The following is a 56,325-nucleotide window of genomic DNA, read 5'->3' on the forward strand; positions in this document are numbered from 1 at the left end:
CGGCCAGGGCGCGCAGGATCAGGGTGCGGGCCGGCTCGATGCCGCCCATCAGCTCGATGACGACGTCCGCGCCGTCCACGAGCGCCTCGGCGTCGGTCGTGTAGAGCGCCGGGCCCGCCTGCCAGTCGCGCGTCGCGCCCGTGTCCCGCACCGCGATGCCCGTGAGCTCGAGGTCGGCGCCCACGCGGTCCCGCAGGATGTCGGCGTCCTCGGTGAGGATCCGGGCGGTCTGGGACCCCACGGTCCCGCCGCCCAGTAGGGCGACCTTGAGTGCGGTGGGGGCGTCGGTGTGCTGGGGCATGGTCCTCCGTGATCCAGGGTGGGGTCGGGCCCGCGCGACCGCGCGGCCCGGCTGGCCTCGAATCTAGCGCGGCGCCCCGGCCCGTCCCACCGCGCGACACTCGGTGTCCGCAGAGCGGGACGGACCCACCCGGGCTCGAGGCCGGCGGCCGGGTGCGCCGCGCCCGCGTCCTCAGCGGGCGAGGCGCGGATCGGCCTCGCGGGCGAACAGGTCCTCCTGCGTCTCGCGACGGATGATCACCCGCGCCTGCCCGCCGGAGACCGCGACGACGGCCGGGCGGGCCAGCGCGTTGTAGTTCGAGGACATCACGTGCGTGTACGCGCCCGTGGCCGGCACGGCCAGCAGGTCGCCGCGGCCCAGGTCGGCCGGCAGGTACACGTCGCGGACCAGGATGTCGCCGGACTCGCAGTGCTTGCCCACCACGCGGGAGAGCACCGGCTCGGCCTCCGAGGTGCGGCGCGCGGAGACGGCGGTGTAGTCGGCGTCGTAGAGCACGGGACGCGGGTTGTCGGACATGCCGCCGTCCACGGCGACGTAGCGGCGGGCCGCGGTGCCGCCGTCGGGGGTGTCCGCGTCCACGGTCTTGGTCACCCCGACCGTGTAGAGGGTCAGCCCCGCGGGGCCCGAGATGGCCCGCCCCGGCTCGAGCGAGACCCGCGGGCACCTCAGGCCGAGGCGCTCGACGGTCTTCTGGACGTCGTCGGCGAGGGCGTCGGCGATCTCCGCGGCCGGGCGCGGCTCGTCCACGGCCGTGTAGGCGATGCCGTGGCCGCCGCCGAGGTCGAGCTCGGCCAGCTCCACCCCATGCTCAGCCTTGACCTCGGCGAGGAACTCGAGCACGCGTCCGGCCGCCAGCCCGAAGCCCTCGGCCTCGAAGATCTGGGACCCGATGTGGCAGTGCACGCCCAGCAGGTCGATCGACTCGGCCGCCAGGGCCGCGGCCACGGCGACGGCGGCCGGCGAGCGGCCGGCCACGTTGCCGTCCCGGTCGGTGGAGGCCGGGGCCAGGGAGAGGCCGAACTTCTGGTCCTCGTGCGCGGTGGCGATGAAGTCGTGGGTGTGCGCGTGCACGCCCGGGGTCAGCCGGAGCATCACGGGGGCGCGGCGGCCGGCCTCGGCCGCGAGCGCGGCCAGGTGGGTGAGCTCGTCGAGCGAGTCCACGATGATCCGGCCCACGCCCGCCTCGAGGGCGGTGCGCAGCTCGGCGTCCGACTTGTTGTTGCCGTGCAGGCCGATGTGGGCCGGGTCGACGCCGGCGGCCAGCGCGATCGCCAGCTCGCCGCCGGAGGCGGTGTCCACGCGCAGGCCCTCCTCGGCCGCCCAGCGGGCGGTGGAGAGGGTGAGCATGGACTTGCCGGCGTAGTAGACGTCCGCTCCCCCGCACAGGTCGGCGAACGCGGCGTCGAAGCCCTCGCGGAACGCGCGGGCGCGGGCGCGGAAGTCGTCCTCGTCCACCACGAGCAGCGGCGTGCCGAACTCCGCGGCGAGCGCGCTCGCGCGCAGGCCCTGGACGGTGAGCTCGCCGTCGGCGGCGCGGTCCACGCCGGCGGCCCACAGGCCGGGCACGAGCGCGTCCGGGTCCCCCGGCGCGGGGAGCCAGGCGGGGGCGAGCGGGGAGGCGGGGGCGGGCTGCGGCGTCGTCATCCGGGCGCTCACATCTTCTCCGGGGCGGTCACGCCGAGCAGGCCGAGGCCGTTGGCCAGCACCTGGGCGGTGGCGTCGTTGAGCCACAGGCGGGTGCGGTTGAGGGTCTCGACGGGACGCGGCGTCCCGTCGTCGGTGGGCATGGGCACGATGCGGCAGGCGGCGTACCACGAGTGGTAGGCCCCGGCGATCACCTCGAGGTGGCGGGCCACGCGGTGCGGCTCGCGCAGGCGCGCCGCCGCGCCGACGACGGCCGGGAACTCCGCCAGCTGGGCCAGCAGCTCCGACTCGGTGGCGTGGGTGAGCAGGGCGGCGTCGAACTCGGAGCGGTCCACGCCGTGGGCCTGCGCGGTGCGCGCCGCGCCCGAGGCGCGGGCGTGGGCGTACTGCACGTAGTAGACGGGGTTGTCGTTCGTGGCGGAGCGCAGCAGCTCGGGGTCGATCGTCAGGGGCGAGTCCGCGGGGTAGCGGGCCAGGTCGTAGCGCAGGGCGTCGCGGCCGAGCCACTCCACGAGGTCCTTGAGCTCGATGATGTTGCCGGCGCGCTTGGAGAGCTTCGCGCCGTTGACCGAGATGAGCTGGCCGATGAGGATCTCGATGTTCGTCGCCGGGTCGTCGCCGGCGGCGGCGGCGATCGCCTTGAGGCGGTTCACGTAGCCGTGGTGGTCGGCGCCGAGCAGGTACACCTTCTCCTCGAAGCCGCGGTCGCGCTTGTGGAGGTAGTAGGCGGCGTCGGCGGCGAAGTAGGTGGGCTCGCCGTTGGCGCGGATGAGCACGCGGTCCTTGTCGTCGCCGAAGTCGGTGGTCTTGAGCCACACGGCGCCCTCGCGGTCCTCGATGTGGCCCTGTTCGCGCAGCCGCTGCACGGCCTGTTCGATCGCGCCGGAGTCGTGGAGCGTCTGCTCCGAGGTGAACACGTCGAAGTGCACGTCGAAGGCGGCGAGCGTGTCCTTGATGTCCTGCATCTGGAGCCGGTACGCGGCCTCGCGGACCACCGGGCGGGCGGCCTCGTCCGTCAGCTCGCGCACGTCCGGGTGCTCGAGGGCGACGGCGTCGGCCAGCTCCTGCACGTACGCGCCCGGGTAGCCGCCCGCGGGGACGTCACGGCCGTGCAGGCGGGCGAGGACCGAGTCGGCGAACACGTTCATCTGGTTGCCGGCGTCGTTGACGTAGTACTCGGCGGTGACGTCCGCGCCCGAGGCGCGCAGCAGGCGGGCGATCGCGTCGCCCAGCGCGGCCCAGCGGGTGTGGCCGATGTGCAGCGGGCCGGTGGGGTTGGCGGAGACGAACTCCATGTTCACGGTGTGCCCGGCCAGGGCGTCGTTGCGGCCGTACTCCGGGCCGGCCTCGACGATCTCGCGGGCCAGGGCGCCGGCCGCGGCCGCGTCCAGGGTGACGTTGAGGAAGCCGGGGCCGGCGACGTCGACGGCGGCGATGCCCGGCTTCCCGGTCAGGCGCTCGGCCACGAGCCCGGCGAGGTCGCGCGGGGTCATCCCGGCCTTCTTGCCCAGCTGGAGGGCGACGTTGGTGGCCCAGTCGCCGTGCTCGCGGCTGCGGGGTCGCTCCACCTTCACGCGCGCGGGGGTGATCTCCTCCCGCAGCGCGGCGGGGAGGTCACCGGCATCGACGGCGTCGGTGAGGACAGCGGACAGCAGGGCGGAGAGGTCTTCGGGCTTCACCCGCGCAAGTCTACGGAAGGGCCGCCGCGCCCGTGCGCGTGCGAACGAACCCTGCGAGATGGCCCCCTCCGGCCCGCGGTGGGGGCCATCTCGCAGGGTTCGTCGGGGTGGGGGTCAGGCGGGCCAGGCGGCGAGGCCGCCGGCGAGGGACAGGACGCGCCCGCCGGCGCCCGGGTCGGCCCCGACGACGGCGTCCCGCGCCCGGGCCGAGCGGGCTCCGGCGGCGCAGTAGACCACCAGGACGCGGTCCTGCCCGGGCGCGTGGGCCGCCGGCTCCGCGAGGACGGCCTCGAGCGGGACGTGTCGATCGGCCACCGCCGCGGGGGCCTCGACGCGGCGCAGGCGCCGCTCCCAGTCCTCGCGGACGTCGAGCAGGGTGAGGGACGCGGCCCGGGCGGGGTCGGCGAGCAGGGCGGCCAGCGCGGCGGGGGCGATCTCCCCGCCCGCGGCGCCGCACGCCTCCGCCGAGCCGGGGGCGCCGGCGTCGTCCGGGCGGGGGGCCTGGTCCGCGTGGGCGGACAGGTCCGTCACGGGGGTCCGCTCGGGGTCGGGCACGAGCCGCAGCTCACGGAAGCGCATCGTCAGGGCGTCCACGGAGAGCAGCCGCCCGACCAGGGGCTCACCCACCCCGGAGAGCAGCTTGATCGCCTCGGCCGCCATGAGGGAGCCGATGATCCCGGGCAGCACCCCGAGCACTCCGGCCTGCGCGCACGAGGGCACCTCGCCGGGTTCGGGCCGCTCCGGGAACACGTCCCGGTACAGCGGCCCGCCCGGGGCGAACACGCTCACCTGCCCCGCGAACCGCAGGATCGCGCCCCACACCACGGGCACGCCGGCGATCTCGCACGCGTCGGCCACGAGGTAGCGGGTCGCGTAGTTGTCCGTGCCGTCGAGCACGAGGTCCACGCCGCCGACCCGTTCGAGCGCGTTGGCCGCGGTCAGGCGTTCGCGGTGCTCGACCACGCGCACCTCGGGGTGCAGGCCGCGCATCGTCGCGGCGGCGGAGGCGGTCTTGGGACGGCCGAGGTCCGCCTCGGCGTGGATCACCTGGCGGTGCAGGTTGGAGCGGTCCACCATGTCGTCGTCGATCACGTGGACCTCCCCCACGCCCGCGGCGGCGAGGTAGGTCAGCACGGGCGCCCCGAGGCCGCCGGCGCCGACCACGAGGACGCGGGAGCGCAGCAGCGCCAGCTGGGCCTCGGGGCCGAAGCCGTCCAGGCTCAGGTGGCGGGCGAAGCGCTCGAGCTGGGTGTCGGACAGTGCGGTGAGGTCGCGGGGCTCGCGGGCGGCGGGGTCCAGGGCGGCGGTCACCGCTCGTCCTCCTCGGCCGTGACCCGCCCGGCCATCGGCGAGGAGGCCAGGGCGTGCTCGCGGCGCGGGATGCGCCCGGCACGGCGGGCGCGGAAGCCCGCCTCGAGCGCGAGCCGGCACGCGTGGGCCATGCGGGCGGGCTCGGCGGCGCGGGTGATGGCGGAGGCGGCGAGCACGGCGTCGCAGCCGGCCTCCATCGCCAGGGCGACGTCCGAGGCGGTGCCCACGCCGGCGTCGAGCACGATCGGCACGGAGGCGCGGGAGACGATCAGCTCCAGGTGTGCGCGGTTGAGGATGCCCAGCCCCGAGCCGATCGGCGAGCCCAGCGGCATGACGGCGGCGGCGCCGGCCTGCTCGAGGCGCAGCGCCATGGCGGGGTCGTCCGAGGTGTAGGCCAGGACGGTGAAGCCGTCGGCGGCGAGCCGCTCGGTGGCCTCGAGGGTCTCGACGACGTCGGGCAGCAGGGTGCGCTCATCGGCGATGACCTCGACCTTCACGAGGTCGGTCTCGAGCGCCTCCCGGCCGAGCCGGGCGGTGAGCACGGCGTCCCGGGCGGTGTAGCAGCCGGCGGTGTTGGGCAGCACGTCGATGCCGAGGCGGTCCAGCAGCGCGACCAGGCCGTCACGGGTGTCCGCGGACCAGCGGCGCAGCGCCACGGTGGTGAGCGTGGTGCCGGAGGCGACGAGGGCGCCCTCGAGGGCGGTCAGGTCGGTGATGCCGCCCGTGCCCATGATGAGCCGGGAGGCCAGGTCGTAGCCGCCGATCCGCAGCGGCGGGATCGCGGGGGCGGCGGGCGGGGTGCGGTGCTCGGCCATCGCTCAGCCCCCCTGCACCGCGGTGACGACGTCGACCTCGTCCCCGGCGGCCAGCTCCCGGGTGGCCCAGGCCGACCGGGGCACGACCTCGCCGCCGACCGCCACGGCCACGCCGAGCCGCCGCCCATCCGCGGCGGCGCCGTCCTCGCCGATCGCGCGCCCGGTGACGTGCGCGACGACGTCGCGGACGGTGGCCACGGCCAGCTCGGCGGGCTCTCCGTTGAGGGTCAGGGGGAGGGTGCTCATGCGATCTCCTTCAGGCGGGCGTGCAGCAGCTCGAGGATCCGCCCGGCCGCCCAGGGGGCGAGCAGGATCCCGTGACGGTGGAAGCCGGTGGCGACGACGGCGCCCGGAGCCTCGGGCACGGCGAGCACGCGCGGGGCGTCGTCGGGGGTGCCGGGGCGGGCGGCGGTGGTGATCTCGACCAGCTCGCACTCGCGGACGGCGGGCAGGATCGCGGCGGCGTCGGCGAGCAGGTCCAGCACGGCCCCGGCGGAGGTGCCGGCCAGGCCGTCCTCGCGGGCCGAGGCGCCGACCACGAGGGTGCCGTCCGCGCGGGGCACGAGGTAGACCTGGCGCCCGTGGACGAGGCCGCGGACGGTGCGGGTGATCAGGTGCGACTCCCCCGGCAGCAGCTGCTCGGGGCGCACCCGCAGACGCAGCACGTCGCCGTGGACGGGGCGCAGCGGGACCTCGACGGCGGTGGCCGCGCCGCCGATCCCGCGGTGGCCCAGGCCCGCGGCGAGGACCGCGCCGTCGGCGGTGAGGACGCCCCCGTCGGCCAGCGTGAGGCGCACCCCCTCGCCCTCCGGGCCGGCGGCGGTGACGCGTCCGGCCACGAACCGGGCGGCGGGTCCGGCGCCGACCGGGAGCGGGCCGCCGTCGGGTCCGGTCTCGGCGCGCAGGGCGGCGACGCAGGCGGCGGCGAGCCGTCGCGGGTCCACCTGATGGTCGTCCGGGGCGTCGAAGCCGGCGGCCAGGCCCGGGGCCAGGGCGGGCTCGGCGCGGCGCAGCGCGCGGACGGAGACGGGCTCGACCCGGCGACCGAGGATCGAGGCGTGCTCGAGCACGTGGTCCCAGGCGCGGGCGTCCGAGGGGTCCGCGGCCACGATCCAGGCGCCCTGTGCGAGGAAGCCCGTCTCCACATCGGTGAAGGCGGCGAGCAGGTCCACGAGGGCCGGGTAGGCCTCCCAGCCGGCCTGCAGCAGCGGGGCGAGGTCGTCCTGGCTGAACTGGGTCTCGGCGAGCGGCGCGAGCATCCCCGCCGCGGCGTGGGTGGCCCCGGCCACGGCGTGCGGGCGCCCGGCGGCGTCCAGCTCGGGGGCGATCAGGGTGACGGCGTGGCCTGCGGCACGCAGACGCACGGCGGCGGTGAGGCCGATGATCCCGGCCCCGACGACGGCCACGTGCACGGACCGGTCCTCCTCACGGCGGCATGACCCGCATCGAGTGGTGATGGTCGGCCGCGCCGGCGCGGTGCGCCCCTGCGGCCCTCTCAGCCCGGCGTGTGCGGCCCGGGCTCCCATGGAACAGCGGCCAGTCTGCCACAGTGGGCGCATGCACTCCCCCGATCCGCTCCTGATGACCGCGGCCGGCCGCGACGACGGCGGCACCGGCCCCGGCGCGCGCCGCCGCGCCCGCCTCGCCGCCTCCCGGCTGTACGTCTGCACCGACCTGCAGCGGTTCCTGCGCCCGGACGGCACGCTCGACACGGCCGCGTTCGCCGACTTCTGCGCGGCGGCGTTCCGCGGCGGAGTAGACGTGATCCAGGTGCGGGACAAGGCCGTGGACGTGGCGGTCGAGCTGGCCGCGTTCGCCACGCTCGTCCCGCTGGCCCGGGAGCACGGGGCGCTCTCGGCCGCCAACGACCGCGCCGACGTCGCCGCCCTGGCCGGGGTGGACGTGTTCCACACGGGCCAGACCGACCTGACCACCGCGCAGTGCCGCGCCCTGCTGGGCCCGGACGTGGTGCTCGGCCGCTCGTGCCACACCGAGGCGCAGGTGCGCGGCGCCCGCGCGGAGGACGGCCTGGACTACTTCTGCACGGGGCCGGTGTGGGCGACGCCCACGAAGCCGGGCCGGGCCGCCGTCGGACTGGAACTGCCGACCCTCGCCGCACGCCTGGACGCGGAGGACCCGGCGGGGGCGCGGCCGTGGTTCGCCATCGGCGGCGTCGACGCGGACCGGCTGCCCGAGGTCCGCGCGGCCGGGGCGGAACGGATCGTGGTGGTCCGCGCCGTGACGCAGGCCGAGGACCCCGAGGCCGCGGCCCGGACCCTGCGCGCGGGCCTGCCCGGCTGACGCGCCCCGCGGGGAGGTCACGGACGGGCCGTCCTGATGGTGTAGAGTCGACGAGTCCGCAACGCGCTCGACGCGTCGCGACCCCCGCCTCCGTAGCTCAGGGGATAGAGCGTCTGCCTCCGGAGCAGAAGGCCGCAGGTTCGAATCCTGCCGGGGGCACGAGCGAACAGAGCCGGACCCCCGTGGCGACACGGTGGTCCGGCTCTTCTGCGTTCTGCGGACCCGGACGCTCGAGCGGAGCGGGAGGTCCGGGTCACCGGCATTCGAGGCGGGAAATCGACCTCATGGGACGTCCCGAGGTGCGTATTCGCCGGATTTCCCGCCTCGAACGTGTCGAAGCCCGGAGGTCCCGCCCTCAGCCCCGCTGCGCATGACCATGGTCGACGGGCCCGTGCCACGTCGGCCGCGAGGCGTCCCCGACCGCGAGCGCCTCCCCCGCCCGCATCGCGTCGGCCAGCCACGGCTTGGCCCGCTCGAGTGCGTCCTCCCAGCTCAGGCCCGCCCCGGCCAGCGTGGCCAGGGCCGAGGAGAGGGTGCAGCCGGTGCCGTGCGAGGCGCGGGTCGTCACGCGCGGGCCGCGCACCTCGTGCACAGCCCCGTCCACGCGCACGACGGCGTCCGGCACCTCCGCCGCTGCGGCCTCGTCCAGGTGCCCGCCCTTGAGCAGGACCGTCACGTCGTGCTCGGCGGCCAGGCCCCGCGCGGCGTCGAGGGCGGCGTCCCAGTCCGTCGCGTCCCGCCCGGTCAGCCGGGCCAGCTCGGGCAGGTTGGGTGTCACCAGGTGCGCCACCCGCAGCAGCCGGGCCCACGCGGCGCGCCCGTCGTCGTCGCCCACCGCGGTGAGGGCGTCCCCGCTCGAGGCCACCATGACCGGATCCAGCACGACGACGGCGGGCCGGGTCTCCTCGAGCCAGCCGGCGACGGCCCGCATGAGCTCCACCGTGCCGAGCATGCCGATCTTCACGGCGTCCACGGCGATGTCGGCGGCGACCGAGTCGAGCTGGGCGCGCACCACGTCCACCGGCAGCGGGTGGACGGCCTGCACGCCCTGCGTGTTCTGGGCGGTGATCGCGGTGATCGCGGTCATCCCGTAGCCGCCCCACGCGGCGATGGTCTTCAGGTCGGCCTGGACACCGGCGCCGCCGCCGGAGTCGGAGCCGGCGATGCTGAGCACACGGGGGACGGCGGAGGTCATGCGGGGGCTCCTTCGGGTCGGGGCGGATCGGCCGCCCGGGCCGGGCCGATCCCGCCCATGAGAATGTAGTCGCATGTCCCACGTCACAGAGAGCTCTCCCGCGCACCCCGGCCGAGCCGAGGAGTCGGCGCCGCTGCGGCCGACCTCCCCGCTCGGGATCGCCGCCACGTTCATCGGCACCACCATCGGCGCCGGGTACGCCTCGGGCAACGAGATCCTGCAGTACTTCGTGAGCTTCGGCCTCTGGGGCGGCACGGGGGCGCTCGTGATCGCCGGCGCGCTGTTCTTCCTGCTCGCGGTGATCGTGCTGCGGCTGGCGCAGAAGCTGCGGACCACGGACATCCACCGGATCGTGAACCCCACGACGTCGCGCGTGCCCACCTGGTTCGCGGACCTGTGCATCACCACGTCCCTGCTGGGGACGCTGGTGATCATGCTGGCCGGGGCCGGGGCGGCGGTGCACACCGCGTTCGGGCTGCCCTCGCTCGTGGGCTCGCTGGTGATGGCCGCCGTCTGCGTGGTCTCGGTGCTGGCCGGCATCACGGGCCTCGTGCGCGTCCAGGCCGTGGTGGTCCCCCTGATCATCGTGGTCGCCGTCGGCGTCGCGGTGTGGGGGTTGGCGAACCCGGGGGCCGCGGTGGACGACGTCGCCGCGCTCGTGACCTCGTCCCCGCTGATCAACCAGTGGTGGCTCTCGGGCGTGCTGTACGTGGCCTTCAACATCCAGCTGGCCTACGCGGTGCTCGCCCCGATCGGCGAGGAGAGCTCCTCGTCGGGCCGCTCCCTCGTCGCCGGGGCCGGGCTCGGGGCCCTGGGCCTCGTGGTGATGGCCGGCGCGGTGATGGCCGCGATGACCGCCCACGCCCAGCTCATCGGCCGCGCCGAGCTGCCCATGGTCGAGCTGGCCGCGATGATCGGCGGCTGGGCCGCCCTGCTGTACACGGTCGTCCTGCTGCTGGCGCAGTTCACGACGGCGGTCTCGTGCCTGTACGGCGGGGTGGAGCGCATCGCCCTGCTGTCCTCGATGCGCCGCGTGCCGGGCTGGGTCATCGCCGTCGTCACGGCCCTGGCCGCCACCCTGCTCTCGAGCGTCGGCTTCTCCGACCTCGTGGGCACCGTCTACCCCGTCCTCGGCTACGCCGGCATCGTCATCATCGTGATGCTGGTCGTGACGTGGATCGTCGAGCGCACCACGGTGCGCCGCCGGGCGGCCCGCGCGGCGCGCGCCTGAGCGCCCGGCCGCATGGCCGGACGGCGGCGGTGAGGCCTCGCGGGGGACGTGCTAGGGTCGCTCGCATCCCACGGGAGCCCCACGGCACGGGGCTGAGACCGGGCTGACGCCGCCCGGAGACCGTCTGAACCTGTCCGGGTCATTCCGGCGAAGGAAGAAGGAGCCGCGGCCATGTCCGTTTCCGAGCGCACCCCCCTGCCCGCAGCCGAGTCGACGGCCGAGGTCGTCGCCGAGGAGAACTACCCCACGCACCGTCTGGGATGGCTCGAGGACGCCGAGCACGGCATCCGCGTGCCCGTCACCGAGGTCCACCAGGACGACTCCCCCGACGGCACGCCCAACGCGCCCCTGACCGTCTACCGCACCATGGGCCCGGGCTCCGTGCCCGAGCGCGGCCTGCCGGCCCAGCGCGCCGAGTGGATCCGCGCCCGCGGCGACGTCGAGGAGTACGAGGGCCGCGAGCGCGACCTGCTCGACGACGGCCGCTCGGCCGTGCGCCGCGGCGCCGCCTCACAGGAGTGGGCCGGCGAGCGCCGCCCCCCGCTGCGCGCCAAGGAGGGCGCGCGCGTCACCCAGATGCACTACGCCCGGCGCGGCGAGATCACCCCGGAGATGCGCTACGTCGCCCTGCGCGAGGGCGTGGACGTGGAGCTGGTGCGCTCCGAGGTCGCGGCCGGCCGCGCCATCATCCCGGCGAACGTGAACCACCCCGAGTCGGAGCCGATGATCATCGGCAAGGCGTTCGCCGTGAAGGTCAACGCGAACATCGGCAACTCGGCGGTGACGTCGTCGATCGCCGAGGAGGTCTCGAAGCTGCAGTGGGCCACCCGCTGGGGCGCGGACACCGTGATGGACCTGTCCACGGGCGACGACATCCACACCACCCGCGAGTGGATCCTGCGCAACTCCCCCGTGCCGATCGGCACCGTGCCGATCTACCAGGCCCTCGAGAAGGTCGGCGGCGACCACCAGGCCCTGACCTGGGAGATCTTCCGCGACACCGTGATCGAGCAGTGCGAGCAGGGCGTGGACTACATGACCGTGCACGCCGGCGTGCTGCTGCGCCACGTGCCGCTGTCCGCGGACCGCGTGACCGGCATCGTCTCCCGCGGCGGCTCGATCATGGCCGGCTGGTGCCTGGGCCACCACAAGGAGAACTTCCTCTACGAGAACTACGACGAGCTCTGCGAGATCTTCGCGCGCTACGACGTCGCGTTCTCCCTGGGCGACGGCCTGCGGCCGGGCTCCGTGGCGGACGCCAACGACGCCGCCCAGTTCGCCGAGCTCGACACGCTCGCCGAGCTGACGGAGCGGGCGTGGGCGTACGACGTCCAGGTCATGGTGGAGGGCCCCGGCCACATCCCGCTGCACCTGGTGCGGGAGAACGTGGAGCGCCAGCAGGAGCTGTGCAAGGGCGCCCCGTTCTACACGCTCGGCCCCCTCGTCACGGACATCGCCCCGGCGTACGACCACATCACCTCGGCCATCGGCGCCACCGAGATCGCCCGCTACGGCACCGCGATGCTCTGCTATGTCACGCCCAAGGAGCACCTGGGCCTGCCGGACCGGGACGACGTGAAGACGGGCGTGATCACCTACAAGATCGCCGCGCACGCCGCCGACGTCGCCAAGGGCCACCCCGGCGCCCGCGACCGCGATGACGCGCTGTCCAAGGCGCGCTTCGAGTTCCGCTGGCGCGACCAGTTCGGCCTCGGCCTGGATCCGCAGCTCGCCGAGGAGTACCACGACGAGACGCTGCCGGCCGAGCCCGCCAAGACCGCCCACTTCTGCTCGATGTGCGGGCCGAAGTTCTGCTCCATGCGCATCAGCCAGGACATCCGCAGCGAGTTCGGCGGCGCGTCCGAGCAGGCGCGGATCGCCGAGGCCGGCATGGCCGCGAAGTCCGCGGAGTTCCGGGCCGCCGGCGGGTCCGTGTACCTGCCCGAGCCGACGATCCGCACCGCCTCGGACGCCTGAGGCCGGACGCGGGGTGAGGTGGGGCGGGATGGCCCGCCCCTGCGCCACCTGACGATCGCGTCATGACCTGAGGGCCGCCACCAGGTCATGACGCGATCGCCAGGACAAGGCCCTCCGGGACGGCGAAGGCGCGGCCCCACGGACGGGGCAGTGCGCTCGGTGGTCGATCGAGTGGTGATGCCTCTTGACTCACACACACACTGGGCTCACTATTCCGTCAGGCCCCTGTGATGCGTGTCCCATTCGCCCACAGGAATTGAGTGGATGGAATATGACGTGAAAGTCGACATGACCCCGCCGGTCCGCACCCCAGGGGCGCTTCCCAGGTGAGGCATCATCCAGCCGCTCAGCTCTCCTCGGGCCAGCCGTGATGACCCGGATGCTCGTCTCGAGATTCCTCCTTCTCCTGATCACGCTCGGAACAGCAGCGCTCCTCGCGTCCTACGTCGGGGTGGAGAAGGAGGAACGCTGGCGCATGGACGGCACGGTGTACGAGATCTCGGCATTCCCCGCTGGCGAGGCCTGGCCCATGATCCGGACGTCGCTGACGGGACCGGACTCCGGCTCTGCGGCCACGTCCACGAGCCCCCACGTGACTGCCCTCGCCGGCCGACCTGCTCTGGACGTGCTCCCGGATGGCGTCGCCCCGACCGCGGTCGTCCCCAGCACCTCCCCCTTTGCCGCACGTGCCGCTGCGGGCGAACTGAGCTGGCCGGACGTCGATCGGGTCGTCGTCCGAGACCTCTCCTCCGCGCCGGATCGCGCCACCGAAGCAGACCTCCTGGTCCCGTTCCTCTCCACCGACAGTTCGTCCCTTGCCGGCGTGATCGGCGGCTCACCGGCCCAGGTCGACGAGCTCGTCCAATCGCTGCGGCGGGCCGGTGTCGTCGTCGACGTCGTCCCGCTCCCGCCGCCGTGGGAGGCAGCGATGCGACGCAGTGTCCATGTGCCCCTGCTCGCCGTGACCGTCGGCTTCGCCCTGCTGGGCGCACAGGTCGTCTGGCGCACGACCCTGCGCAGTCGACTGCTCCCTGCCGTCACCTCGCACCGCCTCGTCGGTGCCTCCCCACTGCGAGCGGCCCGGCTCGGTGTCCGGCCCGCCATGGTCGCCTGGACGACCGCCGCCGCGAGTGCCGGCGGAGTCTGGCTCGTGGCATGGCCCCGGTGGGACGCGGAGATCGGTCTCACCGGCGACACCGCTCTCCTCTGGTCCGCCGTGCTCGTCGTGGACGCCATCCTCATCCTCGGCACGACCCTGTCCACCCTCTGGGTCCGAAGGGCACACGCATGACGGCAGCCATGCGGGCCGTTGCGGACGGCCTCCGCGACCTGTTCGACACGCCCGGACTGCTGTTCCTGTCCCTGCTGCACACGACCGTGGCGTCGGTCGTGTTCGGACTGGCCCTGGGCGTCGCCGGCGGAGTGACCACGGCGCTCGAGGTGCTCGAGGACGCCGAGTCGTCGGGCCTGGTGGCAACCAGGATCCTGGACCCCGCCGTCACGACCGACCTCCACCCCCGCGCCGTCGACACCGTCTCCCGGGCGTTCGCCGCCCATGTCGACGGAGTCGACCCCCGTGCCTTCCTCGTGACGGACGCCATCGGAATCGAGGACCCCCGGCTGCAGGGGGCGGTCATCGCCACGCCTGGTCTGGCCCGGGAGTTCGGCGCCGCTGCTGCCGTCAGTCCCGCCGAGGGTGTGTACTTCGCTCCCGCCGCGATCACCTCCGGGGCACCGGGCGGCACCGTGTACGTGGGGTCCACACCCCACAGCTATGCCGGCCCACTCCCCGGGGACGCGGCCGCGCCGCGGGCCGACGGATCCCTCTGGCCCCTGGGTGAGTCGCCCGTCATCGTCACCAGCACGACGACCATGGCCGGCCTGATCGAACCGGCCCAGCTCGCGGCGGTCTACGGTTCCGTCGTGGCATGCCAGGACGCGGCCTCCGAGGTGAGAGCGGCACTCGACGTCCTCGAGGACGAGACGGGCGTGGTCGCCGAGTTGGCCCCGATCGCCTCGGCCAGGTCTCCGATCGCCCGAGAAGCCCGCGGTGCCGCGCTCATGGTCACCGCCTACACCGCCGGGCTTGCCAGCGCCGTCGTGACGGTGGTGAGCCTCCTGACGACCATGACCCGTCGACTCACGCCCACGTGGCTGGCGCACCTGACGGTCGGGGCGCCCAGACGACTGATCCGGCTCCGGATCGCCACATCCGTGGCCGCGGTATGGGGCATTCCGGCCGTGCTCGGATCGTTGCTCGGCCTCGGCATCGCCTCGGAAGCGGGCGGACTGCGTCCGGCGCCTGCCGTCGTCGTGGTCGGGCTGGCGGTCGTCTTGGCGATCGCCGCTGCGTGCACCCGTCATCCCCTCCGCCAGCTGCACCGGGCCGTCCGCACGGCGGCACTCGTCGAAAGGACCGTGTGATGTCCCTGCTCACCGTGCACGACGTACACCGCTCCTACCGCGGCCCCGCCGGGGATGTCCCCGTGCTCCGCGGCGTCTCGCTCCAGGTCCCCGGGGGCGGCGTCCACGCGATCATGGGACCCTCCGGGTCCGGCAAGTCGACCCTGCTGCGGCTCCTCGCCTGCCTTGACACACCGGACGCCGGGAGCATCCGTGTGGCCGGGCGGAGCCTGCCGGCACCGTGGTCGTCCGACGGCGACGCCTACCGGAACCGGACGTGCGGCATCGTGCTCCAGGACCATCTGCTCATCGATCGGGCGACCGCCGTGGACAACGCGGCCCTGCCGCTGCTCTACGCGCGGCCGCGCACCTCGAAGCGGGAGCGCCGCACCATGGCCGCCGAGCTTCTGACGCGCCTCGGGCTCGGAGACCGTCTCCACCACCCCGTCGGCCGGCTCTCCGGCGGCGAGCGCCAGCGCGTGGCCATCGCCCGGGCCGTGATCATGGGGCCCTCCCTGCTGCTCGCCGACGAGCCGACGGGCGCCCTGGACGAGGAGCGCACCGACGAGGTGATGGGGCTCTTCCGCTCCATGTCCCAGCCGGAGCGGGCGATCGTGGTCGTCACGCACGACCCCGCCGTGGCGGCCCGGTGCGACCACACGTGGCGGCTGCGGGCCGGGCGGCTCGAGTGACGAGGTCCGGCCGTGCCTCCTGCACAGGTGTCCGCAGACGGCGTGGCGTCCCCGGGCGTCGCGTTCCGGTTCCGGATGTCCGGGGCCGCTCCTAGGCTCGGATGCATGAGCGCGCACCACGCCGACGACGGCCTCCCCGCCCCCGTCTCCACCCTCGCCGAGGATCCACCGGCCGACGGGCGACAGGCGCCGCCGAGTGGCGTCGTCGTGGGTGAGGACGGGCGGGCCCGCCCGCCGTGGGCGGCACGGGATCCGCTGCTGCGGGAGTACTACGACACGGAGTGGGGCCTGCCCGTCACGGACGAGCGGGGCCTGTTCGAGCGCCTCGTCCTCGAGGCGTTCCAGTCGGGCCTGAGCTGGCGGACCGTCCTGGCCAAGCGGCCCCGGTTCCGGGAGGTGTTCGCGGGCTTCGACGCGGACGCCGTCGCGGCGTTCGGGGACGCGGAGGTCGAGGCGCTGCTGGCGGACCCCGGCATCATCCGGAACCGGCGCAAGATCGAGGCGGCGATCGCGAACGCGCAGGCCGTCGTCGGGATGCGCGGCGAGCGGTTCACCCCGCTGCACCCGGGCTCCCCCGGCGCGGGCCCCGCCTGGCACGGCGACGGCGACCGGCCGGCCCGCGGTCTGGCGGGGCTGGTCTGGGCGCACCAGCCTGCCGCGACCCCACGGCCGGAGACGGTGGCGCAGGTCCCCTCGGCCTCGGAGGAGTCGCGCGCGCTCGCGAGGGCGCTGAAGGCGCACGGCTGCCGATTCGTGGGGCCGACCACGTGCTTCGCCCTGATGGAGGCCGCCGGGGTCGTGGACACCCACCTTCTCGGCTCGTGGCGAAGAGGGGCGTCCGGGATCTGGGAGTGAGCGGGGGCCTCCGGCAGGATGGGGAGCTCAACGCAGGACGTCCACACGAAAGGGTGACGACTGATGACCACCACCTCCGCCTCTCAGGGCTACCGCACGATCAACCCGGCCACCGGGGAGCTGCTGAAGTCCTTCGACAACGCCACGGATCAGCAGATCGCCGACGCCCTCGACGCCTCGCAGGCCGCCTACGAGCAGTGGTCCCGGAAGTCGGTGGCCGAGCGCGCCGCCGTCGTGAAGCGGATCTCCGAGCTGCTGGCCGAGCGCTCCAAGGACATCGCCGCGCTGATCACCACGGAGATGGGCAAGTCCCTCGGCGCGGCAGTCGGCGAGGTGCGCTACGGCGCCCAGATCTTCGGGTACTACGCGGACGAGGCCGAGGAGCTGCTCGCGGACCAGCCGATCAAGCAGTTCTCCGGGCAGGAGGCGTTCATCCAGCGGCTGCCGCTCGGCCCGCTGCTGGGGATCATGCCGTGGAACTTCCCGGTGTACCAGGTGGCCCGTTTCGTGGCGCCGAACCTCGTGCTGGGCAACACCATCCTGCTCAAGCACGCCGAGATCAACCCGCAGGTGGCGCAGCTGCTGGAAGAGCTCTTCACCGAAGCCGGGCTCCCGGAGGGCGTGTACCAGAACGTGTTCGCCACCCACGACCAGATCTCCACGATCATCGCCGATCCGCGCGTGCAGGGCGTGTCCCTCACCGGTTCGGAGCGGGCCGGCGCCACCGTCGCCGAGCAGGCCGGCCGGCACCTCAAGAAGGTCGTGCTCGAGCTCGGCGGCTCCGATCCGTACATCGTGCTCTCCGCGCCGGACGCCCGCGCCGCCGCCCGCGACGCACTGGCCACCCGGATGGGCAACTGGGGCCAGGCCTGCAACTCGAACAAGCGCATGATCGTCATGGAGGACCTCTACGACGACTTCGTGGACGAGCTGGTCCAGCGCTCCTCGGAGATGAAGCCCGGCGACCCGACCTCGCGCGACGCCGACGTCTACGGCCCGCTGTCCTCCGAGTCTGCGGCCGACGGGCTCGCCGAGCAGATCGCCGCGGCCAAGGAGGCCGGCGCCACCGTCCACGTGGGCGGCGAGCGCGTCTCCGGCCCCGAGGGCGAGGGCTTCTACGTCTCCCCGGCCGTGATCACGGACGTGGACCAGGAGAACCCCGCCTACACGCAGGAGCTGTTCGGCATGGCCTCCGTGGTCTACAAGGTGTCCTCGGCCGAGGAGGCCGTGGCCCTGGCCAACGACTCCCAGTACGGTCTCGGCGGCGCCGTGTTCTCCACGGACCTGGACGAGGCCAAGCGCGTGGCCGACCAGCTCGAGGTGGGCATGGCGAACGTGAACCTCGCCTCCGCCGCCGGCGCGAACCTGCCCTTCGGCGGCGTGAAGCGCTCGGGCTTCGGCCGCGAGCTCGGCCCCATGGCCGTGGACGAGTTCGCCAACAAGCGCCTCTACGCGGTGCAGGGCCCGCTGGAGGGCTGACCCCGGGCCGGGTCGGCCGGACGGGTCTCCCGCTCCGGCCGCCCCGTCGGCCGCCTGAGGCACGCAGAGTGGTCACGACATGCCGTCACCGGAGTCCGGTGGCGGCATGTCGTGACCACTCTGTTCGTTCGGGCCTGCTCGTCGGCCCCTCAGCCGCGCAGCGGGACGGTCGCCAGCACCTCGTGCAGCGGCCCGCCGGAGCGGCCCTCGCCGAGCCGGGACGCCACGACCTCGACCTCGTCGGCGGTCCACTGCGGCCCGCGGTACACCGTGAGCGCGTGCACGGCCTCGGCCAGCAGGACGGTGGCCGGTGCCGGCGGACGGGGCTCGCCCCGCCTCCGACCCCGAGGTCGGGGCGCGGCCCCCGAGACCCGCGCCACGGTGAGATGGGCACGCCGGCGGTCCTGGCCGTCGTCGTCGGCTAGCCAGGGCTCCGCCAGAAGCGCGCCGAGTTCCCGGACCTGCCCGCCCACCCCCACCCAGAGCGTGCGGTGGGAGAACTCCCCCGCTCCGGCCAGGTGCAGGTCCAGCGGGCCATGTCCCGCCGCGATGCGGCCGGCGTCGGCGACGACGTCGTCCACGGCGCCGGCGGGCACCTCCGGGTGGAACGCCAGCGTCAGGTGCCGCTGCTCCGGCTCGGTCCAGCGCAGCGCGCGTCCGGCCCGGTCCCGGACGCCGTCGAGGGCCGGCTCGAGGTGGTCGAGCACGGCCCTCGGCGGACGGATCGCGAGGAAGAGCCTCACGCCTGCGCGCGCGGATCCGTGGCGGCTGCGGTCGAGCCCCCGGCGGCGTCGCGCGTCATGGCGGCCGGGGCCACGTCCGGGTGCGGCTCGCGGCCGGCCACGATGTCGATCGCGCCGGTGAACTCGGCGTCGATCCGCCGCTGCACCCGGCGCGAGCGCTGGGTCACGAGGGACACCACCACACCCACCACGAAGGCGGCGACGAAGCCCGGCAGCAGCTCGTACAGGCCGAACCACTCCCACGTCTCGGCACTGGCCTCGGACCACACCCAGGCGACGGCGGCGCCGGTGACCATGGCGGCCATCGCCCCCCACGAGGTGAACCGCGGCCAGTACAGGGCGAGCAGGATCACGGGGCCGAAGGCGGCGCCGAAGCCGGCCCACGCGAAGGAGACGAGCTCGAGCACGGAGGAGTCCGGGTTGAGGGCGAGCAGACCCGCCACGAGCGCCACCACCAGCACGCCGATGCGGCCGAGCCACAGGGTGAACGTCGGGGAACCGGTGCGCCCGCGCAGCATGTAGAGGTCCTCCACCAGGGCGGAGGAGCACACGATCAGCTGTGAGGAGAGCGTGGACATGATCGCGGCGAGGACGGCGGCCAGCACCAGGCCGGCCACGAACGGGTGGAACATGATCGAGGCCAGCACCAGGAACACGGTCTCCGGGTCCTCGAGCGTGGTGCCGGGGTTGGCCTGGAAGTAGGCGATGCCGACGAGGGCGACCATCACGGCGCCGAACACGGACAGCGCCATCCAGCCAATGCCGACGCGCCGGGCGACGGCCGCGTCGTGCGGGGTGCGCAGGGCCATGAAGCGGACGATGATGTGCGGCTGGCCGAAGTAGCCCAGGCCCCAGGCAAGGGAGGACAGGACGCCGATCAGCGTTGCGTTCTCGAACATCGAGAAGTGGTTCACTCCGCCGCCGGCGGCGTCGGCGGCGCGGATGCCCTCGACGACGGCGTCCCAGCCGCCCATGGTCAGGATCACGACGATGGGGACGGCCAGCAGGGAGAGGAACATGAGGATGCCCTGGGCCACGTCCGTCAGCGAGGCGCCGAGGAAGCCGCCGAACAGGGTGTAGAGCACCGTGATGCCCGCGACCACGAGCATGCCGGTGAGGTAGTTGATGCTGATGCCCTGGGCGTAGAAGGAGTCGGGGCCGAAGGTGGACTCGACGAACTTGCCGCCGGCCACCATGCCCGAGGACACGTAGAAGGTGAAGAACACGAGGATGATCAGGCCGGCCACGATCCGCAGGATGTGCGTGCGGTCCTTGAATCGGTTCTCGAGGAAGGACGGGATCGTGATCGAGTTCCCGGCCACCTCGGTGTAGGAGCGCAGGCGGGGGGCGACCACGCGCCAGTTCACCCACGCGCCCACGGTCAGGCCGACCGCCATCCAGCCCTCGACCAGGCCCGCGGCGTAGATCGCGCCGGGCAGGCCCATCAGGAGCCAGCCGGACATGTCGGACGCACCCGCGGAGAGCGCCGCGACGGACGGCTTCATGTCGCGTCCTGCGAGCATGTAGTCGTCGAGGTCGGTGTTCTTGCGGGAGGCGTACAGGCCGATCGCGATCATCGCGAGGAAATAGAGGCCGATCGCCGCCAACAGGAAGACGGTGTTCGTGTCCATGGGCTCCAGAGAATCACATCCGGACTCTCAGCCCCAGTCCCAGGTCCGTCCCAGATTCGCCCCGTCCGGGTCGGCCCGGGCCCCCGCGCGCCTAGGATGGAGGCCGTCATGACGCAGACTCCCCCGCCCTCCACGCCCGCCGCGCAGCCGTCGGCGACGCCCCACGACGCCGTCGCGATCACGTTCCCCGAACACCTGCCGGTGGCGGAGCGCCGTGAGGAGATCATGGCCGCGATCCGCGACCACCAGGTGGTGATCGTCGCGGGTGAGACCGGTTCGGGCAAGACCACGCAGCTGCCGAAGATGTGCCTGGCCCTCGGGCTCGGGGAGGCCGGCTCGATCGGCCACACCCAGCCCCGGCGCATCGCCGCCCGCTCGGTGGCCGAGCGCATCGCGCAGGAGCTGGGCGAGGAGATCGGGCAGACGGTCGGCTACCAGGTCCGCTTCACGGCGCAGACCTCGAAGGCCACCCGGGTCAAGGTCATGACGGACGGCATCCTGCTGGCCGAGATCCCCCACGATCCGCAGCTGCGCCGCTACTCCGTGATCATCGTGGACGAGGCCCACGAGCGCAGCCTCAACATCGACTTCCTCCTGGGCTACCTGCGCAACCTGCTGCCCCAGCGCCCGGACCTGAAGGTGATCATCACCTCGGCCACCATCGACCCGGAGCGCTTCGCCCGGCACTTCGGCCGGCCGCTGGCCGAGGGCGAGGACCATGCGGACGCGGTGGAGGCCGACGACGGCGGCCGCGTGGTCCCGGCGCCGATCATCGAGGTCTCGGGGCGCACCTACCCCGTCGAGATCCGCTACCGGCCGCTGACCGACGAGCCCTCCCCCGACGACCCCGAGGACGATGCGGACGACGCCGCCGAGACCCGCGACCCCCTCGACGCGATCGGCGACGCCGTCCTCGAGCTGGCCGCCGAGCCGCCGGGCGACATCCTCGTGTTCCTGCCGGGCGAGCGGGAGATCCGCGAGGCCGCGGACCACCTGACCGGCGTCGTCGCCGGCACCACGCGCCTGGCCGGCACGGAGATCCTGCCGCTGTTCGGCCGCCTGTCCATGGCGGAGCAGCACCGCGTGTTCGGCCGCGCCGGGGCCGGGGTGCGCCGGCGGATCGTGCTGGCCACGAACGTCGCCGAGACCTCCCTGACCGTGCCGGGCATCAAGTACGTGATCGACACGGGCACCGCGCGCATCTCGCGGTACTCGCACCGCACCAAGGTGCAGCGCCTGCCGATCGAGCGTGTCTCCCAGGCCAGCGCGAACCAGCGCGCGGGCCGGTCCGGCCGCACCTCGGACGGCATCGCGATCCGCCTGTACTCGGAGGAGGACTACCTCTCCCGCCCCGAGTTCACGGACCCGGAGATCCTGCGCACCTCCCTGGCCTCGGTGATCCTGCAGATGCTGTCCCTCGGTGTGGCCCGCACCCCGGGCGACGTCAAGGAGTTCCCCTTCGTCCAGCCCCCGGACGGCCGACAGGTCACCGACGGCGCCACCACGCTCACCGAGCTCGGCGCGCTCGAGGCCGGCGGCGCCCGCGCCGGCACCATCACCCGGGTCGGACGCCGCCTGGCCCGTCTGCCCGTTGACCCGCGGCTGGGCCGCATGATCCTCGAGGCCGGTGAACGCGGCTGCGTCCGGGAGGTCATGGTGATCGCCGCGGCCCTGACCATCCAGGACCCCCGCGAGCGCCCCACGGAGCAGCGCGAGGCCGCGGACGAGCTGCACCGCCGGTTCGCGGACGAGAACTCGGACTTCTCCGCGATCCTGAACCTCTGGGCCTACCTGCACGAGCGGCAGAAGGAGCTCTCCGGCTCCCAGTTCCGCAAGCTGTGCCGCCGTGAGCACATCAACTGGCTGCGCGTGCAGGAGTGGCAGGACCTGGTGCGCCAGCTGCGCCAGCTCGCCAAGGACGTGGGCCTCACCGTCGAGGCCGGACCCGTGGACCCGGTCGGCCGGCACGAGGCCGTGCACAAGTCCCTGCTCACCGGCCTGCTCTCGCAGATCGGCGCCTACGACGAGCGCCGTCGCGAGTACGTGGGCGCCCGCGGCACCCGCTTCGCCGTGTTCCCCGGCTCCGCCCTGTTCAAGAAGCGCCACCCGTTCGTCATGGCCGCCGAGCTCGTGGAGACCTCCCGGCTGTGGGCGCGCACGGTGGCCCGGATCGAGCCGGAGTGGGCCGAGGAGGTCGCCGGCCACCTCGTCAAGCGGACCTACAACGAGCCGCACTGGTCGCGGCGGGCGGGTTCCGTCGTCGCGCGCGAGAAGGTGACGCTGTTCGGCGTCACCCTGATCCCGGACCGCTCGGTCCGGTACGGCCGGATCGACCCGGAGCTCTCCCGCGAGCTGTTCATCCGGCACGCCCTCGTGGAGGGCGACTGGCGCACGCGTCACCGGTTCTTCGCCCGCAACCGGGCTGCGCTCGAGGAGGTCGACGCCCTCGAGACGCGCCTGCGCCGCCGCGACCTGCGGATCGGGGACGAGGACCTGTTCGCCTTCTACGACGCGCGGATCCCGGGAAACGTCGTCTCCGAGCGGCACTTCGACGCGTGGTGGAAGAAGGCGCGCCAGGATCAGCCGGACCTGCTGGACCTCGACGTCGCCGCCCTGCTCACCGCCGACGCCGAGGACCTGGACACCGACGCGTTCCCCACCACGTTCACGTATCCGATGCCCGGCGGCGACGTGGAGCTCGACCTCGAGTACACGTTCGACCCGACCGGCGCGGCCGGCACCGACGGCGTGACCGTGGCCGTGCCGATCCTGCTGCTCAACCAGGTCTCCCCCGGCCCCTTCGCGTGGCTGGTCCCCGGCCTGCGGGTCGAGCTCGTCACCGCCCTCATCAAGGCGTTGCCCAAGGCCGTGCGCAAGAACCTCGTGCCCGCCCCGGACGTGGCCCAGCAGCTCGTCGCGGACCTCGAGGCCCACGCCGACCCGCTGCGGGACGAGCTGCCGGACGCGCTGTCCGCGGCCGTGCGCCGGGTGCGCGGCGTGGTGGTGGAGCCCGGACTGTGGGCCCTGGACGCGGTGCCCCTGCACCTGCGGATGGACTACCGCGTCGTGGACGCCCGCGGCGCCGTGATGGGCGCCGGCCAGGACCTGCCCGCGCTGCAGGCCCGGCTCGCGCAGGCCAACCGCTCCGCGATCGCCGCCCGGCTCGCCGGCACCGACGACCCCGCCTCGGCCCGGCCGGGGCCGCGCGGCACGGGCCGCGGCGGCCGGGCCCAGACCGACGCGCGGGCCGGGGCCGAGGGACGCCGTCGCCCGGAGGGCCCGGGGCGGTCCGACGCGACGCCGGCCTTCGAGGAGCGGCACGGGTTGACCTCGTGGAGCATCGGCACGGTGCCGAAGACCGTCTCCACCGCGGCCGGGGCGCGCGGCCCCGCCATCACGGGCTACCCGAGCCTGGTGCACGAGACCACGCCCGACGGCGGCCCCGCGGCCGGCCTGACCGTGGCCCGGTCCGCGGACGACCAGGCGGCCTGGCACCGGGCCGGGGTGATCCGGCTGCTGCTGGCCACCCTGCCCAGCCCCCAGCGCTACGTGCTGGACCACCTGGACAACAGGGAGAAGCTCACCTTCACCCAGAACCCGCACGGCTCGGTGGACTCCCTCGTCGCGGACTGCACCCAGGCCGCCGTGGACCGTCTCGTCGGGGACGAGCTGCCGTTCGACGAGGCCGCGTTCCGCGCCCTGTTCGACCGGGTGCGGGCCGACCTGATCGACACGGTCTTCGCCGTCACGTCCCTGGTGGAGCAGGTGCTCTCCCGGGCCGCGCAGGTGCGACGCCGGCTCAAGGGCTCGGTCTCGCTCGCCCTCGCGCCGGCGCTGTCGGACGTGAAGGCACACCTCGAGCAGCTCGTGTTCCCCGGCTTCGTGGCCACCACGGGCTGGGAGCGGCTGCAGCACCTGCCGCGCTACCTGCAGGGCATGCTGACGCGCCTGGACCGGTTGGACGCCGGCGGCCACCTGCAGCGCGACGGGCAGCACATGGCGGTGGTGCAGGGGCTCGAGGACGAGTTCGACGCCGCCGTCGCGGCCCACCGCGCCCGGTTCGCGGGCACGCCCGTGCCCGCGGAGCTGGAGCGGGTGCGCTGGCTCATCGAGGAGCTGCGCGTCTCGTTCTTCGCCCAGGAGCTGGGCACGGCGGTCTCGGTCTCCGAGAAGCGGGTGCGTCAGGCGCTCGCCCGGGCCACGCGCGCCTGAGTCGGGCCCGGGCGGCGCGGGCCGTCAGTCCTGCGGGACGACCTCGCCGTGGCCCAGGTCCCGCAGGGCCGCGCGGAGGCGGGCGGCGGCGTCGTCCAGGTCCGCCGGATCGGGGGCGTTGTCCACGCGAGCCAGGTCGAAGTCGGCGAGCGAGGTGGAGGGCCACACATGCACGTGCAGGTGCGGGATCTCATAGCCGGCGATCATGAGCCCGGCCCGGCGGGCGGAGAACGCCGCCACCTGCGCCTTGCCGATCTGCTGGGCGACCGTCGTCAGGTGCGTGACCAGCGCCGGGTCGACCTCCACCCATTCGTCCACCTCCTCACGGGGCACCACGAGCGTGTGCCCCGGCTGGAGCGGCGCGGCGGACAGGAACGCGACGCACGTCGGGTCCTGCCACACGAAGCGGGCGGGCAGCTCGCCGGCGATGATCCTGCTGAAGACGGTGGCCATGGGGGGTCCTCCTGGGGGTCGGCGGGGCGGGGCCCCGGGGCTCGTCAGTCCCGGCCGGACGCGCCGTCGGGCTCGGGGCCGACCGCGACGGCGTTGGACGGGTCCTGGACCCATGCTGACCACGAACCCGGGTAGAGCGCCACTCCGGGTCGCCCCGCGACGGCCAGGGTGAGCACGGCGTGCGCCGCGGTGATGCCCGAGCCGCAGTACACGGCCACGGGAGTGGCGTCGTCCACGCCGACGGCGTCGAACCGCTCCGCCAGCTCCGCGGCGGGCCGCAGGCGGCCGTCCTCGGCGATGCTCTCCGCCGTGGGCACGTTCCGCGCCCCGGGGATGTGACCGGCCACGGGGTCGAAGGGCTCGACCTCCCCGCGGTAGCGCTCGGCCGCCCGCGCGTCGAGGAGCAGACCGCCGGAGGCCATCGCCTCGGCCCCGGCCGTGTCCACGACGGGCATGCGGCCCCACGACGGCCGGGCGGTGCCGGGCACCGGGATGACCTCACCGGGCTGCAGGGGCAGGCCCGCGGCGCGCCACGCCTCGAGGCCGCCGTCCAGGAGCATGGAGTCCCGCAGCCCCGCGTGGCGCAGCAGCCACCAAGCGCGCGCGGCGGACAGGCCGTGGTCGTCGTCGTAGACCACGATGGTGTCGCCCTCGTCGATCCCCCACATCCGCACGGTCTCCGCGAACTGGCGCGCGTCCGGCAGGGGGTGGCGCCCCGCCGCCGGACCGGCGTGGCCGGCGAGCTGGCTGGGCAGGGAGACGTAGACGGCGCCCGGCAGGTGGCCCTGGAGGTAGGCGGCGTGGTCGGGCCCGCCCGCCGTGGCCCGGAACCGGACGTCGAGCAGGATCACCCGGTTCGGGCGACATCGGCCCGGCTGGGCGTAGGCCGGGCCCTCGGGCACCGGCGGCAGGTCCTCGACGGGGGCCAGGCCGAGCCAGCCGGCCAGCACGTCCACCGTCACCAGGGTGGGCGGCTCGGCGGCCTCGGGGTCGACGCCGTCGGTGTCCGCGTCCGGGTCGCCGCCGGCGTCATGGGCCGAGGACGGGGCCGCCGTGGGCGCCGGGACGACGCGGCCCTGCCCCTCGTCGACGACGATCAGCGGGTCGGGTCGATCGGGGGCGGCACCGTCGCGGTCCAGGACAGGGGATGGGTCCGGGCTTTCGCTGTGCACCCGGACACCCTACTCCACGCCCCCTTCGGCGCCGCTGATAACCTGGAGGATGGCCGCGCGGACCTGTTCCGGACCGCGCGGAGGAGGCGGCAGCCGCCGCAGAAGGAGTCGTGAGCACCGTGAGCGCCCCCCAGCCCGGCCCCCGCGTCGCCCGTCCCCGGGCGACCCGGCAGAAGGCCGCCGTCGACCGAGCCCTGGACCGCATCCCGGACTTCGTGAGCGCGCAGGAGCTCCATGCCCGCCTCCAGGACCAGGGCGAACGCGTCTCGCTGGCCACCGTGTACCGGACCCTGCAGCAGCAGCTCGACGACGGGCTCGTTGACATGCTCCGCCGCGACGACGGCGAGACCGTGTACCGCCGGTGCGAGGACGAGGGCCACCATCACCACCTGGTGTGTCGGATCTGCTGGACCACCGTCGAGGTCACCGCCCCCCACGTCGAGGCGTGGGCCACCGCCGTCGCCGCGGAGCACGGCTTCACGGACGCGGACCACACGGTGGAGATCACCGGTGTGTGCGCCCGCTGCCGGGCGGAGGGGCGCACCCGCGCGGCCTGACCCCGGGCCGGGCCCCGGTCAGTGGCGGATGCCGCCCGCGGGGTCGTCCAGGAAGTCCGCCGCGTCCTCGACCGCCTTGGAGGGCCCGTGCAGGGCGCCCCGGCCGTAGGCGATGTCCAGGTTCTCGACCGTGAGCACCTCCCGCGGCGGGCCGGAGGCCACGACACGCCCGCCCATCAGGACCACGTGGTCCGCCTCCGCGGCCTCGTCGAGATCGTGGGTCGTGTAGACCACGGACACCCCGCGCGTCGGCTCCTCGTGGAGGAGGTCGTCGATCGTGCGGGCGGAGACGATGTCGAGGCCCGTCATCGGCTCGTCGAGCAGCAGCACGTCGTGGTCCTGGGCGAGGCCCTGGGCCACGTAGGCGCGCTGGCGCTGGCCGCCGGAGAGCTGGTCGAGGTGCCGCCGCGCCAGGTCCGCGACCTGCATGCGCTCCATGGCGGCCCGCACGATGTCCCGGTCCTCCTTCCGGAACCGGCGGAACCACCCGAGCGTGGGGTACCGGCCCATCCCGACGACGTCCCGCACCGTCACCGGCACGCCCTGGGGCGCGCCGATGGACTGCATCACGAAGGAGGTGCGCTGCGAGCGCCGCCGCGGGTTCTCGCCGAGCACGTCCAGCGCACCGGAGGCCGGGTCGCTCAGGCCCGCCAGGGCGGTCAGCAGCGTGGACTTGCCGGAGCCGTTGGGCCCGATCACCGCGATCAGCCGCCGGGCCGGCAGGGTGAAGTCGGAGGGCCGGACGGCCACGTGCGAGCCGTGGCGCAGTTCGAGCGCCCGGGCGACCGCGAGGGGAGGCGTGGCCGCCGCGGCGCCCGCGGGGAGGGACGCGTTCATCGGGCGACCTCCGCTCCGGGCAGGGCCACGACCGGCACCTCCTGCTCACGCTGCGCGCGCGAGCGCACGTGCCGGCCCAGGAGCGCCAGCACGGCGGCGCGGACGGCGAGCACGACGAAGAACAGCAGGATCGGCATGAGCGCCATGGTGGCCGAACCCGCCGTGCCCAGCCGGTAGCTGAGGGTGAGCCCGGTGACGACGCACGCCGCGCCGATACCGACGGAGACGAGCATCATCTGGGGGACGCTGCGCGTCAGCAGCGCCGCCGTCGCGGGCGGTCCCACGAGGAGGCCGAACACGAGCACGGTGCCCACCGCCTGGAACGAACCGATCACGGCCGCGCCGATCATCACCAGCAGCAACGTGTGCGTCAGCCCCGGTCGCATGCCCAGCGAGCGCGCCTTGACCTCGGAGAAGCTCAGCGCCAACAGGGGCCGGTAGAGCAGCAGGGCCAGGGCGATCACCACGACGGCGATGACCGCCTGGGTCACGATGCCGTCCACGCTGACCCCCAGCACATCGCCGAACAGGATCGACGTGAGCGAACCCGTGTAGGAGTCCGACTTGGAGATGATCACCACGCCCAGGGCCATCATCCCCACGAAGAGCAGGCCGATGGCGGTGTCCTCCTTGAGGGTGGTGGCCCGGTGCACCAGCGAGATGCCCGCCATCATGACGACGGCGGCCACCGCGGCACCGAGGTGGGGGCTGCCGCCGGTGACGACCGCCAGGGCGATGCCCGGCAGGACACCGTGCACGAACGCGTCCCCGAAGAAGCTCATCCCGCGCAGCACCAGCCACGTGCCCACGACCGAGCACATCACCACCGCGATGAGTCCGCCGACGAGGGCACGCTGCTGGAAGCCCATCTGGAAGGGTTCGAGCAGCCAGTCCATCCTCAGCCCTCCAGCGCGTCGGCGAGGGTGCGGGCGTTGAGGAGCATGGCCTCGGCGTAGTCCGCCTCCGGGGTGTCCTTCGGGCCGACGCCGCCCTCGTAGACCTCGATGACCGGCAGGTCGCCGGCCTCCTCGGCCACGGTGTCCACGAGGCTGTTGCGCGCGCCCACGGACGTGATCACGGCGTCTGCGCCGCCGTCGCGGATGGACCGGGCGAGCTCGGCGATCTCCTGGGAGGAGGGCTCGCCGTCGGTGGAGCCGCCCGGGACGACGACGCCGGACACGGTGAAGTCGTAGGCCTCGCTGAAGTAGCCGTAGGCGTCGTGGTCCGTGACCAGCGTGCGGCGGTCCTCCGGGACCCCGGCGAGGATCTCCCGGACCTGCGTGTCCGTCTGCTCGAGCTCCCCGCGCACGGTCGCGCCGCACTCGGCGAACCTCTCGTCACCCCGCTCCTGGGCGAGCGTGTCGCCCATCAGCTCGGCGGCCCTCGCCATGCGGGCGACGTCCATCCAGACGTGCGGGTCCTCGGACCCGTGGTCATGGCCCTCGTGGCCCGCCCCCTCCTCGGCGTGGTCATGGCCGCCGAAGGGCAGCGGATCCAGCTGGGGCGCCACCTCGACGACGGTCGCGCCGTCCGCCTCGGCGTTGGCGAGGGCGGACTCCATGCCGCCCTCGAGGCCGAGGCCGTTGGAGAACACGAGGCCGGAGGAGACCATGTCCTTCACCTGCGCGGACGAGGCGGAGAAGTCGTGCGGATCATCCCCCGGGCCCATCACCGTGACGCTGCGGGCGTCGGCGCACGCGACCACGCGGTCGAGCACGGAGCCGAGCTGCGTCGTCGTGGCGACGGCCACGGGCGCGCCCGCGGCCGAGCCGGACCCGGCGGCAGCAGAGGCGCCCGCGGCCTGCTCGCCCGCGGAGTCGCCGCTGGTCCCGCCGCACGCGGCGAGGCTCAGGGTGAGCGCGGTGAGGGCCCCGGTCAGGGCGGGCAGACGACGGCGGCGGAGCATGGGGCGACCTCGTTCGTGTCGGGAGGATGTGTGAAATCGGTTCTCAACAGTAGCACCGCGCCGCCCGCGCGACGCTCACGCGGGCCGGAACCGACGTGGCGACTGCGTCACGTCGTTGATCTCCCCGACGAGCTCCTCGAGCACGTCCTCGAGGAAGAGGATGCCCGCGGTCTCGCCCTCGGGCGTGATGACCCGGGCGAGGTGGGAGCCCGTGCGCTGCATGAGCGCGAGTGCGTCCTCGACCTCGTCCTCGAGCCGCACGTTGGCCAGCGAGCGCACGCGCGTGAGCGGGATCGGCTCGTCGTGTCCCGACGGGCCCACGGTGAGGACGTCCTTCAGGTGCAGGTAGCCGGTGTAGCCGCCGTCGGGGTCCTCGACCACGAACCGGGAGAAGCCCACGCGGCCCACGGTCCACTCGAAGTCGTGCGGCGTGATCCCCTCGGGGACGGTGACGACCCGCTCGAGCGGCACCATCACGTCCCCGGCCCGGTGGTCCGAGAACTCGAGGGCCGAGTGCAGCACGCCGGACTCGTCCTCCAGGGTGCCCGAGCGGGTGGACTCGGCCACGATCGACTGCACCTCCTCGAGCGTGTAGGAGGAGGCCACCTCGTCCTTCGGCTCGATGCGCAGGGCGTGCAGCACGAGGTTGGCCGTCCAGTTCAGCGCGGCCACGACCGGATGCAGCAGCTTCGAGAGCCACACGAGCGGCTGGGCCAGCAGCATCACGGCGCGGTCCGCGAACGAGACGGCGGCGTTCTTGGGCACCATCTCGCCCAGGGTCACGTGCAGGAAGGTGACCACCAGCAGCGCGAGCACGAAGGCGGTCACGTCCGCCGCCGCGGACGGGACCCCGAGGGCGGCCATCGGGACGACGAGCAGGTGGTGCAGCGCCGGCTCGGACACGTTGAGGATGAGCAGGGAGCACACCGTGATGCCGAGCTGGCAGACGGCCAGCATCTGGGAGACGTGCTCCATCGCGTAGAGCGCCACCTGGGCCTGGCGGGAGCCGGCCTCGGCCCGCGGCTCGATCTGCGCCCGGCGGGCGCCCATGACGGCGAACTCGCCCGCCACGAAGAAGGCGTTGGCGGCCAACAGGACCACCAGCCACAGCAGTCCGACGACGTCCCCGTTCATGCGCGCGTCTCCTCGTCCTCAGCGGCCGGGTCGAAGCGCACGCGCTCGATGCGGCGGCCGTCCATCCGCTCGACCGTCAGGACACCGCCGTCCACGTCCACCACGTCCCCGACCTCCGCCAGGCGCCCCAGTCGGGCCAGGATGTACCCGCCGACGGTCTCGTAGGCACCGTCCTCCGGCACCACGAGGGCCGGGATCTGGGTCCGCACCTCGTCGGGCCGCAGCTCCGCCGGGAAGTACCAGCGGCCGGAGGCCGTCTGCAGGACCCCCGGGGTGACGCGGTCGTGCTCGTCCGCGACCTCGCCGACGATCTCCTCCACCACGTCCTCGAGCGTGACCACCCCTGCGGTGCCCCCGTACTCGTCCACGACGACGGCCATCTGCAGGTTCGCGTCGCGCAGCTCGGCCAGCAGCTGGTCCAGGTGCACGGTCTCCGGCACGCGGATGACCTCCGTCATCAGTGCACCGGCCTCGAGGTCGGCGCGGCGCTCCCGCGGCACGGCCACGACCTTCTTCACGTGCACCACGCCGCGGATGTCGTCCGAGGAGTCGCCGATCACGGGGAACCGCGAGTAGCCGGTGCTGCGGGCCAGGTCCAGGACCTCGGGCAGAGCCTGGTCCTCCCTCACCGTCTCCACGCGGATGCGCGGGGTCATCACGTCCGCGGCGGTGCGGTCCGCGAAGCGCAGCGTCCGGTCCAGGAACGTGGCGGTCTGCGCGTCGAGCGTGCCCAGCTGGGCCGAGCGGCGGACCAGCGAGGAGAGCTCCTCGGGGCTGCGGGCGCCGGAGATCTCCTCCTTGGCCTCGATGCCCACGCGGGCCAGCACGCCGTTGGAGAACCCGTTCAGGACCAGGATCGCCGGCTTGAACACGGTGCTGAACACGAGCTGGGGCCGGGCGAGTGCGCGGCCGATCGCCATGGGCTCGGCGATGGACATGTTCTTGGGGATCAGCTCGCCGAGGAGCATCGAGAGCAGGGTCGCCACGACCATCGCGACGACGAGCGAGACGGTGCCCACCACGCCGGCCGGCAGCCCCACCTGGAGCAGCAGCGGGTCGATGAGCCGGCTGATCGCCGGGTCCATCACGTAGCCGGTGAGCAGTGTGGTCAGAGTGATGCCCAGCTGGCACGCGGAGAGCTGGGTCGAGAGTGACTTGAGACAGCGCAGCAGGGGCTCGGCGCCGCGGTCACCCGCGTCCACCATGCGCTGCACGGTGGGCACGTCGATCGCGATCATGGCGAACTCGACGGCCACGAAGAACCCGGTGCCCACGATCAGGGCCAGGCCGAGGATCAGCAGGAGCCACTCCACCCGACCTCACCCCCTCGACGGCGGGCCGGGCGGCGGTGCGGGGCACCGGGACTGGAAGGCTCCGATCCGGCCGCGTCCGCGTGGGCGGACGAGCGGTCTGGCACACAGGTGTCAGGGTGATCCATAGTCCGCCCAGTATAGGGGCGTCAGGCCCCGGCGGAACGAGCAGGGGCATGCGGCCGCCTCACCACGACGAGGCGACCGGCCGGCCCTCCTCGTAGCCCGCCGCGGACTGCAGGCCGACGACGGCGCGCTCACGGAACTCCGCCAGGTCGTGGGCGCCGGCGTAGGTCAGCGACGAGCGCACACCGGACGTGATGGTGTCCAGCAGGTCCTCCACCGAGGGGCGGCGCGGGTCCACGTACATGCGCGAGGAGGAGATGCCCTCCTCGAACATCGCCTTGCGGGCCTTGGTGAAGGCGTCCTCGTGGCGGGTGCGGTGCTGGACCGCGCGGGCCGAGGCCATGCCGAAGCTCTCCTTGTACCGCCGACCGTCCGGACCGTGCACGAGGTCGCCCGGAGACTCGAGCGTCCCCGCGAACCACGAGCCGATCATCACCGAGCTGGCTCCGGCGGCCAGCGCGAGCGCCACGTCCCGCGGGTGCTTCACCCCGCCGTCCGCCCACACGCGTGCCCCGAGCTCGCGGGCCGCGGCGGCGCACTCCAGGACCGCCGAGAACTGGGGCCGGCCCACCGCGGTCTGCATGCGCGTGGTGCACATCGCGCCCGGTCCCACGCCCACCTTGACGATGTCCGCGCCGGCCGCGACCAGGTCCCGGACGCCGTCGCCGGAGACGACGTTGCCGGCCACCACGGGCACGCCGGGGTCGAGGGCCCGCACGGCGGCGAGCGCGTCCAGCATGGTCCGCTGATGACCGTGCGCGGTGTCCACGACGAGCACGTCGACGCCGGCCTCGACCAGGACGGCGGCCTTCTCCCCCACCGCCCCGTTGATGCCGACGGCGGCGCCGACGCGGAGCCGTCCGTCGTCGTCGAGACCGGGCGTGAACAAGGACGAGCGCAGCAGGCCCGCCGCGGTGACGACCCCGCGCAGCACGGGGGCGGCGGTGCCCACCGCCGGGTCCACGACGGGGGCCATCTCCTGGTGCGCGGCGTGCAGGCGCTCGAAGGCCGCCCGCAGCGCGTCCTTGTCCGGGGCGCCGTCCGTGCCGCCGAGCTCGGCGAGCGTGAGGGTCACCACCGGAGGGTGCATGACGGAGGCGGCCGAGGTGAAGCGGTCCACGTCCTCGCAGTCCTGGGGGCGGACCACGCCGAGCAGCCCGCCGTGCGCGTCCACCACGCAGACGGCCCCGTGGTTGCGGCGGTCCACGAGGTGGAGCAGGTCCAGCACCGTGTCCTGCGGGCCGACGGTCAGGGCGGTGTCCGCCACGGGGTGGGCCGCCTTCACCCGACGCACGACGTCCCGGATGACGTCCGCCGGGATGTCCTGCGGCAGGATCCCGAGACCGCCGCGCCGGGCCATGGTCTCGACCATCCGGCGCCCGGTGACGGCGGTCATGTTGGCGGAGACCAGGGGGATGGTGGCGCCCGTGCCGTCATCCGGGGCGATGTCCACGTCCATGCGACTGGCGACGTCCGAGTGCGAGGGCACGAGGAAGACGTCGTTGTACGTCAGGTCGACGGCCGGGTCGGTGAGGAAGCGCATGGTGTCAGTCTCCCAGACGCGGTGGACGCCGAGAGCCCCCCGCGCGTCCGCCGGGAGCGGAGTCGAGCCGAGGCCGCGGCATTCCGACCGGGGGCGTCGAAGAACTATGATGTCTCGAGGCGTTCCCGGCCCCACGCGCGCCGCGCGGGTGGCCCGGCGCAGCACATCGCATCCCAAGGCTCAGGAAGAGGCGTTACACAGTGCCAGAACTCACGTCGGACCGGCTCGCACAGGAGTTCCCGGGGAACGAACGGCTCGTGGCCGAGATCTACCGGAAGTACCGCGAGGACTCCGGTTCCGTGGACCGGCAGTGGGCACAGATCTTCGCCCGTCTTGAGGCCAGCGCCCCCGCCGAGGCCGAGCCGAAGGCCGGCGCCCAGACCGAGCCGAAGGCCGCCGCCCAGACCGAGCCGAAGGCCTCCGCCAAGGTGACCGAGCCGAAGGCGGCGACCGCCCCGGCCCGGGGTCCGCAGCCCAAGGAGACCTCGGTCAGCACCGGCCCCAAGCCCAAGAAGACCCCGGCGGCCCAGGCCGTGCCCTCCGAGCCCGCCGACACCACCGCCACCACCGCGGACGAGAAGCAGGAGAAGGCCACCGTCCTCAAGGGCATGGCCAAGGCCGTGGCCACGAACATGGACGCCTCCCTGTCCATGCCCACCGCCACCACCGTGCGCGACCTGCCGGCCAAGGTGCTGATCGACAACCGCGTGGTCATCAACAGCCACCTGGCCCGCACCCGCGGCGGCAAGGTCTCCTTCACCCACCTCATCGGCTACGCCGTGGTCCGCGCGCTCGCGGCCATGCCCTCGATGAACGTGACCTACGAGGAGCGCGACGGCAAGCCCACCATGGTGGAGCCGGCCCACGTGAACTTCGGCCTCGCCATCGACCTGCCCCGCCCGGACGGCACCCGCGCGCTCGTGGTCCCCAACGTCAAGGCCGCCGAGACCCTCGACTTCCGCGGCTTCTGGAAGGCGTACGACGACCTCGTCCAGCGCGCCCGCAAGAACAAGCTGACGATGGACGACTACGCCGGCACCACGGTCTCCCTGACCAACCCGGGCGGCATCGGCACCGTGCACTCGGTGCCCCGCCTGTCCCAGGGCCAGGCCGCCATCATCGGCGTCGGCGCGCTGACCTATCCGGCCGCCTTCCAGGGCGCCGCCGAGTCCACGCTGCACGACCTGGCGATCTCCAAGACGATCACGCTGACCTCCACGTACGACCACCGCGTGATCCAGGGCGCCGGCTCCGGCGAGTTCCTGAAGATCGTGCACGGCCTCCTGCTGGGCGAGGACGGCTTCTACGACGAGGTCTTCCACTCCCTGCGCATCCCCTACGAGCCCGTCCGCTGGGCCCAGGACGTGCAGGTGAACCCGGAGGAGCAGATCGGCAAGGTCGCCCGCATCCAGCAGCTCATCCACGCGTACCGGGACCGCGGCCACCTGCTGGCCAACGTGGACCCGCTCGAGTACTCGATGGCCTACCACCCGGACCTCGACATCCGCGAGCACGGGCTGACCCTGTGGGACCTGGACCGCAAGTGGCCCACCGGCGGCTTCGGCGGGGCGAGCAGCCTGACGCTGCGCAAGATCCTCGGCGTGCTGCGTGACGCGTACTGCCGCACCATCGGCGTCGAGTACATGCACATCCAGGACCCGGCCGAGCGCGCCTGGTTCCAGGAGAAGCTCGAGCAGCCGTACGCCAAGCCCACCCGCGAGGAGCAGCTGCGCATCCTGGGCCGACTCAACGCCGCGGAGGCGTTCGAGACGTTCCTGCAGACCAAGTACATCGGCCAGAAGCGCTTCTCCCTGGAGGGCGGCGAGTCCCTCATCCCGCTGCTGGACGGCATCCTCGGCGACGCCGCCGACGCCGGGCTGGACGAGGTCGCCATCGGCATGGCGCACCGCGGTCGCCTGAACGTGCTGACCAACATCGCCGGCAAGACCTACAGCCAGGTCTTCCGCGAGTTCGAGGGGGCCACCCCGGGCGGCGCCTCGGGCTCGGGCGACGTGAAGTACCACATGGGCACCGAGGGCACCTTCGTGTCCGACGCCGGCAACAGCACCCGCGTGTACCTCGCCGCCAACCCCTCGCACCTGGAGGCCGTGGACCCGGTCCTCGAGGGCGTCGTGCGTGCCAAGCAGGACCGCCTCGATCTGGGTGGCCAGCGCCCGGACTCCTTCTCCGTGCTGCCGATCCTCGTGCACGGCGACGCGGCCTTCGCGGGCCAGGGCGTCGTGACCGAGGTCCTGCAGCTCTCGCAGCTGCCCGGCTACCGCACCGGCGGCACGATCCACGTGGTCGTGAACAACCAGGTGGGCTTCACCACGCCGCCGACCCAGGCGCGCTCCGCGGTGTACTCCACCGACGTGGCCAAGACCATCCAGGCCCCGATCTTCCACGTCAACGGCGACGAGCCGGAGTCCGTGGTGCACGTGGCCCAGCTCGCCTTCGAGTACCGCCAGCGGTTCAACAAGGACGTCGTCATCGACCTCGTCTGCTACCGCCGCCGCGGCCACAACGAGGGCGACGACCCGTCGATGACGCAGCCGCGCATGTACAACCTCATCGAGCAGAAGCGCTCCACCCGCAAGCTGTACGTCGAGTCCCTCGTGGGCCGCGGCGACATCACGCAGGAGGAGGCGGACAGCGCCCTGAAGGACTACCAGCAGCAGCTGGAGCGGGTCTTCGCGGAGACCCACGAGGACGCGCCCGCCTCCGGCGGGGAGGGCCTCCGCCCGGCCGAGGACCGGGACGCGGCCCCGGAGGCGCCGGCGTCCACGGCCATCTCGGCCGAGACGCTGCGGGCCATCGGGCAGGCGCACATCGACGTGCCCGAGGGCTTTACGGTCCACCCCAAGCTCGCGGCCCTGCTCGAGCGCCGCGCCAAGATGGCCGTCGACGGCGGCATCGACTGGGGCTTCGCCGAGCTGGCGGCCTTCGGCTCGCTGCTCATGGAGGGCGTGCCGGTCCGCCTGGCGGGCCAGGACTCCCAGCGCGGCACCTTCACGCAGCGCCACTCGGTGTTCCACGACCGGATCACCGGCGACACGTGGGCGCCGCTGAGGCACCTCTCCGAGGACCAGGCGAAGTTCTGGGTCTACAACTCGCTGCTGTCCGAGTACGCCGCCCTCGGCTTCGAGTACGGCTACTCCGTGGAGCGCTCCGACGCCCTCGTGCTGTGGGAGGCCCAGTTCGGCGACTTCGTGAACGGCGCGCAGACGATCATCGACGAGTTCATCTCCTCGGCCGATCAGAAGTGGTCGCAGACCTCGTCCGTGGTCCTGCTCCTCCCCCACGGCTACGAGGGACAGGGGCCGGACCACTCCTCCGCCCGCATCGAGCGCTTCCTGCAGATGTGCGCCGAGGACAACATGCGCGTGGTCAACCCCTCCACGGGCGCGAACCACTTCCACCTGCTGCGCGAGCACGCCTACGCCCGCCCGCGTCGGCCCCTCATCGTGTTCACCCCGAAGCAGCTGCTGCGCCTCAAGGCCGCCGCGAACTCGGTGGAGGACTTCACCGAGGGCGGCTTCCAGCCGGTCATCCCGGACGCCGGGGTGGACGCCAAGGACGTCACGCGCGTGGTGCTGGTCTCCGGCCGGCTGTACTACGACCTGCTCGCCCGCCGCGAGAAGTCCGGTGACACGTCCACCGCGATCGTGCGGGTGGAGCAGCTCTACCCGCTGCCGCTCGACGAGATCCGCAAGGCGCTCCGCGCCTACCCGGTCGCCGACGTCACCTGGGTGCAGGACGAGCCCGCGAACCAGGGCCCGTGGCCGTTCATGGCACTGAACCTCGTGCCGCAGCTCGACGGCCCCGTGACCCTCGTGTCCCGCCCGGCCTCGGCCGCGACCTCCGCGGGCACCAAGGGCCGCCACGACCAGGAGCTCAGCACGCTGCTGGACGCCGCCTTCGGCCGCTGACCCGGACCGACCCTGCGCCGCCGCCGCACCCTCCGGTGCGGCGGCGGCGCCGGATCGGCCGACGAAAGGACACACTGTGCACAACCGCCGGATCCGGATCGCCGCCGTCGGCGACCAGCTGCTGGCCGGTGCGGGCGACGCCCGCGCCATCGGCTGGTGGGGCCGCGTGCTCGCCCGCACCCAGGCCCCCGACGTGGAGCTGGAGAACTACGTGCTGGCCGTGCCGCACGAGACCACCGAGGACCTCAACGAGCGCTGGTGGGGCGAGGCCTCGCGGCGCTTCTCCGAGGAGACGGAGAACCGCCTCGTCGTGGCCCTGTCCGACGCGGACCTGGACCTGGAGGCCACCTCGACCGCCCGCTCGCGGCTGAACCTGGCCAACGTCCTGGACACCGCCTCGCAGCGGAACATCCCGGTGCTCGTGGTGGGCCCCACGCCCACCCTGGACGAGCAGCGCAACGCCCGGCTCGCCGAGCTCAACGCCGCCTACCTGGATGTGGCCGACCGGCGCAACCACGTGTACGTGGACACGTTCACCCCGCTGGTGGGCCACGAGCAGTGGCGCTCGGACCTGGCCTCCGGCCAGGGCCGGCCGGGCCAGGCGGGCCACGGGCTCATCGCGTGGCTCGTGCTGCATCGGGGCTGGTACCAGTGGCTCGGTCTGCCCGAGCCCACGGCCTGATGTGACAGAATGGACCACCGACCGACTCGTTGAAGGGAGACGTCATGAGCAAGCGTGCACGCAAGCGTCGCGACCGCCGCAGGAACGGCGCCAACCACGGCAAGCGTCCCAACGCCTGATCCGCTGATCGGCGTCGCGGACCGGCCGGGTGCCACCCGGCGACCGCAGAGACCACGAAGGGCCGTCCCCTCAGGGGACGGCCCTTCGTCATCGTCGGGGCGCCCGATCGGGTGCCCACGGGTCCGCATGTCGCGGTGTCAGCCCCAGGTGACGGTCGTCGTCGAGATCTGGGTGATGCGGGTCATGATGGTGGCCCGCAGCTGCGCGGGCGCCTTCTCCTGACAGCACCGACGCACCGCCGAGCGGATGAGCTCCTCGAGCTCCTTCTGGTGCCGGCAGTCCGGACACTCCGCCACGTGGGCGCGCACCTGCTCGATGTCCTCGGGCGTCAGGGCGCCGTCCAGGTACTGGTACAGCCGCTCCAGGGAGGCGTCCTGGGCGACGCGGCACTCATGGCCGTGCTGGTCCGCGGTCATCGCGTGGCCTCCTTCGTGCTCGTCTCGGTCTGCTTCGTGCCGCCGCGCCCGGTCTTCTTCTTCGGCTGGGCCTTGATGCCGCGCGCGGCCGCGTAGTCCGCGAGGCGCTCGCGCAGCTGCTTGCGGCCGCGGTGCAGCCGCGACATGACGGTGCCGATCGGCACGTCGAGGATCTCGGCGATCTCCTTGTAGGCGAAGCCCTCCACGTCCGCGAAGTAGACGGCGAGCCGGAACTCCTCCGGGATCGCCTGCAGGGCGTCCTTCACCTGGGAGTCGGGCAGCCGGTCGAGGGCCTCCGTCTCGGCCGAGCGCAGGCCACCGGAGGTGTGCTCGGCGGCCCGGGCCATCTGCCAGTCCTCCACCTCAGGGTTGTCCGCCTCGAGGGGCTGGCGCTGCCGCTTGCGGTAGAGGTTGATGTACGTGTTCGTGAGGATCCGGTAGAGCCAGGCCTTGAGGTTGGTGCCGGGCCGGTACTGGTGGAACGAGGAGTAGGCCTTCGTGTACGCCTCCTGGACCAGGTCCTCGGCGTCCTGCGGGTTGCGCGTCATGCGCAGCGCAGCGGAGTACAACTGGTCCACGAACTCGAGGGCGTCACGCTCGAACCGGGCACGGCGCTGCTGTTCGGACTCGGCGGCGACGTCGATGTCGGCGCGGTCGTGCTCGGGGGCGTCCTCGGGCCGGGCGAATTCCGGCCGGCTGTTGTCAGTGCTCATCGCGGGCCAGTCTACGGTCCGGGAGGGATGCGTCAGCAGGGCGGCGCTCATGCGGGGCTCCTCTCCGGCTGCGGTCCGCGGCGAGCGGGACCGGTGCGCCGACACGGGTACGGGGTCGTCCAGTGGAGCGCCAGGAGCGTTCCAGGTATTCCCCCGCGACAGGCCGACCCCGGCCGACAGCCGCCGGATAGGCTGGTCCGGTGACCCGCCCCACGCGTGCCGCCGCGCACTCCCCCGCCCCCCGTCCCGACGCCGCCGAGACCTGGCCCGCGCCCGTGGCGCGCGGCCCGGTGCGCGGAGAGGTGCGGCTGCCGGGATCGAAGTCGCTGACGAACCGGCATCTCGTGCTCGCCGCGCTCGCCGACGGTCCGTGCGTCCTGCACGGCGTCCTCGAGTCGCGGGACACGGCATTGATGCGCACGGCGCTCACAGCGCTCGGGGCCCGGTTCGAGCCCCTGTCCGACGGCGGACTGCGGGTGCATCCGATGCCGGTCGGCGAGCCGCTGGCCGGGGATGTCGCCGTGGACTGCGGACTGGCGGGGACGGTCATGCGCTTCGTCCCGTTCGTCGCCGCGCTGCGGCCCGGCCGGGTCCGCTTCGACGGCGACGCCGGCGCGCGCCTGCGCCCGATGGCCCCGGTCCTGGACGCGCTGCGCCAGCTCGGGGTGGCCGTCAACGAGGAGGGCGAGCCCGGTCGCCTGCCCTTCACGATGACGACCCGCGCGGACGCGGCCACGGTGGCCCCCGACGGCGACGTGCCGGAGGTCGCGGTCGACGCCTCCGGCTCCTCCCAGTTCCTGTCCGCCGCGCTGCTGGCGGCCGCGGGGATGCCGCGCGGCCTCCGGCTGCGGCACACCGGGCAGACCGTGCCGAGTCCGGAGCACGTCGCGATGACCGTCGGGGTGCTGCGCGCGCTCGAGGTGGACGTCGCCGAGGCGGGTCCCGGGGCGTGGACCGTGGCCCCGGGGCGCATCCCGGCACACGAGGCGACCGTCGAGCCGGACCTGTCCAACGCAGGCCCCTTCCTGGCCGCCGCCGTGGCCACGGGCGGCTCCGTGACGGTGCCGGACTGGCCCACCCGCACGACGCAGATCGGCGACCGCTGGCGGCGGATCCTGCCGCAGTTCGGGGCGAGCGTGGCCCTCACGGTCGACCGCACGGACCGCTCCCGCGGCCGGCTCACGGTGACGGGGGCGGTCCACGACGACGGCGCGCCCCGCATCACCGGCGCCGGTGAGATCGCGGACACGGCCGAGCTCGCCCCCACCGCGGCCGCGCTCGCCCTGCTGGCCTCCGGGCCCACCCGCCTGACGGGGATCGGCCATCTGCGGGGCCATGAGACGGACCGGCTCGCCGCGCTCACCGCCGAGGCCGCCCGCCTGGGGATCACCGTGGACGAGGACGAGACGTCGCTCGGCTTCCCGGGGACGGACGCGTCGGGGCCGCTGTCGCCCGCCGCCCTCGAGACCTACCACGACCACCGGATGGCGACCTTCGCCGCCGTCGTCGGCCTGCGCGTGCCGGGGACCGGCATCGTGGACGTGGCGACCACCGCGAAGACGATGCCGGACTTCCCCGCACTGTGGACCGCGCTCGTGGCACCCGGCGATGCGGCCGAGGAGGCCCGCTGATGGCCCGGCGCCTCGATCCCTCCGCGTGGGACGAGTCCGATGTCCGGGTGCGCCCGTCCAAACGCGGCACCCGCCCGCGCACCAAGGAGCGGCCCAAGCACGAGGATGCGCAGGTCGGCATGGTCACCACGGTGGACCGCGGCCGGTACGCCGTGGTGCTGCCGGATCGCCTGGACGAGCGGATCACGGCGATGCGCGCCCGCGAGCTGCGCCGCACGCCGATCGCCACGGGCGACCGGGTGGCCGTCGTCGGGGACCTCTCCGGGGACGAGGGCACGCTCGCACGCATCGTCCGTGTCGAGGAGCGCAGCACGGTCCTGCGCCGGTCGGCGGACGACTCGGACGAGGTCGAGCGGGTGGTGGTGGCCAACGCCGACCTGCTGGTGATCATGGTGGCCGCGGCCAATCCGGAGCCCCGGACCGGCTTCAGCGACCGCGCCCTGGTCGCCTGCTACGACGCCGGCATCCACCCGGTGCTGCTCATCACGAAGACCGACCTGCGTGATCCGGCCGCGCTGGTGGCGCACTACGAGGCCCTGGACCTGGAGGTGATGACCTCCGGTGCGGCGACCTTCGAGGCCGAGACCGGGGACACCGCCCTGGACGCCTCGCTCGTGGCCCGGGTGGCCGAGCGGCTGATCGGGCACACGAGCGCGTTCGTGGGGCCCTCCGGCGTCGGCAAGTCCACGCTGCTGAACGCGCTCACCGGCGCGGAACGGGCCACCGGCCACGTCAACGCCGTCACCGGCCGGGGCCGGCACACCTCCTCGTCCGCGCTCGCACTGCCGCTGACGGGCGACGACGGCGCCCCCCTGCCGGACACCTGGGTGGTGGACACCCCCGGCATCCGGTCCTTCGGGCTGGGCTGGGTCGAGCCGGACCGCGTGGTGGAGGCGTTCGACGACCTCGCCGGCGGGCTGGCGGACTGCCCGCGCGGCTGCACCCACACCGCCGACTCCCCCGGCTGCGGCCTGGACGCATGGGTGGCCGCGGGCCACGCCGGCCCCTCGGGAGCGGCACGCCTGGCCTCGCTGCGGCGTCTGCTCGGCAACCGGCTGGCCCCCTCGGGGGCGGAGGACGCGGCGTCGTCCGAGGACTGAGGCGGCCCGCGCGGTATAGCGTGGGCGGCATGGAGCGACCTGAGAACCCTGCGACCCGCGGCCGCGACCTCACGGAGGACCTGCGGCTGGCCCACATGCTGGCGGACAACGTGGACTCGATCACGATGTCCCGGTTCAAGGCCCAGGACCTCGAGGTCAGCACCAAGCCGGATCTCACCCCTGTCACGGATGCGGACCGCGCCGCCGAGGAGTCCATCCGCTCGACCCTGTCCCGTGCCCGGGCGCGCGACGGCATCGTGGGTGAGGAGTTCGGCGGATCTCTGAGCCGCTCCGGCCGGCAGTGGGTGGTCGACCCCATCGACGGCACCAAGAACTTCGTGCGCGGCGTGCCCGTGTGGGCCACCCTCATCGCGCTGCTGATCGACGGCGAGCCCGTCGTCGGCGTCGTCTCCGCCCCCGCCCTGCACCGTCGCTGGTGGGCCGCGGCCGGCCAGGGCGCCTTCGCGGGCACCTCGCTCACGCGTGCTCAGCGGATCACCGTGTCCGGCGTGGACCGGGTCGAGGACGCGTCGCTGTCCTTCTCCTCGATCGAGGGCTGGCGCGAACGCGGCTCGATCCGCGCGTTCCTGCAGCTCACCTCGGACGTGTGGCGCGTGCGCGGCTTCGGCGACTTCTGGTCCTACATGCTCGTCGCCGAGGGCGCCGTGGACATCGCGGCCGAGCCCGAGCTCGAGCTGCATGACATGGCCGCTCTGGTGCCGATCGTGCGCGAGGCCGGCGGCCGCTTCACCTCGCTGGACGGCGAGGACGGCCCGTTCGGCGGGCACGCGCTGGCCACGAACGGCCTGCTCCACGACGACGTCCTCGCCCGCCTCCGCGCGGGTGACGAGACCGAGGGCGGCGCCTGATAGCAGTGCGGGGGGAGACGACGGCCGACCGGAGGGGCGGGCGCGGGACAGATCGCCGGCCCGGCACTGCGGGTGCGGTGGCCCTCGGCGGTGCCGCGGGCGTGCTGTGCGGTGCGGGGGTGATGAACGCGGTGACCGCGCTGGCCGGGGCGCCCAACTTCCGCGGCACGTTCGGCGCCGCGTTCGGGGCGGTCGACGTGCTGGTCCAGGCCCTGCCGCTGTTCGTGGTGAACGTGCTCGGCTCGTTCCTGCTCGGCCTGCTGTGGGCGGCCTCGCGACGCCGCGGGCCGGACTGGCGTCCACGCCTGGTGGCGGGGCTGGGAACCGGCTTCCTCGGTGCGTTCACCACCATCTCCAGCGCCGTCGCCCTGGTGCTGTGGCCGGTGCGGCTGGGCGCCGCGGCGTCCGGGGCGGGTGGCGTCCTCGCCGCGGCGGTAGCGGTGCTGCTGGTGCTCGCGCTGATGGCTGCACTCTCGACGGCGGCGGCCGTGCTCGGCCTGCGCGCCGGTGGCGCCCCGGGGTCGCGCGCGGTCGGGACGGATCGTTCGGCGGAGGACGCATGAGCGGCGCGGGATACGAGGTCTTCGCTCTCCTCCAGGTGGCCCTCCTGGCCTGCCTCGCGGCGGGCGGGGCGCTCGGCGCCCTGGTGCGCCGGCGCCTGACCGACCGGATCGGGCCCCGGGGTCTGCTCACCGCCAACACGACGGCGGCCCTGCTCCTCGGCGTCACCGTCGGCCTGGCCGTGCCGGAGCTGGTGCACACCTCCGGGGGCGGGGGCGACGGGCAGGGGCTCGTGCTCGTCGCGGCGGTGTCCGCCGTGGTGTCCGGGTTCTGCCTCGCCCTGGGGACGTGGTCCACCGTGGCCGCTGAGGCGGCTGACGCCGCGCTCGCCCGTCGATGGGGCACAGCCGCCCGCCTGTGGACCGCGCATCTGGGGCTGGGGCTGGTGGCCGTCGTCGTCGGCTGGGGCGCCGGCCTGGGCCTGCACGCCGTCCTGGCCGGCTGAGGGGCGGGCCGCCGCACACCGGCATGGACACGACGAAGGCCCCGGAATCGGGGTGATTCCGGGGCCTTCCCGTGGTGGTGAGTGGAGCCGGCGGGAATTGAACCCGCGTCCGATGAGGTGTTGCCAGGTCTTCTCCGGGCGCAGTCTGCTGTGGGTGTTGCTCGGTCCTGGCCGTCCCGCAGACGGGCGGCCAACCCGGACCCAGCCGGATTGATGTCGGCGTCACGACCCCCGGCGAGGGTGACGCCCAGTGGCTATCTAGCTGACGCCACGATCCGAGGCGACAGCGACCTCGGGGTGACGGACTCGATCACTGATCAGGCAGCGAGAGCGAAGTCAGTGCGCTTGGATTCGGCACTTATTGGTTTGCAGAGAGCGTTTGACGAGATGACTCTGCATCCTCGGCCCGCTTCTCCCGACGCGACACACACCGTCGAAACCGATCGGCCCCATGGGGGCGACTCCTCTATGAGGTTGTCAATCACCACTGCAGGCGGAGGGCGCGAGGCCCGCCGGTCCTGAAACCGGCCCTGCGAGAGATACAACGTAGCACGCCCCCGAGGCATTCCCAAGGGGTCCACCGCGCTCAGGCCACGCCGGCGCGCCGGTTGCGCATCCGCATGGCCCGCTGGGCCTCGCGGTTGTCCTGCTGCTCGCGCAGCTTGTGCCGCTTGTCGTATTCGCGGTTGCCGCGCGCGACGCCGATCTCCACCTTCACGCGCCCGTTCAGGAAGTACAGGGACAGCGGCACGATGGTCAGGCCCGGATCCTGGATCTGGCGGGAGATCTTCGTCAGCTCGGCGCGGTGCAGCAGCAGCTTGCGGCGGCGGCGGGCGGCGTGGTTGGTCCACGAGCCGTTGAGGTACTCCGGGATGTAGACCTGCTCGAGCCACAGCTCGTCCCGGTAGAAGACCGCGAAGCCGTCCACGAGCGAGGCCTTGCCCTCGCGCAGCGACTTCACCTCGGTGCCGGTGAGCACCATGCCGGCCTCGTACGTGTCGAGGATGGTGTAGTCGTGGCGCGCCTTCTTGTTGTTGGCGATCACCTGGCGCTCGCCGGGGGCCGGCTGCTTGGCGGCCTTGCCCTTGCTGTTCTTGCCCATGGCCTCACGTCCTTCCAGCGTCCACGGCGACGGCCGCGCCCCGATCAGGGCGCGGCCGTCCAGTCTATCCCGTGCCGGCCCGATGCCCGCCGAGGCGGTGCGCCGGGGCCGCGGGGCGGCGTCGTCGGCTCAGTCCAGGGGCGCGCCGGTGAGCGCGCGGACCTGCTCCTCGGTGATGCCGGGCGCGGTCTCCACGAGCGCCAGGCGGGGCTGTTCCGGGGTGCCGACGACGTCGATCACGGCCAGGTCCGTGATGATGCGGTCGACGACGGCGCGGCCGGTCAGCGGCAGGGTGCACTGGTCGACGATCTTGGGGGTGCCGTCCTTGGACACGTGGTCCATCATGACGATCACGCGGCCGGCGCCGTGGACGAGGTCCATCGCACCGCCCATGCCCTTGACCATCTTGCCGGGCACCATCCAGTTGGCCAGGTCGCCCGCGGCGGAGACCTCCATGCCGCCCAGGACGGCGACGTCGATCTTGCCGCCGCGGATCATGCCGAAGCTCAGCGCGGAGTCGAAGAAGGACGCCCCCGGGTTCACGGTGACGGTCTCCTTGCCCGCGTTGATCAGGTCCGGGTCCACGGCGTCCTCCGTGGGGTACGGGCCCGTGCCGAGGATGCCGTTCTCGGACTGCAGCACCACGGACCGCCCGGCGGGGATGTGGTTGGGGATCAGCGTGGGCATGCCGATGCCGAGGTTGACGTAGGCGCCGTCCGGCAGCTCCTGCGCGGCGCGGGCCGCCATCTGGTCGCGGCTCAGGCCCCGGGGGCGCCCGGTGGTCTGCTCGCTCATGCCCGCCCCTCCCCCGACGCGCGCACGGTGCGCTTCTCGATCCGCTTCTCGATGTCCGTGCCGACCTCCACGATCCGGTGCACGAAGACACCGGGCAGGTGCACGTCATCCGGGTCGATCTCGCCGGGCTCGACGAGCTCCTCCACCTGCGCGATGCACACGCGGCCGGCCATGGCCGCGGGCGGGCCGAACTGGCGGGTGGCCTTGCGGAACACGAGGTTGCCGTGGCGGTCGCCCTTCCACGCGTGCACGAGGGAGAAGTCGGTGACGATGGAGCGTTCGAGCACATAGGTCTCGGGCTCGTCCGGGGTCTGGCTGAGGTAGCCCTCGCCGAGCACGAACGTGTCCGTGGGCTTGGCCTGCGAGGACTTCACCACGGTGCCGTCCGCGTCGTAGCGCATGGGCAGGCCGCCTTCGGCCACCTGGGTGCCGACGCCGGAGCGGGTGTAGAACGCCGGGATGCCGGCGCCGCCGGCGCGGAGCTTCTCCGCGAGGGTGCCCTGCGGGACGAGCTCCACCTCGAGCTCGCCCTTGAGGTACTGGCGGGCGAACTCCTTGTTCTCCCCCACATAGGAGGAGGTCATCTTCCGCAGCCGGCGCGCGCCGAGCAGGATGCCCAGGCCCCAGCCGTCCACGCCGCAGTTGTTGGAGACGACGGACAGGTCCGTGGCGCCCTGCTCGAGCAGGGCCTCGATGAGCTGCACGGGGTTGCCGGAGAGCCCGAAGCCGCCGACGGCCAGGGACGCGCCGTCCGGCACGTCCGCCACCGCCTCGGCGGGCGTGGCCACGGTCTTGTCGAGAGCCATGTCCGGGGTCCTTTCTGTCAGGGGCGGTCTGTCAGCGGAAGAGGATCAGGGCCTCGCCCTGGCCGCCGCCGCCGCAGAGCGAGACGGCCGCGCGGCCGCCGTCGCGCCGGTCGAGCTCGAGGGCGGCGTGCAGGGCCAGCCGGGCGCCGGAGGCGCCGATCGGGTGGCCCAGGGCGATGGCGCCGCCGTGGATGTTGGTCTTCTCGTGCGGGTAGCCGAGGTCGCGCAGGGACTGCACGGCCACCGCGCCGAACGCCTCGTTGATCTCGATGAAGTCAAGGTCGGCCACGTCCCAGCCCTGCTTCCGCACGGCGGCGTTGATCGCGTCCGAGGGCTGGGAGTGCAGCTGCGAGCTGTCCGGGCCGGCGGTCTGGCCGGGTGCGCCCACCGTGGCGAGGATCGTCAGGCCCTTCTCCTCGGCGAAGGCCCGCGAGGTCACCACGAGGGCGGCGGCGCCGTCGGACAGGGGCGAGGAGTTGCCGGCCGTGATGGTGCCGTCCTTCGCGAACGCCGGGCGCAGGGCGCCCAGCGACTCGGCGGTCGTGTCCGGGCGGACCCCTTCGTCCTGGGAGACGACCAGCGGGTCGCCCTTGCGCTGCGGGATCTCCACCGGGGCGATCTCGCCCTCGAAGACGCCCTCGGACTGGGCCCGGGCGGCCCGCTGGTGCGAGGCCGCGGCGACCTCGTCCTGCTCGGCGCGGGCGATGTTCCGCTCGCCGTTGCCGGACTCGGTCAGCTCGCCCATGGCCTCGTGGCTCAGGGAGTCGGTGAGGCCGTCCCACGCGACGGCGTCGAGCATGGTGGCCGGGCCGTACTTGAAGCCCTTGCGCGCGCCGGGCAGCAGGTGCGGGGCGTTGGTCATGGACTCCTGACCGCCGGCCACCACCACGTCCGCCTCGCCGAGGCGGATGAGACGGGCGGCGTCGATCACGGCGGTGAGGCCGGACAGGCACACCTTGTTGATCGTCATGGCCGGGACGTTCCACGGGATGCCCGCGGCGAGCGCGGACTGGCGGGCCGGGTTCTGGCCCGCGCCGGCCTGCACGACCTGGCCCATGTAGACCATGTCCACGTCCTCGGGGGCCACGCCGGCGCGCTCGAGCGCGTGCGTGATCGCGTGGGCGCCCAGGTCCACGGCGCGCAGGTCGGCCTGCTGCGAGAGCAGCCGGGTGAAGGGCGTGCGGGCACCGCCCACGATCACGGCATCGGTGGGCTGAGGCTGGGGCAGCTCGGCGGTCATGCGGTCCTCCTGGGACGTTCAACTCGGTTCATCACGATTCACTCAAATGCAGTCTATGACCCCGGTCACAGGCGCGCCAGGGAGCGACGCGTCTGTGACGGCGCGCCGCGGCACAGGGACCACGACGGCCCGCACCCGCAGCGCGCGGGTGCGGGCCGTCGTCGGGACGTCCGGGGATCGGGCCGGAGCCTCAGAGGCCCTGGCCGGTGGGCGAGACGAGGATCTTCACGGCCGTCTCGTTGTGGTGGATGAGGGTCTCGAAGCCCTGGTCGACCAGGTCGTCGAGGCCGATCTTGCCGGTGATGAACGGCGCGAGGTCCACGGCGCCGTCCTCGACCATGCGGATGGTGTCCGCGTGGTCGTTCGCGTACGCGATGGTGCCGCGCAGGTCGATCTCCTTCATCACCAGCTTGTGCAGGGCCACGGCGGGCTCGTGGCCCCAGATGGACTCGTTAACGATCACCCCGCCGGGACGCACCGCGTCCAGCAGCATGTCCAGCACCACGTCCACCGAGGTGCACTCGAAGCCCACGTCCGCGCCCTGGCCGTCGTGCAGCTCGCGGATCTTCGCGGACACGTCCACCTCGCGGGGGTCGAATGCCTCGTCTACCACGCCGGCCTCGAGCACCTTCTGGCGGCGCAGCTCCGAGAGCTCGGAGACGTACACCGTCAGGCCCTTGCCCTTGAGCACGGCCGCCGTGAGCGCGCCGATGGGGCCGGCGCCACCGATCACTGCCACGCCCGACGTCGGAGAGCCGGCCCGCACCCACGCGTGGTGGGCCACGGAGAGCGGCTCGATGAGCGCGGCCTGGTCGAGAGGCACGGAGTCGGCCACCGGGTGGACCCAGCGGCGCTGCACCGCGATCTGCTCGGCCAGTCCGCCGCCGTCGCCGCCCAGGCCGATGAAGTTCATGTCCGGCGCGAGGTTGTAGTCCGGTCGGTCCCGGTCCTCCTCGCGCACGATGTACGGCTCCACGACGACCTTCTGGCCGACCTCGAGGTCCGTGACGCCCTCGCCCAGGGCGGCGACGGTGCCGGACATCTCGTGGCCGAGCGTGACGGGGGCGGCGTCGCCGGAGATCGGGTGCGGGTGCCCGGCCGGCGGGATGAAGATCGGGCCCTCGAGGTACTCGTGCAGGTCCGTGCCGCAGATGCCGCACCACGCGACGTCCACGAGGACCTGCCCCGGGCCGGCCGTGGGCGAGTCGATCTCCTCGATGCGGATGTCCTTCTTGCCGTGCCAACGGGCGGCGCGCATGGTCATGCTGGTCGACCTCCTGGGTGGGAATGGAGTCTGGTGCCGGACCGGCGCGCGGGGGCGCCTGCCCGGTGCTTCGAGCATCCCACCGGGCCGGTCTCCCGGGCCAGGCCCGAGGCCCCTGCGGGGGCTTGAACGGCGACGCCGGCCGGCGCCTCACTGCGGAGGTGCGGGCCGGCGTCGTGGTGGCCTGGGCGGCGGGGCCGCGCCGTGGGGCTCAGTCCTCCTGGGCGGCCTTGACCTGCTCGGCGCGCCAGCGGATCCCGGCGTCCACGAAATCGTCGATGTGGCCGTCGAACACGGAGGAGGGGTTGCCCTCCTCGTGGCCCGTGCGCAGGTCCTTGACCATCTGGTACGGGTTCAGCACGTAGGAGCGCATCTGGTCGCCCCAGGACGCCTTGACGTCGCCGGCCATCTCCTTCTTCTTCGCGTCCTCCTCGGCCTTGCGCAGCAGCAGCAGACGGGACTGGAGCACGCGCAGGGCGGCGGCACGGTTCTGGATCTGCGACTTCTCGTTCTGCATGGACACGACGATGCCGGTGGGCAGGTGCGTCATGCGGACGGCGGAGTCCGTGGTGTTCACGGACTGGCCGCCGGGGCCCGAGGAGCGGAACACGTCCACCTTGATCTCGGACTCGGGGATCTCGATGGAGTCGTCCGACTCGATCAGCGGCACCACCTCGACCGCCGCGAAGGACGTCTGGCGGCGGCCCTGGTTGTCGAAGGGGCTGATGCGCACGAGGCGGTGCGTGCCGGCCTCCACGGAGAGGGTGCCGAACGCGTAGGGCGCGTTGACCTCGAAGGTGACGGACTTCAGGCCGGCCTCCTCCGCGTAGGAGGTGTCCATGACCTTGGTGGACCAGCCGCGCTGCTCGGCCCAGCGCAGGTACATGCGCATGAGGGTCTCGGCGAAGTCGGCCGCGTCCACGCCGCCGGCGCCCGCGCGGATGGTCACGACGGCGTCGCGCTGGTCGTACTCGCCGCTGAGCAGCGTGACGACCTCGAGTTCCTCCAGGGCCTTGCGGATGGAGGTCAGCTCCTGGTTCGCGTCGTCGAGGAGGGAGGGCTCGTCCTCCTCCGCGGCGAGCTCGACCATGGTCTCCAGGTCCTCGATGCGGCTCTCCAGGGAGGTGATGCGCTTGAGGTCCGTCTGACGGTGGGAGAGCTTGGAGGTGACCTTCTGGGCCTCCTCCGGGTCGTCCCAGAGGTCCGGTGCGGAGGCCTGCTGCTCCAGTTCGGCGATGTCCGCCTTGATGCGGTCGAGGTCCGAGACCTGCTCGATGGAGGCCAGGGTGTGGCGCAGGGAGTCGATCTCCGCGGAGAAGTCAGTGTCAGCCATGATTCGGCCAGCCTACCGCGTGGGGTGGACGCCGGTCGCGGCCGGTGACGACGAGTCCTCCCGGGCCGAGACCCGCGCGACGTCCAGGAACAGCGGTGCGGTGGGGAGCAGGTGGGGTTCGGGAAGGTGGGTCGCCGGAGGGCCGCCGGCCCACCGTCCCCGTCTGGTCAGCGGAGGCGCAGCCGCTGGCCCGGGTGGATCTCGGTGGTCAACGTGGCGCCGTTCAGGCTGAGCAGCTGGGTGACCGGGACGCCCGTGGCGCGGGACACCGCGTACCAGCCCTGGCCGGGGAGCACGGTGTAGGTGGCCGGCGTCGTCGTGGTGGAGGTGGTGGGCAGCAGCAGGGTCTGGCCGATGCGGATCACGTACGGGTCGGAGATCTTGTTGAGGGTGGCCAGCGCCTGCCAGCCGCCGGTAACCCCGTAGCGGGTGGCGATGAGGCTCAGGGTGTCGCCGGCCTGGACCGTGACGGTCCGGGGTGTCGTGGACCGCAGCACCGGCGCGGTGTCCACGGCGAGGCGGACCAGACGCGCGTAGACGCTCGCACCCTGCCCGCGGGGGTGGATGCGGTCCTCGCGGAAGTCCGTCACGTAGGCCGAGGCTCGCTTCCAGTCCGCCACCACCACGCGGCTGGGGTAGGTGGCGGCGAGGTTGCGCATCGCCGTGTTGGTGGACGTCTCCCAGGCGACCGGGCCGGAGGCCGTGACCAGCACGAGTGTGCGTCCGGTCCCGACGAGGTTCATCGCCTGGCGGACCTGGGTGGCCGTGGCACCGCCGTCGTTCACGCCGAGGCCGAGCACGACGACGTCACCGAGGCGGCCGGCCTGCTTGAGCTCGGCCAGGCGTGTCAGGCCCTGGGCGAAGGTGCGGCCCTCGCGGGCGTCGATGGTCAGGCCCGGCATTTCGAGGTTCATCAGGGACGCCGCGCCGAGGGCGATGGAGTCGCCGATCACGGTCACCCGGCGACCGGCCGAGGAGGGGGCCATCGGCCCGGAGTAGGGGGTGCCGGTGCGCGAGGTGGCCGGCAGGTGCTTCGAAACGGCCGGAAGGACGAGGGGTTGGCCGGCGCGGATCGCGGTGCTGGTCGTGGCGCCGTTGGCACGGAGCAGGTCCGCGAGTTCGACGCCCACGCGTGGGGCGATGTACGCCCACGTGTCCCCAGACTGGGCCAGGTAGGTGCCCGGCGCGAGCCCTGTGGTCGCGGTGGTGGTCGTCGTCCCGGAGGTGGAGGTGACCGCCGGGGCGGCCGGGGCCGCGGAGACCAGGGCGGCGACGACGAGGACGGAGGCGCCGAGGCGCGTGCCGAGGATGGAGCGGTTCATGCGGGGCTTTCAGGCGGGGAGGACGGGCTTCCGCCGGACTGACCACTCGAGACGTGCGTCACACCGGATGCGGTCAGATCAGTGTACGGCGCGCGGGACGTCTCGGCGCGTTGCCCGCTTCGGAGGGGCACACATGATCGGTCGGCGGCGGGCGCGCGGTCAGCGGTGGGAAGCCTGGGTGGCCACGGTCGCGTGCCAGCGGCGGATCGCCGCCGCGACGGCCTCGGGCTCCGTGACGTGCGGCCAGTGGCCCGTGCTGACATCGACGACGGTGGCGTGCTGCGTGACCGCGTCCAGGTCCCGTTGGTGGACGTCCCGGGTGCTGCGCACGTATAGCGTCGGGACGGTGATGCCGGCCCAGAGGGCACGGGTGTCCGCGGCGAGGACGGCGGCCCAGAGCTCGCGCATCGGATGGTCCGGCGTGGCGTCCAGGTCGGTCAGGATCCGCTCGCGCCACGGCTCCGGGACGAGGAGGTCCCGCGCGAGCGAGGCGCGGAGCACGCTCCGCCAGTCCGGGCGGGCGGCGAGGCGGGCCTTGGCCGCCCGGGCGGCCAGGGCGGTGTCCGTCACCGGGACGTTCGAGTAGATGACCACGAGGGCGCGGGGCCGCACCAGCCCGTCGGCGACGGCGCGCAGCGCGATGACCCCGCCCGTGCTGTGGCCGATCAGCAGCCCCGGCACGGGGCCGGCCTGCGCCGCCCAGGTGCGGGCGGCGTCGAGGACGGGGTCCGCATCGGTCGCCGGCCGTGCGGCCCGGGGGCGGCCCTGACCGCCGGCGTCCGTGCCCGGGTGGCCGGGCAGGGCGGGCGAGGCGGCGAGGTCGGCCACGGCGCCGAGGGCGTCAGCAAGGGGCTCGAAGTGGGCGGGCCGGCCACCGATGCCGTGGAGGAAGCGGATCACCGGGCCAGGCTAGTGCGACTGCTGCCCGTCGCCTCGAGGGGGACCGACAGGGGCAGTGTCCCCGCGAACGGGCCGGTCATGGCGAACAGATCGGCCCGGGCGTCGAGGGTGACGACGACGGTGGTGCCGTCGTCGGCCACGCGGGCGTTCATCCCGCCGAGCCCGGGCACGGCCTCCTGGGCACCGACGGCCGCGAGGTGTGCGCTGGCGGAGGCGGCGACGTCGTCGTCGGAGAGCACGACGCCCGGGTCCTCCCCCAGCCGGAAGCCGAGCTCCTCTGCCCCGGCGATGGCGGCCGAGTCCGCGAGCGACTGCAGGCGGCGGTGCTGCAACTGCACGGTGGTGACCGCGAGCATGACCAGCATGAGGGCCACGAGCACGGCGCACAGGCCGACGGTGAGGACGGTGGTCTGCCCGTCGTCGTGACCCAGGCGAGCGGTGAGGCGGCGGCGCATCAGAACCTCGGCACAGTCTGCCGGGCGTCGGAACCCACCGTCACGGGGGTCAGCGACCACGCTGCCGGCGTGAGAGGGACGGGCACCCCCACGTCCACCCGCACGGCGACGACCTCGCCCGGTTCGAGCGTGCCACAGCCGCCCTGATCGCAGCCGACGGTCAGGTCGTACTGGCCGGCGCCCACGCCGTAGTCGGCCAGCGTGAGCTCGACGGTGGCGTGGGCGGCGCCTGCGCTGGGGTGATCAGCCTCGGCGACCACGGCCTTGACGGCCTGGTCAGCGGCGGCGACCGAGGCGAACGCCGCGGCCTGGACCTGGGAGACGTAGATCATCAGGTACACCACGGGGATCAACAGGACGAGGGTGAGGCCCAGGAATTCGACCGTGGCCGCTCCCCGCTCGTCGCGGACGTCATTGACGGAACGCATGACCGCTCACCTCCACGGGGATCGGGCCCGGCAGGAACCCCAGGCCGGGCAGCGAGCTCGAGACCGTGACGCGCAGGACCGGGACCCCGTCCTGGCTGGTGAGCTCCGCGGCGACGTCGGCCCCGGACTGGCCGGGCACGCCGGCCGAGAGCAGCTCCCGAGCCCGCTGGACGCCGTCCTCGGGGCTCCGGTCCGCGAGCGCCCCGTACCGGGCGCCGGCGGAGGCGGCGTCGATCATCACGTTGCGCGTGTGGATCACGACGCCGGCCTGGAGCAGCGCCGCGAAGAGCAGGACGACCAGGGTCATCACCATGGTGGACTCGGCCACCGCGGCGCCCCGGTCGTCCCGCCAGCGGACACCCGTGTGGCCGCCACGGGGCGCCTGCGCGCCGTGGGCAGCACCCCGGGGCATGCTCAGCCGCCCTGGGACACCTGGGAGATGGCCTGGTTGAACAGTCCCTGGAGCGCCGGCAGGGCGAGGGCCAGCAGGCCGGCCACGAGCACGGCGGACATGAGGGTGATCATCACCCAGCCGGGGACGTCGCCGCGCTCGTCGCGGACGTCGTCGTGGATGAGGGCGCGCAGGGCGGCCAGGACGGTGATGGCGTGGTGGTGGAGCATGGTCCCCTCCTCGGGTGGCCGGCCGCCCGTGCGGCCGGAGTGGATGGTGATCGTGGGTGGATGGATGGACTATTCAGTTGTGGGTCTTCAGAACCCCAGGCGCATCAGGGAGATGCCGGGGAAGACGGCGAAGATCACCGTGAGCGGGAGGATGCCGAACACGAGGGGCACCATCATCTGTATCTCCTTCCGGCCGGCGGCCTCCATGAGCTCGCGGCGACCCATCTCACGCACGTCCTGGGCCTGCGCGCGCAGGACGTCGGCGAGGGGCGTGCCGCGGTCGAGCGCGATGAGCACGCCCCCGATGAACCGTTCGACGGGGGCCAGCTGCACGCGCCGTCCCATGGCCTTGAGCGCCGCGGACAGCGACGCCCCGGCACGCATGTCGGCGAGCGTGGTGCGGAACTCGCCGGCCAGCTCCCCGCGCGCCGTCCCCGCGATGCGTTCGAGCGCTCCGGCGGCGCTCTCCCCCGCGCCCACCGAGAGCGCGAACAGCTCGGCCACGGACGGGAACTCGGAGAGGATGGCCTCGCGCCGCCGTCGCACCCGCAGGGAGAGCAGCTGCTCCCGGAGCAGGAACCCGGCCATGCCGCCGGCGATCACGAGGGCGACCCCCGTGATCACCGGCACGCGGCCCGTGACGGTGAGGCTGAGCGCGAGGACGGCCGCCACGGCGGCCCCCGCGGCTCCGCTCAGGACCTGCTGGGCACGGAAGTCCGTCGACGTGACCGCGAGCCCCGCGGCGGCCAGCTTGCGGTCGAGCGCCACCCCGCCCGGGGAGATGCGCTGGACCCAGCCGACTCCGGCCTGCACCACGGGATCGAGGATGCGTCCCCACGCTCCCCAGGGTGAGGCGCCCGCACGTTCCTCCTCGAGGAGGCGGGAGGCCGGGATGTGGTGGCGCAGCTGCGGTTCGACCCGTTGCTCGAGGCTGGGGCGCCAGCCCACCGGCTGGGTGACCAGGATGAGGAGCAGTCCCGCCCCGAGGGTGAGGCCCAGGAGCGCGGCCCAGATCAGCGCGGACGTCATGCGAACACCCGCTTCTCCCGGGGCAGCGCGCCGATGCGGAGCATGACGCGGTAGCAGACGACGGAGGCCACCATGCCGGCGAGGAGCACGGCCCCGCCGGCGGCGGACCGGTAGGCCGCGACCGCGGCGGGCTGGGTCCCCAGCAGCAGGAGCACGAGCCACGGGGCGCACACCGCCAACCGGGCCGCGTTCACGGTCCACGACTGCCGGGCCTCGAGCTCGGCGCGGATGCGGGCGTCCTGCCGGAGGAACTCGGAGAGGGTCTGCAGCAGACGGCCGATGTCGGCGCCGCCGACCTCGCGGGTCAGGCGCAGCGAGACCACCAGGCGGTCCGCGACGGGGTCGGCCATCCGGGCCTTGAGCCGGTCCAGTGCGTCCACGAAGCGGGCTCCGGCCCGGTAGTCCCGGGCGAACTGCTGGAACGGCTCGCGCAGCCCCTCCGGCCCGGTCTCCCCGAGCTGGATGAGCGCCTCCGGGAGAGTCAGGCCCGCGCGGATGGCCGACCGGGCGTGGTCGATCGCGTCCGGCCACAGCTCGCGCAGTGCCGTGGACCGCCGGCGGGCCTGCCAGGACAACAGCAGCCAGGGCACGGCCGCGCCGAAGACGGCGAAGCACGCGGCGATGGTCCACGTACTGGTCAGCGACAGGACGAGCAGCCCGACCACGAGACCGCCGACGGCCATGGCGGACACGACGCCGGCCGGGCTGAGACGCTGGATGCCGGACTGGGCGATCAGCACACGCAGGCGCGAGTCGGGGCGGGCGGCCCCGGGTTTCTCCGTGGGAGGGGACCAGAGGGACCACCACAGCAGGAACAGGCCGCAGCCGAGCGCGAGCCCCAGCAGCGCGGCCATCAGCGCAGCCCCACCAGCTCGTGGACGTCCACGCCGCGACGGGCGAGCGCCTCGAACTCCAGGTTCGCACCCTCGTTGAGGCGCAGGTCGCCCTCGGCGTCACGCTGGAAGAGCGCCGACGTCTCGATGACCCCGCCCTCCACCCGTGAGCCGACGGTGAGGATCTCCCGCACCCGCCGGCGGCCCTGACGGTCGCGCTCGCA

The 56,325-nt window shown here is 73.6% G+C and carries 52 protein-coding genes, 1 tRNA gene, 1 other RNA gene and 2 riboswitches (2 of these 56 only partly in view); of the genes, 18 read left to right on the forward strand and 36 right to left on the reverse strand.

What is annotated here, in order from left to right; genetic code table 11:
* From G6R13_RS01290 to G6R13_RS01320, 7 genes are all read right to left on the reverse strand, one after another.
* A protein-coding gene (locus tag G6R13_RS01290) for a homoserine dehydrogenase (protein WP_101967154.1) crosses the window boundary here: on the reverse strand, window positions 1-301 show its start. Its footprint begins 1,022 nt before the window's first position; 301 of the gene's 1,323 nt are visible here — the first part of the coding sequence; the start codon lies at window positions 299-301; the stop codon falls past the left edge of the window.
* A gap of 171 nt (window positions 302-472) precedes the next feature.
* Entirely contained in the window at window positions 473-1,945 is a 1,473-nt protein-coding gene (gene lysA, locus G6R13_RS01295; RefSeq protein ID WP_163720904.1) for a diaminopimelate decarboxylase, read from the reverse strand.
* 8 nt (window positions 1,946-1,953) lie between these two features.
* The gene (argS, locus tag G6R13_RS01300) at window positions 1,954-3,624 is read right to left on the reverse strand and encodes an arginine--tRNA ligase (RefSeq protein ID WP_159833029.1); all 1,671 of its coding nucleotides are present in this window, start codon (window positions 3,622-3,624) and stop codon (window positions 1,954-1,956) included.
* A gap of 114 nt (window positions 3,625-3,738) precedes the next feature.
* A complete protein-coding gene (gene moeB / locus G6R13_RS01305; RefSeq protein WP_159833027.1) occupies window positions 3,739-4,935 on the reverse strand; it encodes a molybdopterin-synthase adenylyltransferase MoeB in 1,197 nt (398 codons plus the stop codon).
* The gene (locus tag G6R13_RS01310; protein ID WP_159833025.1) at window positions 4,932-5,750 is read right to left on the reverse strand and encodes a thiazole synthase; all 819 of its coding nucleotides are present in this window, start codon (window positions 5,748-5,750) and stop codon (window positions 4,932-4,934) included. The genes moeB and G6R13_RS01310 overlap by 4 nt, the downstream gene beginning before the upstream one ends.
* A 3-nt stretch (window positions 5,751-5,753) precedes the next feature.
* Window positions 5,754-5,996, reverse strand: a complete 243-nt coding sequence (thiS, locus tag G6R13_RS01315) for a sulfur carrier protein ThiS (protein ID WP_041105270.1) — start codon at window positions 5,994-5,996, stop codon at window positions 5,754-5,756.
* The gene (locus tag G6R13_RS01320) at window positions 5,993-7,162 is read right to left on the reverse strand and encodes an FAD-dependent oxidoreductase (protein ID WP_036316589.1); all 1,170 of its coding nucleotides are present in this window, start codon (window positions 7,160-7,162) and stop codon (window positions 5,993-5,995) included. Before G6R13_RS01320 ends, thiS begins: the two co-directional genes overlap by 4 nt.
* Window positions 7,156-7,286: riboswitch (TPP riboswitch) on the reverse strand. (Overlaps the previous gene by 7 nt.)
* A 21-nt stretch (window positions 7,287-7,307) precedes the next feature.
* Here G6R13_RS01320 and thiE point away from each other — a divergent pair.
* Together thiE and G6R13_RS01330 are read left to right on the forward strand one after the other, a co-directional pair.
* Window positions 7,308-8,051, forward strand: coding sequence for a thiamine phosphate synthase (gene thiE, locus G6R13_RS01325; RefSeq protein ID WP_036316591.1), 744 nt, complete (start codon window positions 7,308-7,310; stop codon window positions 8,049-8,051).
* Between the two features lie 86 nt (window positions 8,052-8,137).
* Window positions 8,138-8,210 (forward strand) — tRNA-Arg (locus G6R13_RS01330).
* A 196-nt stretch (window positions 8,211-8,406) separates the two neighbouring features.
* Here the strand turns inward: G6R13_RS01330 and thiD are convergent.
* Complete coding sequence (gene thiD, locus G6R13_RS01335; RefSeq protein WP_159833021.1) at window positions 8,407-9,246, reverse strand: bifunctional hydroxymethylpyrimidine kinase/phosphomethylpyrimidine kinase; 840 nt, start codon at window positions 9,244-9,246, stop codon at window positions 8,407-8,409.
* A gap of 73 nt (window positions 9,247-9,319) precedes the next feature.
* On the opposite strand from thiD, the gene G6R13_RS01340 reads away from it, so the two are divergent.
* The 7 genes from G6R13_RS01340 to G6R13_RS01370 all read left to right on the forward strand — a co-directional run bounded on the left by G6R13_RS01340 (window position 9,320) and on the right by G6R13_RS01370 (window position 17,883).
* Window positions 9,320-10,477 carry a hypothetical protein gene (locus G6R13_RS01340; RefSeq protein WP_098093179.1) on the forward strand — a complete coding sequence of 386 codons (1,158 nt, stop codon included), beginning with the start codon at window positions 9,320-9,322 and terminating at the stop codon, window positions 10,475-10,477.
* Between the two features lie 60 nt (window positions 10,478-10,537).
* A riboswitch (TPP riboswitch) is annotated at window positions 10,538-10,652 on the forward strand.
* Window positions 10,649-12,454 carry a phosphomethylpyrimidine synthase ThiC gene (gene thiC, locus G6R13_RS01345; protein ID WP_036341386.1) on the forward strand — a complete coding sequence of 602 codons (1,806 nt, stop codon included), beginning with the start codon at window positions 10,649-10,651 and terminating at the stop codon, window positions 12,452-12,454. Its footprint overlaps the riboswitch before it by 4 nt.
* Before the next feature lie 370 nt (window positions 12,455-12,824).
* Complete coding sequence (locus G6R13_RS01350; protein WP_159833019.1) at window positions 12,825-13,745, forward strand: hypothetical protein; 921 nt, start codon at window positions 12,825-12,827, stop codon at window positions 13,743-13,745.
* Window positions 13,742-14,878, forward strand: coding sequence for a hypothetical protein (locus G6R13_RS01355; protein ID WP_236557130.1), 1,137 nt, complete (start codon window positions 13,742-13,744; stop codon window positions 14,876-14,878). The genes G6R13_RS01350 and G6R13_RS01355 overlap by 4 nt, the downstream gene beginning before the upstream one ends.
* Window positions 14,878-15,549 (forward strand): ABC transporter ATP-binding protein, encoded by a 672-nt coding sequence (locus G6R13_RS01360; RefSeq protein ID WP_101965573.1) that lies wholly within the window; start codon window positions 14,878-14,880, stop codon window positions 15,547-15,549. The genes G6R13_RS01355 and G6R13_RS01360 overlap by 1 nt, the downstream gene beginning before the upstream one ends.
* Window positions 15,550-15,654: 105 nt before the next feature.
* Window positions 15,655-16,404 carry a DNA-3-methyladenine glycosylase I gene (locus G6R13_RS01365; RefSeq protein WP_020624982.1) on the forward strand — a complete coding sequence of 250 codons (750 nt, stop codon included), beginning with the start codon at window positions 15,655-15,657 and terminating at the stop codon, window positions 16,402-16,404.
* A gap of 63 nt (window positions 16,405-16,467) precedes the next feature.
* On the forward strand, window positions 16,468-17,883 hold the full coding sequence (locus G6R13_RS01370; RefSeq protein WP_144826045.1) for an NAD-dependent succinate-semialdehyde dehydrogenase: 1,416 nt from the start codon (window positions 16,468-16,470) through the stop codon (window positions 17,881-17,883).
* Between the two features lie 149 nt (window positions 17,884-18,032).
* Here G6R13_RS01370 and thpR read toward each other — a convergent pair whose 3' ends face one another.
* Window positions 18,033-18,626: an RNA 2',3'-cyclic phosphodiesterase gene (thpR, locus tag G6R13_RS01375; protein WP_163720906.1), complete on the reverse strand. Its 594-nt coding sequence runs from the start codon at window positions 18,624-18,626 to the stop codon at window positions 18,033-18,035.
* On the reverse strand, window positions 18,623-20,257 hold the full coding sequence (putP, locus tag G6R13_RS01380) for a sodium/proline symporter PutP (RefSeq protein WP_036341398.1): 1,635 nt from the start codon (window positions 20,255-20,257) through the stop codon (window positions 18,623-18,625). The genes thpR and putP overlap by 4 nt, the downstream gene beginning before the upstream one ends.
* A 108-nt stretch (window positions 20,258-20,365) precedes the next feature.
* Between putP and hrpA the strand changes: the two genes are divergently transcribed.
* Entirely contained in the window at window positions 20,366-24,469 is a 4,104-nt protein-coding gene (gene hrpA / locus G6R13_RS01385; RefSeq protein WP_163720908.1) for an ATP-dependent RNA helicase HrpA, read from the forward strand.
* 24 nt (window positions 24,470-24,493) lie between these two features.
* Here hrpA and G6R13_RS01390 read toward each other — a convergent pair whose 3' ends face one another.
* Window positions 24,494-24,922 (reverse strand): HIT family protein, encoded by a 429-nt coding sequence (locus tag G6R13_RS01390; protein WP_044659226.1) that lies wholly within the window; start codon window positions 24,920-24,922, stop codon window positions 24,494-24,496.
* Between the two features lie 44 nt (window positions 24,923-24,966).
* The gene (locus tag G6R13_RS01395) at window positions 24,967-26,094 is read right to left on the reverse strand and encodes a sulfurtransferase (RefSeq protein WP_163720910.1); all 1,128 of its coding nucleotides are present in this window, start codon (window positions 26,092-26,094) and stop codon (window positions 24,967-24,969) included.
* Between the two features lie 110 nt (window positions 26,095-26,204).
* Here G6R13_RS01395 and G6R13_RS01400 point away from each other — a divergent pair, with 110 nt between their 5' ends.
* Window positions 26,205-26,651: a Fur family transcriptional regulator gene (locus G6R13_RS01400; protein WP_049160055.1), complete on the forward strand. Its 447-nt coding sequence runs from the start codon at window positions 26,205-26,207 to the stop codon at window positions 26,649-26,651.
* Between the two features lie 18 nt (window positions 26,652-26,669).
* Here the strand turns inward: G6R13_RS01400 and G6R13_RS01405 are convergent, their stop codons facing one another.
* From G6R13_RS01405 to G6R13_RS01430, 6 genes are all read right to left on the reverse strand, one after another.
* Window positions 26,670-27,488, reverse strand: coding sequence for an ABC transporter ATP-binding protein (locus G6R13_RS01405; protein ID WP_163720911.1), 819 nt, complete (start codon window positions 27,486-27,488; stop codon window positions 26,670-26,672).
* On the reverse strand, window positions 27,485-28,384 hold the full coding sequence (locus tag G6R13_RS01410; protein WP_163720914.1) for a metal ABC transporter permease: 900 nt from the start codon (window positions 28,382-28,384) through the stop codon (window positions 27,485-27,487). Before G6R13_RS01410 ends, G6R13_RS01405 begins: the two co-directional genes overlap by 4 nt.
* Before the next feature lie 2 nt (window positions 28,385-28,386).
* Window positions 28,387-29,394, reverse strand: a complete 1,008-nt coding sequence (locus G6R13_RS01415; RefSeq protein WP_041104319.1) for a metal ABC transporter substrate-binding protein — start codon at window positions 29,392-29,394, stop codon at window positions 28,387-28,389.
* Window positions 29,395-29,469: 75 nt separating this feature from the next.
* A complete protein-coding gene (locus tag G6R13_RS01420) occupies window positions 29,470-30,528 on the reverse strand; it encodes a hemolysin family protein (RefSeq protein ID WP_041104317.1) in 1,059 nt (352 codons plus the stop codon).
* A complete protein-coding gene (locus G6R13_RS01425; protein ID WP_060974335.1) occupies window positions 30,525-31,841 on the reverse strand; it encodes a hemolysin family protein in 1,317 nt (438 codons plus the stop codon). Before G6R13_RS01425 ends, G6R13_RS01420 begins: the two co-directional genes overlap by 4 nt.
* 184 nt (window positions 31,842-32,025) lie before the next feature.
* A complete protein-coding gene (locus tag G6R13_RS01430; RefSeq protein WP_049147194.1) occupies window positions 32,026-33,507 on the reverse strand; it encodes a GuaB1 family IMP dehydrogenase-related protein in 1,482 nt (493 codons plus the stop codon).
* Window positions 33,508-33,707: 200 nt separating this feature from the next.
* Between G6R13_RS01430 and G6R13_RS01435 the strand changes: the two genes are divergently transcribed.
* Together G6R13_RS01435 and G6R13_RS01440 are read left to right on the forward strand one after the other, a co-directional pair.
* Window positions 33,708-37,436, forward strand: a complete 3,729-nt coding sequence (locus tag G6R13_RS01435) for a multifunctional oxoglutarate decarboxylase/oxoglutarate dehydrogenase thiamine pyrophosphate-binding subunit/dihydrolipoyllysine-residue succinyltransferase subunit (RefSeq protein WP_060974334.1) — start codon at window positions 33,708-33,710, stop codon at window positions 37,434-37,436.
* Between the two features lie 76 nt (window positions 37,437-37,512).
* Entirely contained in the window at window positions 37,513-38,118 is a 606-nt protein-coding gene (locus G6R13_RS01440) for a GDSL-type esterase/lipase family protein (RefSeq protein ID WP_004167659.1), read from the forward strand.
* A gap of 257 nt (window positions 38,119-38,375) precedes the next feature.
* Here G6R13_RS01440 and rsrA read toward each other — a convergent pair whose 3' ends face one another.
* Window positions 38,376-38,654, reverse strand: a complete 279-nt coding sequence (gene rsrA / locus G6R13_RS01445) for a mycothiol system anti-sigma-R factor (protein WP_060974333.1) — start codon at window positions 38,652-38,654, stop codon at window positions 38,376-38,378.
* Window positions 38,651-39,367 carry a sigma-70 family RNA polymerase sigma factor gene (locus G6R13_RS01450; protein WP_036314006.1) on the reverse strand — a complete coding sequence of 239 codons (717 nt, stop codon included), beginning with the start codon at window positions 39,365-39,367 and terminating at the stop codon, window positions 38,651-38,653. The genes rsrA and G6R13_RS01450 overlap by 4 nt, the downstream gene beginning before the upstream one ends.
* 200 nt (window positions 39,368-39,567) lie before the next feature.
* Between G6R13_RS01450 and aroA the strand changes: the two genes are divergently transcribed.
* The 5 genes from aroA (at window position 39,568) to G6R13_RS01475 (ending at window position 43,973) form a co-directional block, all read left to right on the forward strand.
* Entirely contained in the window at window positions 39,568-40,998 is a 1,431-nt protein-coding gene (gene aroA / locus G6R13_RS01455) for a 3-phosphoshikimate 1-carboxyvinyltransferase (protein ID WP_163720916.1), read from the forward strand.
* Entirely contained in the window at window positions 40,998-42,098 is a 1,101-nt protein-coding gene (locus tag G6R13_RS01460; protein ID WP_163720917.1) for a ribosome small subunit-dependent GTPase A, read from the forward strand. The genes aroA and G6R13_RS01460 overlap by 1 nt, the downstream gene beginning before the upstream one ends.
* A gap of 29 nt (window positions 42,099-42,127) precedes the next feature.
* On the forward strand, window positions 42,128-42,967 hold the full coding sequence (gene hisN / locus G6R13_RS01465; RefSeq protein WP_041104303.1) for a histidinol-phosphatase: 840 nt from the start codon (window positions 42,128-42,130) through the stop codon (window positions 42,965-42,967).
* 77 nt (window positions 42,968-43,044) lie between these two features.
* Complete coding sequence (locus G6R13_RS01470) at window positions 43,045-43,530, forward strand: CrcB family protein (protein ID WP_041104301.1); 486 nt, start codon at window positions 43,045-43,047, stop codon at window positions 43,528-43,530.
* Window positions 43,527-43,973 (forward strand): CrcB family protein, encoded by a 447-nt coding sequence (locus G6R13_RS01475; RefSeq protein WP_069941464.1) that lies wholly within the window; start codon window positions 43,527-43,529, stop codon window positions 43,971-43,973. Before G6R13_RS01470 ends, G6R13_RS01475 begins: the two co-directional genes overlap by 4 nt.
* 79 nt (window positions 43,974-44,052) lie before the next feature.
* Here G6R13_RS01475 and ssrA read toward each other — a convergent pair.
* The 16 genes from ssrA to G6R13_RS01555 all read right to left on the reverse strand — a co-directional run.
* Window positions 44,053-44,424, reverse strand: a transfer-messenger RNA (tmRNA) gene (gene ssrA / locus G6R13_RS01480).
* Between the two features lie 135 nt (window positions 44,425-44,559).
* On the reverse strand, window positions 44,560-45,075 hold the full coding sequence (smpB, locus tag G6R13_RS01485) for an SsrA-binding protein SmpB (protein WP_044659238.1): 516 nt from the start codon (window positions 45,073-45,075) through the stop codon (window positions 44,560-44,562).
* A 129-nt stretch (window positions 45,076-45,204) separates the two neighbouring features.
* Window positions 45,205-45,870: a CoA transferase subunit B gene (locus G6R13_RS01490; protein ID WP_036381762.1), complete on the reverse strand. Its 666-nt coding sequence runs from the start codon at window positions 45,868-45,870 to the stop codon at window positions 45,205-45,207.
* Window positions 45,867-46,676 carry a CoA transferase subunit A gene (locus G6R13_RS01495; protein ID WP_041104295.1) on the reverse strand — a complete coding sequence of 270 codons (810 nt, stop codon included), beginning with the start codon at window positions 46,674-46,676 and terminating at the stop codon, window positions 45,867-45,869. The genes G6R13_RS01490 and G6R13_RS01495 overlap by 4 nt, the downstream gene beginning before the upstream one ends.
* Before the next feature lie 31 nt (window positions 46,677-46,707).
* Window positions 46,708-47,916, reverse strand: a complete 1,209-nt coding sequence (locus tag G6R13_RS01500) for an acetyl-CoA C-acetyltransferase (RefSeq protein WP_070708977.1) — start codon at window positions 47,914-47,916, stop codon at window positions 46,708-46,710.
* Between the two features lie 190 nt (window positions 47,917-48,106).
* Window positions 48,107-49,174, reverse strand: coding sequence for a 2,3-butanediol dehydrogenase (locus G6R13_RS01505; protein WP_205521328.1), 1,068 nt, complete (start codon window positions 49,172-49,174; stop codon window positions 48,107-48,109).
* Window positions 49,175-49,391: 217 nt separating this feature from the next.
* Window positions 49,392-50,513 carry a peptide chain release factor 2 gene (gene prfB / locus G6R13_RS01510; protein ID WP_049147200.1) on the reverse strand — a complete coding sequence of 374 codons (1,122 nt, stop codon included), beginning with the start codon at window positions 50,511-50,513 and terminating at the stop codon, window positions 49,392-49,394.
* Between the two features lie 167 nt (window positions 50,514-50,680).
* Window positions 50,681-51,835, reverse strand: a complete 1,155-nt coding sequence (locus tag G6R13_RS01515; protein WP_036381769.1) for a LysM peptidoglycan-binding domain-containing protein — start codon at window positions 51,833-51,835, stop codon at window positions 50,681-50,683.
* 159 nt (window positions 51,836-51,994) lie between these two features.
* Entirely contained in the window at window positions 51,995-52,735 is a 741-nt protein-coding gene (locus tag G6R13_RS01520; RefSeq protein WP_036381772.1) for an alpha/beta hydrolase, read from the reverse strand.
* Entirely contained in the window at window positions 52,732-53,190 is a 459-nt protein-coding gene (locus tag G6R13_RS01525) for a Tad domain-containing protein (protein ID WP_036381775.1), read from the reverse strand. Before G6R13_RS01525 ends, G6R13_RS01520 begins: the two co-directional genes overlap by 4 nt.
* Complete coding sequence (locus G6R13_RS01530; RefSeq protein WP_036313982.1) at window positions 53,190-53,618, reverse strand: hypothetical protein; 429 nt, start codon at window positions 53,616-53,618, stop codon at window positions 53,190-53,192. The genes G6R13_RS01525 and G6R13_RS01530 overlap by 1 nt, the downstream gene beginning before the upstream one ends.
* Window positions 53,602-54,030 (reverse strand): TadE/TadG family type IV pilus assembly protein, encoded by a 429-nt coding sequence (locus G6R13_RS01535; protein WP_036381779.1) that lies wholly within the window; start codon window positions 54,028-54,030, stop codon window positions 53,602-53,604. The genes G6R13_RS01530 and G6R13_RS01535 overlap by 17 nt, the downstream gene beginning before the upstream one ends.
* A 2-nt stretch (window positions 54,031-54,032) precedes the next feature.
* Window positions 54,033-54,239, reverse strand: coding sequence for a hypothetical protein (locus G6R13_RS01540; protein WP_010079078.1), 207 nt, complete (start codon window positions 54,237-54,239; stop codon window positions 54,033-54,035).
* Between the two features lie 87 nt (window positions 54,240-54,326).
* Window positions 54,327-55,268: a type II secretion system F family protein gene (locus tag G6R13_RS01545; RefSeq protein WP_041104286.1), complete on the reverse strand. Its 942-nt coding sequence runs from the start codon at window positions 55,266-55,268 to the stop codon at window positions 54,327-54,329.
* Entirely contained in the window at window positions 55,265-56,122 is an 858-nt protein-coding gene (locus G6R13_RS01550) for a type II secretion system F family protein (RefSeq protein ID WP_010079080.1), read from the reverse strand. Before G6R13_RS01550 ends, G6R13_RS01545 begins: the two co-directional genes overlap by 4 nt.
* Window positions 56,122-56,325, reverse strand: the end of a protein-coding gene (locus G6R13_RS01555) for an ATPase, T2SS/T4P/T4SS family (RefSeq protein ID WP_041104284.1). 1,023 nt of this gene lie beyond the right edge of the window; the window shows 204 of its 1,227 coding nt (coding positions 1,024-1,227); its start codon lies off the right edge, out of view; its stop codon occupies window positions 56,122-56,124. Before G6R13_RS01555 ends, G6R13_RS01550 begins: the two co-directional genes overlap by 1 nt.

Source organism: Micrococcus sp. Alg238-R198, assembly GCF_900537135.1.
GTDB lineage: Bacteria > Actinomycetota > Actinomycetes > Actinomycetales > Micrococcaceae > Micrococcus > Micrococcus luteus.

Excerpts from the sequence above, each read along its gene's own strand:
- G6R13_RS01360 (WP_101965573.1), top strand. The coding sequence starts at position 14,878 with ATGTCCCTGCTCACCGTGCACGACGTACACCGCTCCTACCGCGGCCCC.
- G6R13_RS01500 (WP_070708977.1), bottom strand. The coding sequence starts at position 47,916 with ATGACCGCCGAGCTGCCCCAGCCTCAGCCCACCGATGCCGTGATCGTG.
- G6R13_RS01490 (WP_036381762.1), bottom strand. The coding sequence starts at position 45,870 with ATGAGCGAGCAGACCACCGGGCGCCCCCGGGGCCTGAGCCGCGACCAG.
- G6R13_RS01355 (WP_236557130.1), top strand. The coding sequence starts at position 13,742 with ATGACGGCAGCCATGCGGGCCGTTGCGGACGGCCTCCGCGACCTGTTC.
- G6R13_RS01340 (WP_098093179.1), top strand. The coding sequence starts at position 9,320 with ATGTCCCACGTCACAGAGAGCTCTCCCGCGCACCCCGGCCGAGCCGAG.
- hrpA (WP_163720908.1), top strand. The coding sequence starts at position 20,366 with ATGACGCAGACTCCCCCGCCCTCCACGCCCGCCGCGCAGCCGTCGGCG.
- G6R13_RS01540 (WP_010079078.1), bottom strand. The coding sequence starts at position 54,239 with ATGCTCCACCACCACGCCATCACCGTCCTGGCCGCCCTGCGCGCCCTC.
- putP (WP_036341398.1), bottom strand. The coding sequence starts at position 20,257 with ATGGACACGAACACCGTCTTCCTGTTGGCGGCGATCGGCCTCTATTTC.
- thiS (WP_041105270.1), bottom strand. The coding sequence starts at position 5,996 with ATGAGCACCCTCCCCCTGACCCTCAACGGAGAGCCCGCCGAGCTGGCC.
- G6R13_RS01365 (WP_020624982.1), top strand. The coding sequence starts at position 15,655 with ATGAGCGCGCACCACGCCGACGACGGCCTCCCCGCCCCCGTCTCCACC.
- G6R13_RS01530 (WP_036313982.1), bottom strand. The coding sequence starts at position 53,618 with ATGCGTTCCGTCAATGACGTCCGCGACGAGCGGGGAGCGGCCACGGTC.
- G6R13_RS01410 (WP_163720914.1), bottom strand. The coding sequence starts at position 28,384 with ATGGACTGGCTGCTCGAACCCTTCCAGATGGGCTTCCAGCAGCGTGCC.
- G6R13_RS01370 (WP_144826045.1), top strand. The coding sequence starts at position 16,468 with ATGACCACCACCTCCGCCTCTCAGGGCTACCGCACGATCAACCCGGCC.
- G6R13_RS01310 (WP_159833025.1), bottom strand. The coding sequence starts at position 5,750 with ATGGCCGAGCACCGCACCCCGCCCGCCGCCCCCGCGATCCCGCCGCTG.
- smpB (WP_044659238.1), bottom strand. The coding sequence starts at position 45,075 with ATGGGCAAGAACAGCAAGGGCAAGGCCGCCAAGCAGCCGGCCCCCGGC.
- G6R13_RS01550 (WP_010079080.1), bottom strand. The coding sequence starts at position 56,122 with ATGGCCGCGCTGCTGGGGCTCGCGCTCGGCTGCGGCCTGTTCCTGCTG.
- G6R13_RS01450 (WP_036314006.1), bottom strand. The coding sequence starts at position 39,367 with ATGAGCACTGACAACAGCCGGCCGGAATTCGCCCGGCCCGAGGACGCC.
- G6R13_RS01460 (WP_163720917.1), top strand. The coding sequence starts at position 40,998 with ATGGCCCGGCGCCTCGATCCCTCCGCGTGGGACGAGTCCGATGTCCGG.
- G6R13_RS01415 (WP_041104319.1), bottom strand. The coding sequence starts at position 29,394 with ATGCTCCGCCGCCGTCGTCTGCCCGCCCTGACCGGGGCCCTCACCGCG.
- G6R13_RS01505 (WP_205521328.1), bottom strand. The coding sequence starts at position 49,174 with ATGCGCGCCGCCCGTTGGCACGGCAAGAAGGACATCCGCATCGAGGAG.
- G6R13_RS01535 (WP_036381779.1), bottom strand. The coding sequence starts at position 54,030 with ATGCCCCGGGGTGCTGCCCACGGCGCGCAGGCGCCCCGTGGCGGCCAC.
- G6R13_RS01545 (WP_041104286.1), bottom strand. The coding sequence starts at position 55,268 with ATGACGTCCGCGCTGATCTGGGCCGCGCTCCTGGGCCTCACCCTCGGG.
- hisN (WP_041104303.1), top strand. The coding sequence starts at position 42,128 with ATGGAGCGACCTGAGAACCCTGCGACCCGCGGCCGCGACCTCACGGAG.
- G6R13_RS01420 (WP_041104317.1), bottom strand. The coding sequence starts at position 30,528 with ATGAACGGGGACGTCGTCGGACTGCTGTGGCTGGTGGTCCTGTTGGCC.
- prfB (WP_049147200.1), bottom strand. The coding sequence starts at position 50,513 with ATGGCTGACACTGACTTCTCCGCGGAGATCGACTCCCTGCGCCACACC.
- thiE (WP_036316591.1), top strand. The coding sequence starts at position 7,308 with ATGCACTCCCCCGATCCGCTCCTGATGACCGCGGCCGGCCGCGACGAC.
- thiC (WP_036341386.1), top strand. The coding sequence starts at position 10,649 with ATGTCCGTTTCCGAGCGCACCCCCCTGCCCGCAGCCGAGTCGACGGCC.
- G6R13_RS01430 (WP_049147194.1), bottom strand. The coding sequence starts at position 33,507 with ATGCGCTTCCTCACCGACCCGGCCGTCGACCTGACGTACAACGACGTC.
- G6R13_RS01495 (WP_041104295.1), bottom strand. The coding sequence starts at position 46,676 with ATGGCTCTCGACAAGACCGTGGCCACGCCCGCCGAGGCGGTGGCGGAC.
- G6R13_RS01390 (WP_044659226.1), bottom strand. The coding sequence starts at position 24,922 with ATGGCCACCGTCTTCAGCAGGATCATCGCCGGCGAGCTGCCCGCCCGC.
- rsrA (WP_060974333.1), bottom strand. The coding sequence starts at position 38,654 with ATGACCGCGGACCAGCACGGCCATGAGTGCCGCGTCGCCCAGGACGCC.
- G6R13_RS01515 (WP_036381769.1), bottom strand. The coding sequence starts at position 51,835 with ATGAACCGCTCCATCCTCGGCACGCGCCTCGGCGCCTCCGTCCTCGTC.
- G6R13_RS01350 (WP_159833019.1), top strand. The coding sequence starts at position 12,825 with ATGACCCGGATGCTCGTCTCGAGATTCCTCCTTCTCCTGATCACGCTC.
- thiD (WP_159833021.1), bottom strand. The coding sequence starts at position 9,246 with ATGACCTCCGCCGTCCCCCGTGTGCTCAGCATCGCCGGCTCCGACTCC.
- G6R13_RS01525 (WP_036381775.1), bottom strand. The coding sequence starts at position 53,190 with ATGCGCCGCCGCCTCACCGCTCGCCTGGGTCACGACGACGGGCAGACC.
- G6R13_RS01405 (WP_163720911.1), bottom strand. The coding sequence starts at position 27,488 with ATGAACGCGTCCCTCCCCGCGGGCGCCGCGGCGGCCACGCCTCCCCTC.
- lysA (WP_163720904.1), bottom strand. The coding sequence starts at position 1,945 with ATGACGACGCCGCAGCCCGCCCCCGCCTCCCCGCTCGCCCCCGCCTGG.
- G6R13_RS01475 (WP_069941464.1), top strand. The coding sequence starts at position 43,527 with ATGAGCGGCGCGGGATACGAGGTCTTCGCTCTCCTCCAGGTGGCCCTC.